General features: G+C 44.4%; 58 protein-coding genes (2 of these 58 only partly in view). 24 read left to right on the plus strand and 34 right to left on the minus strand.

What is annotated here, in order from left to right:
- Positions 1 to 2,027 carry the 3' portion of a gliding motility-associated C-terminal domain-containing protein gene (locus O3Q51_08560; GenBank protein ID MCZ4408856.1) on the plus strand. Its footprint begins 442 nt before the window's first position, so the window shows 2,027 of its 2,469 coding nt (coding positions 443-2,469); its start codon lies off the left edge, out of view; the stop codon is at positions 2,025 to 2,027.
- 15 nt (positions 2,028 to 2,042) lie between these two features.
- Complete coding sequence (locus O3Q51_08565; GenBank protein ID MCZ4408857.1) at positions 2,043 to 2,351, plus strand: hypothetical protein; 309 nt, start codon at positions 2,043 to 2,045, stop codon at positions 2,349 to 2,351.
- Here the strand turns inward: O3Q51_08565 and O3Q51_08570 are convergent.
- From O3Q51_08570 to O3Q51_08585, 4 genes are all read right to left on the minus strand, one after another.
- Positions 2,348 to 4,165: an ABC transporter ATP-binding protein gene (locus O3Q51_08570; GenBank protein ID MCZ4408858.1), complete on the minus strand. Its 1,818-nt coding sequence runs from the start codon at positions 4,163 to 4,165 to the stop codon at positions 2,348 to 2,350. The genes O3Q51_08565 and O3Q51_08570 overlap by 4 nt on opposite strands.
- Positions 4,166 to 4,255: 90 nt before the next feature.
- Complete coding sequence (locus tag O3Q51_08575; GenBank protein ID MCZ4408859.1) at positions 4,256 to 5,386, minus strand: MBL fold metallo-hydrolase; 1,131 nt, start codon at positions 5,384 to 5,386, stop codon at positions 4,256 to 4,258.
- Positions 5,387 to 5,502: 116 nt separating this feature from the next.
- Positions 5,503 to 6,552: a hypothetical protein gene (locus tag O3Q51_08580; GenBank protein ID MCZ4408860.1), complete on the minus strand. Its 1,050-nt coding sequence runs from the start codon at positions 6,550 to 6,552 to the stop codon at positions 5,503 to 5,505.
- Positions 6,553 to 6,583: 31 nt separating this feature from the next.
- Positions 6,584 to 6,958, minus strand: a complete 375-nt coding sequence (locus O3Q51_08585; protein MCZ4408861.1) for a DUF3703 domain-containing protein — start codon at positions 6,956 to 6,958, stop codon at positions 6,584 to 6,586.
- Positions 6,959 to 7,185: 227 nt separating this feature from the next.
- On the opposite strand from O3Q51_08585, the gene O3Q51_08590 reads away from it, so the two are divergent.
- The gene (locus tag O3Q51_08590) at positions 7,186 to 7,932 is read left to right on the plus strand and encodes a DUF5995 family protein (protein MCZ4408862.1); all 747 of its coding nucleotides are present in this window, start codon (positions 7,186 to 7,188) and stop codon (positions 7,930 to 7,932) included.
- Positions 7,933 to 8,104: 172 nt separating this feature from the next.
- On the opposite strand, the gene ppk2 (O3Q51_08595) is transcribed toward O3Q51_08590, so the two are convergent.
- From ppk2 (O3Q51_08595) to O3Q51_08615, 5 genes are all read right to left on the minus strand, one after another.
- Positions 8,105 to 8,881 carry a polyphosphate kinase 2 gene (gene ppk2, locus O3Q51_08595; protein MCZ4408863.1) on the minus strand — a complete coding sequence of 259 codons (777 nt, stop codon included), beginning with the start codon at positions 8,879 to 8,881 and terminating at the stop codon, positions 8,105 to 8,107.
- Positions 8,882 to 8,948: 67 nt separating this feature from the next.
- Positions 8,949 to 9,797, minus strand: a complete 849-nt coding sequence (gene ppk2, locus O3Q51_08600) for a polyphosphate kinase 2 (GenBank protein ID MCZ4408864.1) — start codon at positions 9,795 to 9,797, stop codon at positions 8,949 to 8,951.
- 168 nt (positions 9,798 to 9,965) lie between these two features.
- Positions 9,966 to 11,396, minus strand: a complete 1,431-nt coding sequence (locus tag O3Q51_08605) for a glycosyltransferase family 39 protein (protein MCZ4408865.1) — start codon at positions 11,394 to 11,396, stop codon at positions 9,966 to 9,968.
- A 53-nt stretch (positions 11,397 to 11,449) separates the two neighbouring features.
- Positions 11,450 to 11,914, minus strand: coding sequence for a GNAT family N-acetyltransferase (locus tag O3Q51_08610; GenBank protein MCZ4408866.1), 465 nt, complete (start codon positions 11,912 to 11,914; stop codon positions 11,450 to 11,452).
- A complete protein-coding gene (locus O3Q51_08615; GenBank protein ID MCZ4408867.1) occupies positions 11,911 to 12,807 on the minus strand; it encodes a hypothetical protein in 897 nt (298 codons plus the stop codon). The genes O3Q51_08610 and O3Q51_08615 overlap by 4 nt, the downstream gene beginning before the upstream one ends.
- Positions 12,808 to 13,177: 370 nt before the next feature.
- Here O3Q51_08615 and O3Q51_08620 point away from each other — a divergent pair, with 370 nt between their 5' ends.
- The 3 genes from O3Q51_08620 to O3Q51_08630 all read left to right on the plus strand — a co-directional run bounded on the left by O3Q51_08620 (position 13,178) and on the right by O3Q51_08630 (position 16,961).
- Positions 13,178 to 14,836, plus strand: coding sequence for a serine hydrolase (locus O3Q51_08620; GenBank protein ID MCZ4408868.1), 1,659 nt, complete (start codon positions 13,178 to 13,180; stop codon positions 14,834 to 14,836).
- Between the two features lie 138 nt (positions 14,837 to 14,974).
- Positions 14,975 to 15,193: an RNA-binding S4 domain-containing protein gene (locus O3Q51_08625; GenBank protein ID MCZ4408869.1), complete on the plus strand. Its 219-nt coding sequence runs from the start codon at positions 14,975 to 14,977 to the stop codon at positions 15,191 to 15,193.
- A gap of 91 nt (positions 15,194 to 15,284) precedes the next feature.
- Positions 15,285 to 16,961, plus strand: coding sequence for a M1 family aminopeptidase (locus tag O3Q51_08630; protein ID MCZ4408870.1), 1,677 nt, complete (start codon positions 15,285 to 15,287; stop codon positions 16,959 to 16,961).
- Between the two features lie 131 nt (positions 16,962 to 17,092).
- Here the strand turns inward: O3Q51_08630 and O3Q51_08635 are convergent, their stop codons facing one another.
- The 17 genes from O3Q51_08635 to O3Q51_08715 form a co-directional block, all read right to left on the minus strand.
- Positions 17,093 to 18,244 (minus strand): alpha/beta hydrolase-fold protein, encoded by a 1,152-nt coding sequence (locus tag O3Q51_08635; GenBank protein MCZ4408871.1) that lies wholly within the window; start codon positions 18,242 to 18,244, stop codon positions 17,093 to 17,095.
- 98 nt (positions 18,245 to 18,342) lie between these two features.
- A complete protein-coding gene (locus O3Q51_08640; protein MCZ4408872.1) occupies positions 18,343 to 18,642 on the minus strand; it encodes a hypothetical protein in 300 nt (99 codons plus the stop codon).
- Positions 18,639 to 19,556 (minus strand): J domain-containing protein, encoded by a 918-nt coding sequence (locus tag O3Q51_08645; protein MCZ4408873.1) that lies wholly within the window; start codon positions 19,554 to 19,556, stop codon positions 18,639 to 18,641. Before O3Q51_08645 ends, O3Q51_08640 begins: the two co-directional genes overlap by 4 nt.
- A gap of 98 nt (positions 19,557 to 19,654) precedes the next feature.
- A complete protein-coding gene (locus O3Q51_08650) occupies positions 19,655 to 19,864 on the minus strand; it encodes a DUF2892 domain-containing protein (protein ID MCZ4408874.1) in 210 nt (69 codons plus the stop codon).
- A gap of 365 nt (positions 19,865 to 20,229) precedes the next feature.
- On the minus strand, positions 20,230 to 20,490 hold the full coding sequence (locus O3Q51_08655) for a hypothetical protein (protein MCZ4408875.1): 261 nt from the start codon (positions 20,488 to 20,490) through the stop codon (positions 20,230 to 20,232).
- Between the two features lie 38 nt (positions 20,491 to 20,528).
- Positions 20,529 to 21,104 carry a YdeI/OmpD-associated family protein gene (locus O3Q51_08660; GenBank protein MCZ4408876.1) on the minus strand — a complete coding sequence of 192 codons (576 nt, stop codon included), beginning with the start codon at positions 21,102 to 21,104 and terminating at the stop codon, positions 20,529 to 20,531.
- Positions 21,105 to 21,246: 142 nt separating this feature from the next.
- Complete coding sequence (locus O3Q51_08665; protein ID MCZ4408877.1) at positions 21,247 to 21,714, minus strand: hypothetical protein; 468 nt, start codon at positions 21,712 to 21,714, stop codon at positions 21,247 to 21,249.
- Positions 21,715 to 21,846: 132 nt separating this feature from the next.
- Entirely contained in the window at positions 21,847 to 23,802 is a 1,956-nt protein-coding gene (locus O3Q51_08670; GenBank protein MCZ4408878.1) for a hypothetical protein, read from the minus strand.
- Between the two features lie 137 nt (positions 23,803 to 23,939).
- Positions 23,940 to 24,410, minus strand: a complete 471-nt coding sequence (locus O3Q51_08675; protein MCZ4408879.1) for a hypothetical protein — start codon at positions 24,408 to 24,410, stop codon at positions 23,940 to 23,942.
- A 15-nt stretch (positions 24,411 to 24,425) separates the two neighbouring features.
- On the minus strand, positions 24,426 to 24,659 hold the full coding sequence (locus O3Q51_08680) for a DUF2007 domain-containing protein (protein MCZ4408880.1): 234 nt from the start codon (positions 24,657 to 24,659) through the stop codon (positions 24,426 to 24,428).
- A 110-nt stretch (positions 24,660 to 24,769) separates the two neighbouring features.
- On the minus strand, positions 24,770 to 25,027 hold the full coding sequence (locus O3Q51_08685) for a DUF202 domain-containing protein (GenBank protein MCZ4408881.1): 258 nt from the start codon (positions 25,025 to 25,027) through the stop codon (positions 24,770 to 24,772).
- Between the two features lie 77 nt (positions 25,028 to 25,104).
- On the minus strand, positions 25,105 to 25,722 hold the full coding sequence (locus tag O3Q51_08690; GenBank protein MCZ4408882.1) for a methyltransferase domain-containing protein: 618 nt from the start codon (positions 25,720 to 25,722) through the stop codon (positions 25,105 to 25,107).
- A 9-nt stretch (positions 25,723 to 25,731) separates the two neighbouring features.
- The gene (locus O3Q51_08695; protein MCZ4408883.1) at positions 25,732 to 26,172 is read right to left on the minus strand and encodes a hypothetical protein; all 441 of its coding nucleotides are present in this window, start codon (positions 26,170 to 26,172) and stop codon (positions 25,732 to 25,734) included.
- Between the two features lie 18 nt (positions 26,173 to 26,190).
- The gene (locus O3Q51_08700; protein MCZ4408884.1) at positions 26,191 to 26,577 is read right to left on the minus strand and encodes a DoxX family protein; all 387 of its coding nucleotides are present in this window, start codon (positions 26,575 to 26,577) and stop codon (positions 26,191 to 26,193) included.
- Between the two features lie 87 nt (positions 26,578 to 26,664).
- Positions 26,665 to 27,138: a Crp/Fnr family transcriptional regulator gene (locus tag O3Q51_08705; protein ID MCZ4408885.1), complete on the minus strand. Its 474-nt coding sequence runs from the start codon at positions 27,136 to 27,138 to the stop codon at positions 26,665 to 26,667.
- Positions 27,139 to 27,150: 12 nt separating this feature from the next.
- Positions 27,151 to 28,290 (minus strand): aspartyl protease family protein, encoded by a 1,140-nt coding sequence (locus O3Q51_08710; GenBank protein MCZ4408886.1) that lies wholly within the window; start codon positions 28,288 to 28,290, stop codon positions 27,151 to 27,153.
- A gap of 185 nt (positions 28,291 to 28,475) precedes the next feature.
- A complete protein-coding gene (locus O3Q51_08715) occupies positions 28,476 to 28,994 on the minus strand; it encodes a DUF4440 domain-containing protein (protein ID MCZ4408887.1) in 519 nt (172 codons plus the stop codon).
- A gap of 495 nt (positions 28,995 to 29,489) precedes the next feature.
- Between O3Q51_08715 and O3Q51_08720 the strand changes: the two genes are divergently transcribed.
- The 6 genes from O3Q51_08720 to aqpZ all read left to right on the plus strand — a co-directional run bounded on the left by O3Q51_08720 (position 29,490) and on the right by aqpZ (position 36,866).
- Positions 29,490 to 30,800, plus strand: a complete 1,311-nt coding sequence (locus O3Q51_08720) for a TolC family protein (GenBank protein MCZ4408888.1) — start codon at positions 29,490 to 29,492, stop codon at positions 30,798 to 30,800.
- Between the two features lie 14 nt (positions 30,801 to 30,814).
- Positions 30,815 to 31,894 carry an efflux RND transporter periplasmic adaptor subunit gene (locus O3Q51_08725; protein ID MCZ4408889.1) on the plus strand — a complete coding sequence of 360 codons (1,080 nt, stop codon included), beginning with the start codon at positions 30,815 to 30,817 and terminating at the stop codon, positions 31,892 to 31,894.
- A gap of 132 nt (positions 31,895 to 32,026) precedes the next feature.
- Positions 32,027 to 35,242 carry an efflux RND transporter permease subunit gene (locus tag O3Q51_08730; GenBank protein MCZ4408890.1) on the plus strand — a complete coding sequence of 1,072 codons (3,216 nt, stop codon included), beginning with the start codon at positions 32,027 to 32,029 and terminating at the stop codon, positions 35,240 to 35,242.
- 19 nt (positions 35,243 to 35,261) lie between these two features.
- Positions 35,262 to 35,576: a hypothetical protein gene (locus O3Q51_08735; GenBank protein ID MCZ4408891.1), complete on the plus strand. Its 315-nt coding sequence runs from the start codon at positions 35,262 to 35,264 to the stop codon at positions 35,574 to 35,576.
- Between the two features lie 3 nt (positions 35,577 to 35,579).
- The gene (locus O3Q51_08740) at positions 35,580 to 35,783 is read left to right on the plus strand and encodes a DUF2892 domain-containing protein (GenBank protein MCZ4408892.1); all 204 of its coding nucleotides are present in this window, start codon (positions 35,580 to 35,582) and stop codon (positions 35,781 to 35,783) included.
- Between the two features lie 369 nt (positions 35,784 to 36,152).
- Positions 36,153 to 36,866: an aquaporin Z gene (gene aqpZ / locus O3Q51_08745; GenBank protein MCZ4408893.1), complete on the plus strand. Its 714-nt coding sequence runs from the start codon at positions 36,153 to 36,155 to the stop codon at positions 36,864 to 36,866.
- A gap of 57 nt (positions 36,867 to 36,923) precedes the next feature.
- On the opposite strand, the gene O3Q51_08750 is transcribed toward aqpZ, so the two are convergent.
- Both O3Q51_08750 and O3Q51_08755 read right to left on the minus strand, forming a co-directional pair.
- Complete coding sequence (locus tag O3Q51_08750; protein MCZ4408894.1) at positions 36,924 to 37,334, minus strand: hypothetical protein; 411 nt, start codon at positions 37,332 to 37,334, stop codon at positions 36,924 to 36,926.
- 14 nt (positions 37,335 to 37,348) lie between these two features.
- Positions 37,349 to 38,971, minus strand: coding sequence for a family 16 glycosylhydrolase (locus O3Q51_08755; GenBank protein ID MCZ4408895.1), 1,623 nt, complete (start codon positions 38,969 to 38,971; stop codon positions 37,349 to 37,351).
- A gap of 141 nt (positions 38,972 to 39,112) precedes the next feature.
- Here O3Q51_08755 and O3Q51_08760 point away from each other — a divergent pair, with 141 nt between their 5' ends.
- Positions 39,113 to 39,454, plus strand: a complete 342-nt coding sequence (locus O3Q51_08760) for a hypothetical protein (GenBank protein ID MCZ4408896.1) — start codon at positions 39,113 to 39,115, stop codon at positions 39,452 to 39,454.
- Positions 39,455 to 39,478: 24 nt separating this feature from the next.
- Here O3Q51_08760 and O3Q51_08765 read toward each other — a convergent pair whose 3' ends face one another.
- Positions 39,479 to 40,624 (minus strand): PAS domain-containing protein, encoded by a 1,146-nt coding sequence (locus O3Q51_08765; protein MCZ4408897.1) that lies wholly within the window; start codon positions 40,622 to 40,624, stop codon positions 39,479 to 39,481.
- Between the two features lie 251 nt (positions 40,625 to 40,875).
- On the opposite strand from O3Q51_08765, the gene O3Q51_08770 reads away from it, so the two are divergent.
- Positions 40,876 to 41,988, plus strand: a complete 1,113-nt coding sequence (locus O3Q51_08770) for a hypothetical protein (protein MCZ4408898.1) — start codon at positions 40,876 to 40,878, stop codon at positions 41,986 to 41,988.
- A gap of 13 nt (positions 41,989 to 42,001) precedes the next feature.
- On the opposite strand, the gene O3Q51_08775 is transcribed toward O3Q51_08770, so the two are convergent.
- Positions 42,002 to 43,684 carry a T9SS type A sorting domain-containing protein gene (locus tag O3Q51_08775; GenBank protein ID MCZ4408899.1) on the minus strand — a complete coding sequence of 561 codons (1,683 nt, stop codon included), beginning with the start codon at positions 43,682 to 43,684 and terminating at the stop codon, positions 42,002 to 42,004.
- Positions 43,685 to 43,820: 136 nt separating this feature from the next.
- On the opposite strand from O3Q51_08775, the gene O3Q51_08780 reads away from it, so the two are divergent.
- The 5 genes from O3Q51_08780 to O3Q51_08800 all read left to right on the plus strand — a co-directional run bounded on the left by O3Q51_08780 (position 43,821) and on the right by O3Q51_08800 (position 47,367).
- Positions 43,821 to 44,231, plus strand: coding sequence for an OsmC family protein (locus tag O3Q51_08780; protein MCZ4408900.1), 411 nt, complete (start codon positions 43,821 to 43,823; stop codon positions 44,229 to 44,231).
- A gap of 6 nt (positions 44,232 to 44,237) precedes the next feature.
- Positions 44,238 to 45,062, plus strand: a complete 825-nt coding sequence (locus tag O3Q51_08785; protein MCZ4408901.1) for a serine acetyltransferase — start codon at positions 44,238 to 44,240, stop codon at positions 45,060 to 45,062.
- Positions 45,059 to 45,940, plus strand: a complete 882-nt coding sequence (gene cysM, locus O3Q51_08790) for a cysteine synthase CysM (GenBank protein ID MCZ4408902.1) — start codon at positions 45,059 to 45,061, stop codon at positions 45,938 to 45,940. Before O3Q51_08785 ends, cysM begins: the two co-directional genes overlap by 4 nt.
- A gap of 75 nt (positions 45,941 to 46,015) precedes the next feature.
- Entirely contained in the window at positions 46,016 to 46,399 is a 384-nt protein-coding gene (locus tag O3Q51_08795) for a DUF6122 family protein (protein ID MCZ4408903.1), read from the plus strand.
- Positions 46,400 to 46,416: 17 nt separating this feature from the next.
- On the plus strand, positions 46,417 to 47,367 hold the full coding sequence (locus O3Q51_08800; GenBank protein MCZ4408904.1) for a hypothetical protein: 951 nt from the start codon (positions 46,417 to 46,419) through the stop codon (positions 47,365 to 47,367).
- 32 nt (positions 47,368 to 47,399) lie between these two features.
- Here O3Q51_08800 and O3Q51_08805 read toward each other — a convergent pair whose 3' ends face one another.
- Together O3Q51_08805 and O3Q51_08810 are read right to left on the minus strand one after the other, a co-directional pair.
- Positions 47,400 to 48,995, minus strand: a complete 1,596-nt coding sequence (locus O3Q51_08805; GenBank protein MCZ4408905.1) for a mechanosensitive ion channel family protein — start codon at positions 48,993 to 48,995, stop codon at positions 47,400 to 47,402.
- 61 nt (positions 48,996 to 49,056) lie between these two features.
- A complete protein-coding gene (locus O3Q51_08810; protein ID MCZ4408906.1) occupies positions 49,057 to 49,875 on the minus strand; it encodes a universal stress protein in 819 nt (272 codons plus the stop codon).
- Positions 49,876 to 50,045: 170 nt separating this feature from the next.
- Between O3Q51_08810 and O3Q51_08815 the strand changes: the two genes are divergently transcribed.
- The 4 genes from O3Q51_08815 to O3Q51_08830 all read left to right on the plus strand — a co-directional run bounded on the left by O3Q51_08815 (position 50,046) and on the right by O3Q51_08830 (position 56,499).
- Positions 50,046 to 50,897, plus strand: a complete 852-nt coding sequence (locus O3Q51_08815; protein ID MCZ4408907.1) for a winged helix-turn-helix domain-containing protein — start codon at positions 50,046 to 50,048, stop codon at positions 50,895 to 50,897.
- A gap of 33 nt (positions 50,898 to 50,930) precedes the next feature.
- The gene (locus tag O3Q51_08820) at positions 50,931 to 52,286 is read left to right on the plus strand and encodes a hypothetical protein (protein ID MCZ4408908.1); all 1,356 of its coding nucleotides are present in this window, start codon (positions 50,931 to 50,933) and stop codon (positions 52,284 to 52,286) included.
- Between the two features lie 65 nt (positions 52,287 to 52,351).
- On the plus strand, positions 52,352 to 53,911 hold the full coding sequence (locus O3Q51_08825; protein MCZ4408909.1) for an arylsulfatase: 1,560 nt from the start codon (positions 52,352 to 52,354) through the stop codon (positions 53,909 to 53,911).
- Between the two features lie 140 nt (positions 53,912 to 54,051).
- Entirely contained in the window at positions 54,052 to 56,499 is a 2,448-nt protein-coding gene (locus O3Q51_08830) for an arylsulfatase (protein ID MCZ4408910.1), read from the plus strand.
- A 54-nt stretch (positions 56,500 to 56,553) separates the two neighbouring features.
- On the opposite strand, the gene O3Q51_08835 is transcribed toward O3Q51_08830, so the two are convergent.
- The gene (locus O3Q51_08835; protein ID MCZ4408911.1) at positions 56,554 to 56,898 is read right to left on the minus strand and encodes a hypothetical protein; all 345 of its coding nucleotides are present in this window, start codon (positions 56,896 to 56,898) and stop codon (positions 56,554 to 56,556) included.
- 168 nt (positions 56,899 to 57,066) lie between these two features.
- Between O3Q51_08835 and O3Q51_08840 the strand changes: the two genes are divergently transcribed.
- Complete coding sequence (locus tag O3Q51_08840; protein ID MCZ4408912.1) at positions 57,067 to 57,327, plus strand: hypothetical protein; 261 nt, start codon at positions 57,067 to 57,069, stop codon at positions 57,325 to 57,327.
- Between the two features lie 73 nt (positions 57,328 to 57,400).
- Here the strand turns inward: O3Q51_08840 and O3Q51_08845 are convergent, their stop codons facing one another.
- Positions 57,401 to 57,671, minus strand: partial view of a M1 family aminopeptidase gene (locus O3Q51_08845; GenBank protein MCZ4408913.1) — the end only. Its footprint extends 3,314 nt past the window's final position; 271 of the gene's 3,585 nt are visible here — the last part of the coding sequence; its start codon lies beyond the right edge, outside the window — the gene reads right to left on this strand; its stop codon occupies positions 57,401 to 57,403.

Consider the following 57,671-nt stretch of genomic DNA (forward strand, 5'->3'; position numbering starts at 1 on the left):
AAAGTGGTGGCGCATATCCATCCATTTTTAATGTTACTGGAACGGTAGATAATACTTCTGTCGACATCACCCCCACATCAGGCACTTTACTCGGCGGAGCAGGAGATACCTTTACAGTCAATCTGGATGCCGGTGAGGTGATTTCCATCTCTTCATCAGGTGATTTAACCGGAAGCAGAGTCACTTCTCAAGGTGCACTTATTGCCGTCTCCGGCGGCCATCAGCAATCTTTGGTCGGCCCTCCGGGTTGTGGCGCAGATAGCCACTTATGGGAACAATACATTCCCATTTCTGATTGGACAACCAGCTATCCCATTTTTCCGTTGAATGGAAATGATGGTGATCTGTTCAGAATTCTTGCACTTAATGATAATACTCAGCTATACTCAGGATGCGACCTGATAGCTACCATTGACGCAGGAGAATTTTACGAAGAATTTTACGATTCTCCCTTTATCCTTACATCTTCAGAACCTGTTTCTGTAGCAGCTTATATGAGAGGAAACGATTGTGCAGGGACTGACACAGGCGACCCCAATATGCGAATGCTCCTACCTCTTAAGCAAGGCAATACAAATATCAAATTAAGGGTCGAAAATCCCCTGCAAGATGGCGGTCCATTCGGGGGTGATGCACTTCATGCAGTTCATTTAGTCATGTTGACGGCTGAGACGTCAGGCCTGAGTCTAAACGGCAACAATGTGACCACATGGCAGGCCTTTAATAGTCAGCCTGGTTTATCTTATGCTGAAATTGAGATTGATGATCTCGATAATCTTCTTTCTATTGAATCTACTTCACCTTTTTGGTCTGAACTTATATCGCTCAAAGCATTTGATGCCTTCACCATGTCCTTGGGAAGTGATGCCGAAATAACCTTGCCCCCATTGGACTTGACTATAGTCAGTCTCGGTCCCGATCAGACCATTTGCCCCGGGCAGTCCATTATACTAGACCCTGGTCTTGGTATTTCAGGTACGTGGCAAGATGATAGTTTTCAAGAGACGTATACAGTAGTGGAGCCGGGAACTTATAGTGTTACAGTCGAGGATGCTTGTGGCGATGGTAGCGATGAGGTGATTATTTCCGAAGGATTTGTTCCTACAGTTGTGCTTCCATCAGAATTGATTATTTGCGGAGGGGATATTGAGTTTATTGAAGTGGAAGAAGAGCCGGGAGTAACCTACACGTGGAGTACCGAAGAGGAGGGTGGTACGATTGAGGTTGATGGATTCGGAACATACACAGTGACTGCTATATCTCAGGATGGCTGTGAAAGCGAGGCTTCCACAGAGGTGCTCGATGGAGCTACGGCCGAAGTAATACTTACCGCACCCGAAGCCATCTGCGAGAATTCCGTAGATTCAATTCTGGCTTCCGCCAATGAAGCAGGGGCATTTACTTGGAGCGACGGAACCATTGGGTCCAAACTGACGATAAGCGAGTCGGGAGACTACTCAGTGATTTTCGTTCCTGAAAGTGGCTGCGAAGTGGAAGAAGAGGTTTCAGTCGATCAGCTTTTTGCTCCTTTTGTTTTCGCCAATGACACAGTTATTTGCGATGGAGATGTCATACAGATCAGAGCACAATCACCAAATGGAGATGCCTTTTGGCCAGGAATTTCAGATAGCTCAGTAGCATCAATAAGTGAAGAGGGTGCCTATGAGGCTGCTGCCGAAAATGAATGTGGAATAGCCTTCTTTACGGTGAGTATTGGGTTTAAAGACTGTTCTTGCCCTGCTTTTCTTCCCAATGCGTTTACACCCAATGGCGACGGCCTCAACGATCTCTTCGTACCCAATATTCTTTGCGAGCCTGATTTCTATGAGCTGGTCATTTTCAACCGATGGGGAAAAGAAGTCTTTTCGAGTACCGACATTACCAAAAATTGGAATGGGGATAGCAAGAATAATCCTGACTTCTTCTCTTCAGAAGGAGTCTACAATTATATTCTTAAATTCGATAATCCCTTGAGACCGTTGCAATCACCTCAAGAAATTACGGGAACAGTAACCTTAATCCGTTAACAAATACTCGTCACCATGAAGCGTCTTCTTTTCTTCTTTTCACTTTTTCTCTCCATAAATTTATTGGCAGTGCCGTTTACCTTGCGTAATAATTCGCTCAAATCGATTCCACTTAAGATTCCCGGAGTGATGAATCCCAATCTATCACCCATGTCAAATAGCGGGGTAGACCTCTGCGTGGGACAAGAGATCTTCTGCAAGATTGATGGCAAGAAAGTATTGCTCCTCACGGTAACTGAAGACTTGAAAGATCAAACATTAAAAGTCGACGAACTCATTCGCGAAAAGCGAAAAGAGCTGAAGGCGACTAAAAAGAAAAATTAGTTATACCCTTTTGCTTGAAGCTTAAACAAGGCCGCATACTTCCCGTCCTTTTGCATCAACTCTTCATGGCTTCCAAGCTCGAGGAGCTTTCCGTTTTCCAAAAATAGAATCCGATCAGCCATACGCACCGTGCTAAAGCGATGGCTAATAAGCACAGCACTTTTGCCTTCCATTAGCTCCGCAAAGCGGATGAATACCTCATTCTCTGCTCGGGCGTCGAGAGCACTGGTGGGCTCGTCGAGAATCATCAGTTGCGCATTGCCCATGTAAGCTCTGGCTAAGGCTATTTTCTGCCATTCGCCGCCGCTCAGCTCAACTCCGCCGCGAAATCGCTTGCCGAGCATCTGCTTGTATTTTTCGGGTAGCTTATTGATGACGGTATCTGCCAAACTCTTCAAAGCGCTCGACTCTATCGAAGCTTGATCTTCAACTCCCTCAATATTTCCGACAGCAATATTCTCTCCTGCAGGAAGCTGAAAGCGCATGTAGTCTTGAAAGATGATGCTGACGTTTTTTCGGAGTTCGTTCAGATCATATTCACGCAAGTCATATCCTTCGAGCAAAATTCGTCCCTCGGTTGGTTCGTAAAGACGAGCCAAGAGTTTGACCAAAGTGGTTTTTCCGGCTCCGTTTTCTCCCACAAGTGCCAGCTTTTCACCGGGCTGAAGCTTGAAGCTTAGATTGCGAAGTGAGTATGTTTTGGATCCGGGATATTGAAAGCTCACATTTTCGAAGGCGAATCCTTTTTTAATGCTTTCGGGGAAAGGACGAAGGATTCGGGTATTGTGGATATTCGGTTTGATTTCAAAAAAGTCAAAGAGATCCTGCAAGTAGAGCGCACTCTCGGCAATTTGAGTGAATCGATTCATAATGCTCTGAAGCATGTTTCGCATTTGCAAAAATGATCCTGCCAAGAAAGTGAGTTGACCTACGGAAATTTCTCCTTCCACTGTATCGATGGCGATATAAACATAAGCACCATAATAGGCTCCAGTTCCGATTACGGAAAGGGCTGAGCCCCAAAAGGCCCGCGACAGGGATAGCTTTCGATTGGCCTTATAGTATTCGTCGGCCAGTGTCTTGAAACGATCTGAGATAAAGTCGGCCAAACCAAATACCTTCACCTCTTTGGCGGTTTGGTCGCTGGCGCCGATGTAGCGGAGGTAGTCGAGTTCGCGTCGCTGGGGAGTCCAATTTCGGGTGAGGCTATAGCTATCGGCGCTGAACTTGCTTTCGCCCAGAAATGAAGGTAAAATAGCCACGACCAATATTAAAATCAGTATCGGTTTGAATGCAATCAATCCTGCAGCGAAAAATCCAATGGTAATGATGTTTTGAATCTGAGTGAGCACTTGGCTCATCAGAACGGTGCGACTGGTGGTTTGTCGCCTGGCTCTCTCCAGCTTGTCGTAAAACTCGCTGTCCTCAAATTGGTAGAGATCAAGAGTCGCTGCGTGATGGATCAATTTGACGGAAGTCTGATTGCTGAACAAATCACCTAGAAGCCCATCCAATAAGGTGATGGCACGATTGGTGACATCACTCAAAATGGCCAATCCGAATTCAAGGCCAATGTAGAGCCAGATATTTCCATAAAAGGCTTCGGGTTGATCCATCTGAAAAATGATCTCATCGATGATGAGTTTTCCTACCCAGAGCATCACCACGGGAATAGCAGCCTTGATAATCCGCATCACCACATTTCCAAAAGTCATGGAGGGACTCGTTTCCCAAATCATTTTGAAAAAGCGAGGAAGATTTTTAAAAGCGTCGAGACGCTCGCGGAATGAAGGCTTATCGGATTTCTTTGCCATCTGGCAAAGGTAGGAAGCCTTCAATCGGAATGGTGTATCCTTTCAATTATGGGGTATAGAGGAATGTTATATTCAGGCGTAAGCTGTATGCTACTGAAGTTCTTCCCACCAACCCTGATATGCCGTACTTGGTTCATTCACAGAAACGAATTCTCCGATTTGAGGAATCACTACAGGGATGCTTAATTCCGCGCCAGCGGGAACAACTCGCTTGATAGGATCATCCCACTGATGTAAGGCTAAGGTGAAGGCTCCCCAGTGTATGGGCATCATTACTTTTGCGTCAACTTCTTCTGTAGCCAGAGCCGTTTCTTCTGGCATCATGTGAATGGCAGCCCATTTTTCATTGTACTGTCCGCATTCCATCAGGGCAAAATCAAATGGACCGAATTTCTCACCGATTTGTTTAAAGTGTGGTCCATAGCCACTGTCGCCGCTGAAGAAGAGCTTCGACTTCGAACTTTTAATCACCCAGGAACCCCAAAGGGTAGAATTGCGATCGGTCACCCCACGGCCTGAAAAATGACGAGAAGGAGTAAAGGCTATTGATATGTCACCGATGCTTCCTGCATCCCACCAATTAAACTCAGTGATTTGCTCCTCGGGTACTCCCCATTCACGGAAGTGGGCGCCGACACCTAGAGGGAGATAGAAGTGTTTGGTCTTTCCGATCAAGGCTTTGATTGATCCATAATCCAGGTGATCGTAATGATCGTGGGAGATGATAATGGCATCGATGGATGGAAGGTTTTCAATGGAAATCGGCATTTCGCTATTGAAGCGATTTGCGCCAAGCCAAGGATGCGGAGCGGCTACTTGGCCAAACATCGGATCAAGCAAGATATTCTTGCCTTCCATCTGAAGCAGAAAAGCGGAGTGGCCGTACCACATGAGTCGGGCAGGACCATCGTATCCAATGATTTCCTCTGAATCGCGAAAAATCATGGGTAAAGGTGAAGCCGGCTTGCGTCGTTCTCCACCTGCTAAGAACTCCCACATGGTTTTGGCCATGCCTTTGGCATCCATATCCATCGAAGTCTCGATAAGGTTTTGAAACTCGTTATTCTCATAATGACCTGATGTGGCGTACCGCTCTTTGTCCTCATTGCTATGGCTTCCGCCAAATTCAGGACTGAACTTAATAAACAACACAGCCACCACGGCAATGAATCCGATGGTAGAAGGAATGGCGATTAGCAACATTTTGATGAATTTTTTCAAGCCTTACTCTTTTGAAGAGTCGCGAAGGTAAGGCCTTTGAAAAAGTAAATGTGAAATCAACTCAACAAAATAGAGGTAGCTTTAGACCAAGCGAGAAGACTATGCTCGAGCTGGTATTAGTCGACTTTTTTCATACCATCAGTGAACAATAGATACTGTTCCACCGCTTCCTCAGCTGTCAAGTCTTTGGATAAGTTGGCTACTGACCTTTTAACCGAAGTGAAAAGAAACGGCCAATCGGAGCTATCTAAAAATCTCGCCTTGGTCTGAATATCTTCAATAGAGTCAGCGTAGCGTTCTTGGCGTATTTCATTAATTTCTTCCAGTTCTGAGTCCGAAAGTTTCGGCACCCATATCGCATAGTTCATGCTGTCAGGTAGAAGAGGATGACTGTACCGCCATGTTGAGTAGGTTTCGAGTCGTCCATATTCAGGGTCGTCTTGAAATTTTAAATATTCGATACCTAACTCGGGGTCGAGCCTTCCTTTCTTTACGGCTTTTCGAATAGTGGGTTCAAGATCCGCGATACTCTTGTCATAACTCCTTCTTTGAGCCGTATGATGAAGTACAATGTGATGTGGTTGGGTGCGAAGATTCTCAGAATAGCCTATTTCGATCTGCGAAGGAAAACGCTGTGCTTCGGTTATTTCAAGAATTCGGTTAAGGTTGATGATGCGCAAAGTGTTGATCGTATCATCGTAATTTTCGTAATCCGGACGGAAGAGTTGGTCTCGGTCTCTGATCTCATTCATCTCAGCTCTAAGGGCCTGATCAAACTCACGCTCGCGCTTGCTCTCCAAGATGTCCCACTCTTGCACTGACATGAAGTTGGAAAGGAAAGTTGATTTGATGAATCCCAGATCGTCAGAACCATTGACAAGTTGCTGAAGATATTCATCTCTTTCTGCTCTATAGTCGGCAGCGTGGGCCGCTAAGGCCGCATTGTAAACGTCTTTGCCAAAAGGCCGTTCTATTTGCCGAAAGGCCAAGCCATAATTGTCAAGAGCAGTGCGATAGTCTTCATCGCAAATGGCCATTTCAGCGGCATCTACAAGCTCTTGGTACTTCTGTACATCTATTTGCTGCTTGTGCTCGCAGCTTATAAAAACCGTCGCAATGAGGATAACGATAAAGAAAGACGAGAAAGGTATCTTTAACTTAAACATATCAATAGGTTGGAGGAATGAGTTTAAGAGATTATTGCTCAACACCTGCTTCAGCAAATATGGCTCGAATTTGTGGATCAACGGGAAATGGTTTTAGTGGCGGTACATTTGCTCCCCCGGGATTACCTATCGGCACCTTTCCTAAAAATGACTTAATACCACCGAAAATGAGTCGTGGTATCTGTCCGAAAATTTCTTTCGTGCATTTAATGCGAAAGCCAAATTGAAGCATTTTCCAATGCACGTATGAATGGGCATATGGATAGCGCTGACCTATGATGTGCGCCCGTTCCAAATGCTCCCAAGCAATGTGGAAGTGTTGCTGTGAATAGGCTTGACGAAATTGAGCCAGTTCCGTTTCGAAGTATGGCTTAAGCCGATCGGGAATTGATGTGTGTAATTTCATAGTGCTTCAATCAATTGCTGCTCTTCCATTCACCGTTGAATAAAAACGTAGCTTATGATACTATTATTCTACGCAATCAAAGCGACTTTGTTATACCGGTCTTCTGCCTTTTTTTCATTGGAAATAGGTAGCAGGATCCCATCTTAACCATTGCCGAAAGGCTAACTCAGTTTAATATTTGCTTTATGGTTGAGGGTTTTATCTTTAGCACAACCAACGCGCGCTGAATGAAGGCTACAACCATCAATGAGGTCATCGAATACCTGGATCAAATAATCGAGGACTCAAAAAGAGAAAGCTCATACAGGGGCTACTTTCCCGCCCTTTACCGGAAGGTGACAATTCGTGTAAAAGAAGGGATTGAGAAGGGCGAGTTTGAAGACGGACCGCGTATGGAGCGTCTCGATGTGCTTTTTGCCAATCGCTACCTCGATGCCTATTACCGCTACAAGAGCGACCTACCGGTAACCAAAAGTTGGGCCTTTGCTTTTGAGAAAACCAAGAATTGGTGGCCACTTACGTTGCAACATTTGTTGTGGGGAATCAATGCTCATATCAATCTTGATCTTGGTATAGCAGCCGTTGATACAACGGGCGTGACGCCCATCTCAGAATTGAAAAATGATTTTGATAAGATCAACGAAGTGCTGGCCGAGTTGGTTGAGGAGGTGCAGGATGAACTATGCGAAATATGGCCTTTTCTGAAAGTTCTATTGAAACTATCAGGAAAGCTGGATAATAAGCTAATCAACTTTAGCATGAAGCTTGCCCGCGACGGAGCTTGGGAATTTGCGGAAGAGCTCGCTGCTACTTCTCCTCAAGAGCGCTCTCAGGCTATAACCAAGCGAGATATCCGAATTGAGGAAATAGCCGAATACGTTTATCCCGCCAATATTTTAGCTCGAATCCTTTTTGGAATCATCAGAGTTGGACTCAGAAAATCGGTACCTAAGCGAATTGAGATATTGGAATAGTTTTTCGTATTGCGATACTCGCAGCATGCAGTACATAGCGGGTATTGCTCGGTTCGACACTTGCACCATTCATAAGCAGTTCGACCTTATTTTAAGCTCTCCAAAAACGAATGTCTACTTAGATAATGCGAACAACTTACTAAGCGTCGCGAATTACGAGCTTCGAAATGCGCTACGAACTAAACGGTATTGTACTCAATACATGATTTATAGCTTCAAGCCTTGCAACTGATTTTTGATTGGCGTCGATAACTTTCCAAGGAGCGTGATCAGTATTTGTTTTCTCAAACATTACCTCCTTATACGTGGTGTATTCATCCCATAGCTCCTGAGCTTTCTCATCCACGGGAGTCATTTTCCATCGTTTCAACGGATTTTCTTTGATGTCGTCAAAACGCCGTGCCTGCTCATCTTTGGTTATAGAAAAGTAAAATTTGATGAGGTAAGTATCCGAGTCAATCAGCATTTTTTCGAACTCATTGACTTGCGACATAAACACCTCGTACTCGTGATCGGTGCAGAAGTTATTTACCGGCTCTACAACAGCTCGGTTGTACCACGATCTGTCGAAGAGAACGATCTCACCAGGCTTGGGTAGTTGATTGATGTATCGTTGAAAAAACCATTGATGTCGTTCATCATCTGTGGGTTTATCAAGAGCCACAATTCGAAAATGCCGAGGATTGATGTACTCCGTTATTCTTCTGATGGCACCACCTTTCCCTGCTGCATCGCGCCCTTCAAAAACCAGAACAACCTTCTTCCCGCTCTCGATCACCCAATTCTGTAGCTTGATGAGTTCCTCTTGCTTCTTACGAAATTCAACGGCGTATTTTGTTTCTTTCAATGCTTTAGGGACACTCACCTTTTTGCTTCGCAGTAGTGAATGCAGCCCTAGCTTTGAGTTCAACAGCTCGAGATCTTCCGGACTTATATGTGAATTACTCATATTGTATTTTTATTAATTCGATTCTAGAATAAGCAATAATGCCTTCATTTAGATTTCATGAGAGAAATCAATTGTCTATTTGGATCGCGCTGCGATGATACCTCATGATAACGTTAGGGTCGGGTAGGAGGCTCACTTTTTGCTCACCTTTACCTTTGTAATCAAATAGAGAAAGGATGTAGCGCATACTTTCCAAGCGGGCTTGCTTTTTGTCGTTAGTCTTCACAATGATCCAAGGACTAAATGCCGTGTGCGATTTGCTGAACATCTGCTCCTTGTAATGGGTGTACTTGTCCCAAAGTTCTTGTCCTTTCATATCGACAGGGCTAAATTTCCAGCGTTTCAAAGGGTTGTTCAATCTGTCATTAAAGCGCTTCTTTTGTTCTTCTTTCGAAATGGAAAACCAGAACTTGATGATGATCATATTGTCTTCATAGAGCAAGTGCTCAAATTCGGGCACTTGTACGATGAATTTGTCGTATTGCTCTTTGGTGCAAAAATCCATTACGGGCTCTACCACAGCGCGGTTGTACCAACTCCGATCAAAGAATACCACTTCACCTGGGTTTGGCAATACCTTAATGTACCGCCTGAAGTACCACTGGCCGCGCTCCACCTCCGTGGGCTTAGTGAGTGCTACCACTCTGGAAGTACGAGGGTTCAGGTGTTCTTTGAATCGCTTGATCGATCCTCCTTTACCGGCAGCATCTCTACCTTCAAAGATGATAGCCACCCGAAGTTTATTATCCGCGATATGTTTTTGAAGCTGTACGAATTCTGCTTGAAGCTTTTCCAGCTCTGCCAGGTAGCCAATTTTTTTCAGCGTTTTGCGAATACGAATGTTCTTTGCCGTGGCAATGGAGATGAGGTCCTTCCGCGTTTTTGATTGAAGAAGGTCTTCAGCGTTATAGGTCATATGTTTAATTTGAAATAGTCAATGTAGTAGACTTTAAACCTACGAAATAGCCCACTCAAATGCACCTTTTTCAGCTTGACTTTTTAGCTCTCGAACACATTTAAAATGATTCTATTTAAGGAACTGTTGAATCAGAAAAATGAAAAGCGATGAAAGTATTTTCAGTACCTATTTACCTTGCTCTTCATACTCCTTAAGTTTGTAAATGCGGTAGTCTTCATTGTCGAATACGACTTCGTGGTCGTTCAATTCCATTTCTTTGCCAAAGGCTCTTTTCAATATGACGATATACTTGAGGCCTTTGCTTTGGAGATCCTCCAAGTACTCCTTGACTTGAATCTGTTCGTTGGTATTTACCCATCCCTTGCGGTGTGCAAAATACATAGGTGTGGGGTAGTAACCACTGTTGATCAATATCAAATCACTACGTTCTGAGAATTGGTCCAAGTCACTTTCCAGGTTCAAAATCTTCGCACTTCTTTCCTTTATCCTAAAATCCTGATGCTGATTTGCAATACCCTCCGCACAGATGGCGACCAAAAGGAAAACCGCAATTTTTTGGCTTTCGATTTGGCTTAAGCCATATCCGGCTACCAATGCCATAATTGGCACAAATGGGATGATGTAGTAATTGTGGTGTGAAAAAGTAAAACCTGCTTTGAATACCACCAAAAGGAAGCCTGAAAAACCCAAAGCGAAAAGGGTGTAGATTCTCCACTCCTTCTTGGCTATAGAGATAATGAGCCCTAAAAGAAAAGCAGCAAACCCGACGTACTTCATTGCCGTATCGTAAAACCTGCTTACCGTCTGTCCGCCATTCTCAAGGATTTCGCTAAAACCTTGACTGATGCTGCTCCCCATAAAGAAGTGCCAAAAACCGTACGCTTCTACCAGGTGAGGTACCCAGTAATAATACCACGCTACGACAGGAATCAAGCCGACAAATGATGCCAGTGCAAAAACCAGCTTTTTCTTGAGGTCAATGTCCTTGTCGAGAAATGGAATGGCAAAAACGATAAGGATGTACCCTGCCGGTAACTTAGAAAGCATCCCTAAAACAAGGAGTGAGAAGTACACGACTAGCTGTATTGCTTGATTCTTCTTGTTTTCCAAATAGTTGGTGCCATAGTAGATGCAAGCCAAAATCATTGACATCGAAAAGGTATCGGGCATGATTTTTCGCGAGAATTGGAACCAGACGGATACCGCCAGAATAATGGTGGAGTAGAAGGACACATTCTCGGGAAAGTACTTTCGTAAGAGTCGGTAGAAGAACCACAAGCCAAGGCTGGAGATGATGAGATTGATCAGCCGCCCATACCAGTGTTGGTAGACGAACACTTCAGAGACGCAATAGATCAGGTAGTTGAGGACGGGGAATTCCATTCCTGTAATTCCCGTTTTCTCGCCGGCGATGTCAATTCGGGGATAGAATATGGAGTTGTCCACTTCCAGGAAATTCCGCGCCACCATGGTGACCGTGGTTTGCCGCCAGTTGTGACCTACTTCGAGTGGCGGATTGGTGATGCCGAATAGCCTGATCAGGAAGAAGAAGACGATCCAAAACCGTATGTCGCGCAGGAGTTTCTTACCGTCCATTTCTCATTGCATTCAAAATCATGCGCCAAAGTAAAGAATCCACAACAATGAGATTACAAACGCCAACGAACCTTTACTGCTGATATCCGTGGAAGTTCGAGCCTAACGTTCTCCAATACTTCAAACCCATTCTTTTGGTAGAACTCTAATGGCGAACGATACGGCTGCCCTTCTTTTCTCAGCTTGGCTTCGGAGTCAATCACCCAACCGCTTAGTTCTTTCTCAATGGATTTCGCTCGATCGAGTAGCGCCTTCCCAAAGCCCTGACCATGCAAAGAAGAGTTTATGATAAGCCCAAACCATTTCTCACCATCGCGACGGAAGTCGAAGTACCAACCCTTGATGAGGCCCTCTTTATCTGTAAGGAGGAAATGAGCTACATCTTCCAACTTATCGAGGTACCCGTCGAAGTGATCTAAAGTAAGGTAATTGAGGCCTGCCGGGTATTCGGTATTCCACAACTGCATGAGCTTTTTCTTTTGCGCACTGTTTAGTTCTGTATGTGTTTGAAGAGTCATTTGACTGTTTCCTCTATTTCCACAAAGGTATCGCCGTCAAAGACAAATTCACAGTGGCATTCCTGTCCATAAATTGGCTCTTCATCTTGGGAATAGTTATAGTTGCCGTTTTCAAAATCACGACGTGTTTCGCAACTGCAGTCTGTGGTAAGATCATCAGTCAGGTAATCCGCTCTAATCGTTTTGCTTCCGGGGTAATAGTCCAATTCAGCGTCCCATGAGCGCGACTCTATGGAATAGTAGAATTCACTGTAGAATTCTCCATTCTCATACCTAACCATTTCGACATAAGTCAAAAAGCAGGCATTGCACCCTTGAACCGAACCGATGAGGATATAGCAAACTTGATCGCCTGCATGGATGGTGTCAATGCGGTCGTAACCGTTTGTCTCAAAGCCATAAAATATCGATTCACTATCGGGCTCTTCTTGTTGATCTGCCACATCTAATATTCCCTCTTCTTGCTCTGTGAAGTGCATCCAAGAGACTCGGCTGCGGTAGGATCCACCCGTTTTTTCGTCGAGCGAAAAGTTATAGATTTTGCCATCGGTAGAGCGCACCACACCGAGTTCGTAGTTTTGGAATATCTCAACCAAATTGTAAGATTTAAGATCGGCCACTTGAGTGATTTTTTCGACGGTCGATTGCACACGGTCTTGAATGTAGAAGATGAGATCCGTTGCATAAATTGAATCGCCATGGAAATAATCGGTATCGTCATTGTCTGCTTTCAAATAGGCGATTTCCCGAGAAGATAGATCGAGATCGGCGTAGGCCAGTAAGTCGTCAAAAGGGGAGAGGTGTGAGTAGAAATCCAGAAGTACTTTTGTGTCGGAAATCAGGCTGTCGACCTGCGAGCTTTGCTGTGCAGGGCATATTGCGCTGAGGGGCATCACAAATATTAGGAGCCCAAAACACCGAAGTTTCCACGGAACTTTTTTCATTGGGATGAAGAACGGTAATGTTGTTGAAATGCTAAGATGAATTAGCAAAACTTGGCATAAGGAAGGCACTATTTTCACAAAATGAAATCGATATTGTGCTATCTGCCGGCACCAACCGGAGACTGAGGTGAAACCGGATTTGGATTAGTCATTCTATCCGTTTAGCGCGAGCTTCGCATCAGAATTATTACATGTGAAAAAAATGAAAAAGGACATAACCTTGTCAAAGGGGTTAGAATTGATACTAGATTTACTCGAATCCAAAGTTCATAGCCACTTTAAAGTTTATTTCAGCCAATTACACATTCATCAATCATAAATGAAGTTTTTTATTAGAATCAAAAGGCCGTCGTTTTCGTTTTTATTCGCTTTCCTCTTCTGTCTCAAAGTCTTTGCACAAGACCAGAAAGTAGATCGACTTTACTCTGTGGGTGAGGGTGAGCCCGGATATTCCGTGGCGGTATACCAAGGGGACAAGATCATTCTCGAAAGACAATACGGCAGTGCAGCTCTTGAATACGACATCCATATTTCCAGCGAAACTGTTTTCGATATAGGCTCTATTGGCAAGCAGTTTACGGCTGCAGCCATACTTCTGCTTGAACTGGAGGGAAAGCTGTCCCTGAGTGACCCTGTCTATAAATACATAGAAAATCTACCTCGATACAAATTGGGCGATCCGACTATTGAGCATTTGCTCAATCAAACCAGTGGAATCAGAGAGGTGGATCCTTTTTTAGAGGTTGCGGATATCTATTTTCGTGATTACAGATCGCAATCACAGATGGTGAATATTATCACCAAGATCGAAGATCTTGCTTTTGCGCCCGGAGATTACTTTTACTATACCAATGCCAACTACGTCTTGCTGGCATCTGTAATTGAACAGGCTTCAGGACAATCCTACACGAGCTACTTGGAAGAAAATATTTTTGACCCGCTTGGAATGGATCGCACCTTTGTAGATCGTAATGTCTACACGAAAATAAAAAATCGCGCACTCGGCTACACCGAAGATGAAGGCAGGTATTATAAGACAAATCTTTATTTTTTAAAATATGTAGGTGATGGACAGATACTGACTACGGCTCGCGATATGTTTAAATGGCATCAAAACCTGAAGCACTCGACCATTGGCTCACCGGAGCTCTGGAAGAAAATGTACACCAAAGCAATCCTCAACGATGGAACGACCATAAATTTTGGCTTGGGAGCAGAGTTTGAAACCCACAATGGATACGATGCTATGGGCTTCGATGGAATGATTCGTGCGGGGTTCGTTTCCAAATACTTGTACTTCCCGGTTCTGGATATGGCATTTTTTACTGCTCAGAACACTTTCGACTGGGAGTTTAGAGACCGATTCTTTCAATTTGTTGATTTGTACGTTCCAATGGCTGAGTCGAAAAGTCAACCTATACATCAATTTGAAGAGATCAATTTGACTAAACAGGAATTAGAGAAGTACGAGGGCAACTACTTGTTTTACCGCCACGACGAAGACCGCAAGGCCAACATTGTTCAGCTAAAGAACGACCAACTTTTTGTGTTTACCCTTGATGGTGATAGGGTTGCTAAATTGGTACCCATTGGCAATGATCAATTCTACTTCGGTGAAGATCGAGATGCTATTGTGACCTTTGGCATTAACGGTGACAAAAAGCATTATACTTATGATGAGCTTGATCATACAATTCCTTGGGTTTTCAATGAATATGAGCCATTCGAGCACTCCGACAGGGAGCTTAGAGAGTTTGAGGGAACCTATTACAATGAGGATTTTCAATTGAGTAAAAAACTTGAATTAGAAAATGGCGTACTCTTCTACTATTGGAAGAATGGTGCTTGGCGCGAAGAGATGACCTCGCTCTCAAAAGACTTGATGGAGATACCGAGTAGTCCAATCGAATTTATCAGAAACGGCAATAATCAGCTTAGCGGTTTTTCGATAATGGGCTTAGTTTTTCAAAAAATGTAAGCTGATTTTGATCCACTCCGTCATTGTATTTAACAACGTGAGGATAGAAACTGCGCATTGTTATAGTGGGATATCAAATAAATCCTAACTGGCAAAGGGTACATCAGTTCAACTTATCTTCGACCATTAAAAAAACCGATGACAGAACACCACTACGAACTCAGTGAAGAGGAAAGATTCATCACCTTGGATAAGCTTTTAAAACGAATGAACCTGGTTGGTTCGGGTAGTGAGGCTCGAGCTGCCATTGTCGACGGTATGGTGTCTGTAAATGGGAATGTCGAATCTCAAGGGCGCAAGGAGGTTAAAGCTGGAGATGATGTGATTTTTAATGGAAATTCGATTCAAGTAAGCTGAGGTTTGCTCAGCTCCTTGACTTCTTTCGCCTGCATGCGTGATTTGTGTATTTTGGCTTGAGCATTATTCTGCCAATATTCGATATTTCTATATGAATCCAAATAGCTACATCCGAATAGCCTTGTTCACCCTCGCCATATTGGTATTTCAATCTTGTTATTACAAACCTTTTATAGGTTATCAACTCAATAAGAAGGGCTTTAAGAATTTTAGCAAAGCCGAGAGAGTGGCGGGTGACAATGCCAATCCACAGCGCGATTATCATGTCAATCGCTACGACTGGGCGATAGAGATTTTTCCTGAGAAGAAGAAGATCTCGGGACGGATGGACATCACATTCACGGCAAGGGCAGCGCAGGACACCTTTCTCTTTGATCTTCAGAAAAGCTTGAAGATTGATTCAATCGCATCTTCCCACGGCAGCCCGTCGGTAAAACGAAAGGGAGATCTGCTCTACTTCATTTTCGATGAAGTCGTTCATACTGATACCCGTATTGAGCTGAGCATTGCTTACGCCGGCAAACCTGTAAATGTGGCAGGTGAAGGCCCCATTCAATGGAAGGAAGACGAGAAAGGACGAACTTGGATCTCTTCCGTAACGGAGGGAATTGGTCCGCATTTCATGATGCCTTGCAATGCCTTGCTTCGTGCCGAGCCCGATTCAGTGACCATTGCCGTTACCGTTCCCGATGATCTGGTCGTGGCCGCTAATGGTATGCTGACAAGTGTCGAAGACCACAGTGAGAACCAAACCAAGACATACACCCATGAGGTGGTAAACCGCATAAACATCTACAACATCTCCTTCAATGTGGGGCACTTTGTAGAGCTCGTTAAACCTTACACGGACATCAACGGCGTAGAGCGAGAACTGAGCTTTCAGGTATTGGACTACCACCGAGCGACTGCCGATACTTTCTACGATCAAACACCCATGGTACTCAAAGAGTTGGAAATGCTTTACGGTGCGTTTCCATTTTGGGAAGACGGCTGTAAGTTTATCGAATCCACTTTTTCGGCTATGGAGCACCAATCGGGAATAGCGATGGGCAATGACTATCGATACGACTGGAAGAATTACAATCTGACATTGATACACGAGCTGTCGCATGAGTGGTGGGGCAATAGCATCACGGGCTACGACTATTGCGACATCTGGATTCACGAAGGGATGGCTACCTATTCTGAAGCATTGGTGTTGGAAAAACTCTACGGTGCCGAAGGCTATGAGTTATTGATGAGATACAATGCTTACGGCACGGAGAATACCATTCCCATTCTCAAAGAATGCGACGTCCTTTACAACAGTTGGACGAATAGTGCAGATCAGGACATCTACGATAAAGGCGCCTTGATGATGCATTCACTGCGCAAAGTGGTGGATAATGATGACTTGTTTTTTGCAACTCTGAGAACGCTATCGGAAGATTTTCCGCATCAAAACCTTTCGACTATCGAACTCAGAGCACAGTTTAACGAGCTATTGGGTCAGGACTACAGCGATTTATTTGATTGGTATCTCCTAAAAGCCAAGCCACCTGTTTTGGAAGTTTTTCCCAACAAGGACTCGGGGCTGATTTACTACAGGTGGAGGGAAGATGTTCCTTTCTATCCCAATGGAGTGATTTACCTGAAGCGCGAAAAAGAAACCTTGTCTCTGGTGCCTACTACCGACTACCAATCGGTAAAAGTTAAGATCGGCGACAAGATTGAGTTTTTGCCAGAGAAGTCAATCTATCACATCATTGATTTTCGAAAGAAGAAGTAAAAAGAAACGAGAACCGTTGGAAGCAGAATTGTCCTACAATTTGTTCTTGATCCTTCTATGGCGGACTTCCTCCAATTTTTACCCTGCATCGAAAATCACTCGAACTGACAAGATTCACTTGTTGCTCATTATTATTCCCACCCCTTGTCTTGTATCTCCGCTTTGATCTCAGCTAAAAGCTCTTCGTAGTAAGGCTCGGATTGCTCAAAGGCTTGCGCCAATTCGTAAGACTTCATCAAATGCATTTTGGCTTTTTCGGGATTTCTTTCCGCGTAAAGCACATAAAGCTGCAGGTGGAAGTCATAATAGTTCGGATGGTGCTTCACCCCCTCTTCGTAAAGTGCTATGGTGTGCTCTTCATAATCACTGTTCCAATACCTGCTGGTAAGGCCGTTGAGTTCGTCAATCTCAGCGGGGTAATACGCACTGCCGACTTTTGAGGCTTCTTCGATCGTCTTCATCTCTTCCTCAACACTACCTGGTGTCTCCTTTAGTTTGTATTCCAAATCTACCATGGCTATCTCGCTAAATCTTCGGCTAAAAGGGTAGAAGAACTTTGATAGAAAATAGGGATTGGCCACGATGGGAACGGCATTGTGAGTAGACTCATTTGCTTCGTAGGTTAGGATGGAATCAAAAAGCTCGGGATGCTTTTCTTTCGTCTTATCGTATACCGCTCGATGGTAACTATCCTTGTCGTGGTCTGCGCTGCCTATGGAAATAGCAATTGAACTTGGATTGACATTCGGATTTCCGTCCAAGGCTTCCACCAATTCTCCAAAACTATCAAGGGGCGAGTGTGCCAGCACCGCACTGTAAAAACCCTCGCTTCTCAGCTGAGAATACAGCGAAAAGGAAGCCGTGAACGAGTGACCGATGATCATTCGATAGGAGCCCGGATGGTAAGGAGCTAGCGCGGCTTCTACCTCTTCGGTAATGAAGGTATGCAGGGGCAATGCGGGACCATCAAGACTATCGATAGCGCACTCAGTATACCTGTCCTTATGCGGAATGACCACTACGAGGGCAAAAGGGATTTCGTGGGTAGTGCTGAGGTATTTGAGATTGCTCAACACCGGTTCGGCGAACCACTCGTGCTGTCCGTCCAAGACATAGATCACGGGCACTTTCACATCCGGAGAGAGGTATTTGGTAAGATTGTGTTTGTGCACGTAGACGCTTCGTTCTTGACCAAAAGCCTCCGAATGAATGGTGAGCGTATCGATGGTTTGCGCGAGCATTACGCAAGGCAAAAGGAAGAGAGATAAGAGGATTGATTTCATGACTCAGGATTGGTTTGCGAAAAGTAAGAATTTCACTAAAATCAATAAGACAGATAATTTTCACGAAGTGAAAAAAAACGAGTTGTTGTTATCCTGGCTTACTCACCCTCATACAGCCTCAATCGATTTCTGAGCGTGGTCAGTTCATCGCGGAGCGCTCGCTCTTTTTCCAAAAGGTTAAACACCACGTCGATGCCTTCGAGGTTTACGTTCAGGTCGTAGTGCAGACGGATGATCTTCTCCAAATCGCTGATGCGGTCGCGGTGTATGCACTGGTCTTCCTCGACGATCTCGATTTGGATCAGCCCCATTTGGTTCAACGAATCCACAAAGGATAGTTCAATTTCGTATTGAGAACAAAGGGTGGTGATGGATATGAAATGCGCTTCGGTCGTCATTTTTGAATGCTTTGTAATTCCTTATAGAGTTCTTTTTCTCGGTCGCTGAGACCAGTGGGAGTTTGAAGGTTGTAGGTGACGATCAGGTCTCCGAACTGACCTTCCTTTTTATAAACGGGAAAGCCTTTTCCTTTCAGTCGTACTTTGGTGCCGTTCTTGGTCTCGGGTTTGATCTTCAGCTTCACTTTTCCGCCCATGGTGTCGGCTTCCACTTCTCCACCAAGAATGGCGGTGTAGAGGTCTATGTCCAGATCCTTGTATAAATTGTTGCCCTCGCGTTTGAAGGCCGTATCGTTATTGAGGATAAACTTGATGTACAAATCACCGTACGGGCCGCCGTTGATGCCCGGGCTTCCCTTGCCGGTGATTTTGATCACCTGACCGTTCTCCACTCCTGCGGGGATGGTTAATCGTATTTTTTTACCGTTGACGGTGAGCACCTGTTTTTGCGACGTGTAGACATCCGATAGGTTCAAGTGGAGCTCGGCATTGAAGTCCTGCCCTCTGAATTTGGTGCTCCTGCGGCCTGACGAAGCCCTACCGCCACCGCCAAACATCGATTCGAAAAAGTCGGAATAGTCACCGCCGCCGAAGTCGCCAGCGAAGCTTTGTCCGCCCGATTGGTATTGCGACTGCCGCTGCTGTTGCTGCTGCTCGTATTGTTTTTGGGCTTTCTCGTATTCCTCGCCGTGCTTCCAGTCCTTGCCGTACTTGTCGTATTTCTTGCGGTTTTCGGGATTGCTCAGCACCTCGTTGGCCTCGTTTATTTCCTTGAATTTCCGTTCCGCTTCCTTATCGTCGGGGTTGATATCGGGATGGTACTTTCGGGCCAGCTTTCGGTACGCCGATTTGATTTCCTTCTCCGTTGCCGTTTTGGAAATCCCTAAGATCTTGTAGTAATCAATAAATGCCATGGTTTGGTTTTATTCGGTTGAGTAAACCAAGTGGTCAGTGCACACGGATGCGCAAAAACCTTTGATGGATGCCGTTTAATCCTATACAGTTCGAGTGCTTACTTCTCTTTCATCGGGCAAGTTCTGAATCCGAATAAGGTGTAAAGCGGGCAAAAGCTTACCAAGCTGGTCAGAACGAATACGCCCGCCAATACCAAAAGGATGATTCCCAAAGTACCGCTGATAACGTTGGTGAAGAATAATGTGGCAACTACTGCAGCGATCAGAACTCTGATGATTCGATCGGCTGCTCCCATATTTCTTTTCATGATGTAATGTATTAGGGTGATGAATAAATTTAAAATGTCAAATACCAACTCTACATTGCTGCGAAACAGATTGATCTTCCTGCCTTGCAGCGGTTTTAAGTCCTATCAAATTTAGTGATTATATCGGTGGGGTGGAATGCCTTTTGGTTTTAACTTAGTTTTGGTGTGGGCGGCTTTGGGAGTTCTTTTTTATGCGTGGCTTTCGCTTTGGATTTCTGAGATTTGTAAATGAGAATTCTTCAATAAAATCATTACCTCCGTGTGTTGGATCACTTCCGATTAAGAAATAAACAAAAGGTTTAGAGCGAAGAGCGTGGTTTATTGAGGTGGCTGGCAGTCAAGCCAGTGGTTTACAGGATGCGCACCTACTTCCGCATCGCGGCTTCTTCTCTGGTTAAGCCTTGGTCATTCTTTTTGCACAGACCACAGTATTCGGCTTCGTTGTATTCGTTGCCACAGTGAGCACATCCCTTTGCGTTTTTCTTGGCTAAAGTCATCACCACAATAAGGCCTACCAATGGGGAGAGCACTAACCCAAGAAAGAAAGCAAGCCAAAATCCCCCTTTGCGGTTTGTGCCGGCAAAACCAACCAAGACGGCTAATATGATCCAAAAGGCTATCTGCATGTTCTACTTTTTCAGGTTTGATGATGACAGGCTTAATACTATCTCAACTGTTTCGGTTTCAAGCGTTGACCCGCATTTTCTGCCAGTTCTGAGATTCTCTTTTGCCTGGTTTCTTTTCGTTTGGCAGATACAACCCAGTACAATAAGATTTTTTTTGCAGAATTGCTCAGGCTGTCGAAGAATGACATTGCACCGTCGTATTTTGCCAAAGCTGATTTCAGATCGTCGGGTACAACGAGTGACTCAACTTGGTCTAAAAAAGTCCAAGAGCCATTCTCTTTCGCAATTTCAATGCTTTGGTATCCTGATTCTCGCATTAGCCCTTGGTCTATCAAGGCCTTTACTTTGTCTTTATTGATCTTCGACCAATTGCTTTTGGGTTTACGCTTGCTGAAGTACTGCTTGTACTTCTCACTGTCTATAGGCCTTGCTGTGCTATCTATCCAGCCAAAACAAAGAGCTTCATCTACGGATTCGCTCCAATTGAGGTTATGGTCAGGCGTGTGCTTCTTATAGAAGATTAGCCAAACGGATTCTTTCTTGTCGTGGTTTAATTCGAGCCATTTCCTCCAGTCATTCTTGTCGGCAGGGCAAAACTCTTCTGCATTTCTCATAGGTGGTATTGGATTCTGCTGAAGTCATAGAGCGAACCAGCGAAGTTAAAACGTGAGGGGGGAGTTAAGTGGATCATTCTCACTGTTTGGTTAGTTAACCATCTAAATCTAAAGAATAATAGTGAGGGCAAATGGTGAGGGTTTACTTCTCTAAAACAATATAAACTTTGCGACCATCCTCGGCTTTGCTATTATTCCAGATTAATTGATTTCCTTCAATCTGAACGACTTCTGTGAATTCTTCAGTTATGGTGAGTCTTTTGCCGTCTATGCCATGCTCGTGCAGGCTATCGTTTTTCCAACGGTTCGTTTGATACCTCAGGTAGAGGGAATCATCGGTGTGGTGCCATGTTCCCGTTATGATATTCGCACAAGTTGTCATGTAGAAAGTAGAATCCGTATTCAACTCCAATTCGGTACCGGTCGTAAAACCTTCATATCCTTCAAAGACGTACTTCCATCCCTTCTTGATCAGATTAGGATCTTCCGTTTTGTAGGTACCCGCAACTTCGGTTTGTTGAAAGGTGCATGCAGAGATGAACACCGGAAGAGCCGCTAATTGAATCAAGGCTTTCACTATTTTTCTAAAGTAGAGTGCAGAACTTGTCATGTCTCATTCAGCTTTGGTTTATCTCAAAGCTAGTGATTCCAAGTCAAATTGGGTTCAAGCAGGCTAACCGACTTGGTTGAGAAAGAGAATCCAAGAAGTTTGTGGGTGCTGATCAAGCGTCTCACGACTCTATCAGTCATTGTACACTCTCACCTGTTTGATATAGAGATCTCTATTGCCTCGATCTAGTTTGAACTCCACGTCCAAACCGAAGTCGAAGTACGATTTAGGTGTATAAGTATTCCTGATAAAGTACTTTTTTATGGCTTCAAGCTGATTCGCTAAAAATTGTATTTCGGCTTCCGTCATCACTAATTGATCGTCGTTCAAACTTGATTGAGTGATGATGTTGATCGTGTTTTTATCCTTGTACATGTTTTCTGTATCGTTCGGATAGCAGATAAACTGATCGTTGGTAATGCCTTGTGATGGTTTCACTACATTTTCATTCCCCAATTGAGCATTGACTACAAACCCCGAACTCTCCGGACGGTAAAGGTTTTTTGTAATCGCTACGCCGTTTACCTCCTCATGGGGAAAAGACCGATGGACGAGTATACCCATATAAACAGATTCGTGAGCGATATTGTAGTATTCGCGCTCTGAGTAGGCTTCGAAAGACCATAGGCTGGCCCACACTTTTTTTATCGCTTTTTCAAAGGTCTTCTTGTCGTCATTTAGAATTCCCGTTTTTGAAGTGTACAATCCTGCTCCTGAAAATCCTTTTGCATCCTCAGCATTGGTAGATGAGCGAAATCTCATTCGTGTAAATTCAGGATTTCGCATCACTTTATCGGTTATGCTCTTTAGCAGAACAGAGTCTACAGGGGCTGATTTAATGGCCTCTCTGATATTGCCCAGCAATAATTTCAAGGAGTCATTGCGAATGATTTGATTCTCTCTGGTTCGCAAATCCTCGATCAATTGATTCGCTTGACAGGTGTTAACGTGTTCGTTGTAGAAATGGAAGGGAATGACAAAGGCAGATTCGGGCACTTTAAATTCATGAATCTGACTCAGTTGATATAAGGTTCCAAAATTGCAGGCTTTATGACCTGTGTATTTGTAGGACTTCTCGTTGAGGTTTTCAATGCTTATGAGTGAATCCACATCGAGGTCGAATTTTAAGGCTGTTTTCCTCTTGTTGGATTTGGGAGCCTTTATCTTCTTGGCCTCTTCAAGCTTGAAAGTGTCGCTCATAACGGTATAGCAAACCTTTTGACCGTTGAGTTGAAGTAGTGTTGAGTCTTTAAAAGCCGATTTGTAAGCGCTTACGGGAATCTTTCTGTTTTGACCTAGAATGGTCAAATGACTTAACGGCGTTTGAAATTCATTTACCAGAATACCCGCCACCTGAGGTAAGACCAATGGAGTTTCATTGAGCACAATAATATCCATTGGATTGATTTCATCCTGTTGTTGTTTCAGGTCATCAATAAAATGCAGGATTCCGCAGCTTTTGTATTTACTGATGGCCTGGTAGCTCAAGTTGCGATAGATGTCAGAAGGATTGAGCAAGGGGACAGTTTGGCTAAGAGAGGAACTCATGCTTTGCAATCTGGTATTGTTGAGGAGTATATGTAAATCGGTCTTTATAAAAGTTGATTTGGAAACTACATTCCACAGAAAAACCAGATCCTCTTCAGTCATTAAATCCACTGGTGAAATCTCTAGAGCATATATCCCTAAAGAGCGGTAGTAGTTAATATTGGCAAGCAGGTACTTCCTTCGCGGGTCATTCGAATAGTTAATTCTGTTGAACTGTTCCAATTGAACATTAGGCTCTAGTCTGAAGCCACAGAACTCATGATGGTATTTGAAGTATTTGGAATTGATGTAATAGACCTGCTTGTCCTTCAAATCATAGAGGAGCTTCAGCGCTGAAACACCTCCATATTTCTTAACTAGTGGAAGTCCGGAAAAATCGTCGAAATCTGCCTTGCTATCTAACGTACCGGCAGATGTTTGACCGCAGATGCTCGTGGATAGTAGAAACAGAAAAAAGAATAAAATCAACCTTTCCAGCATCGGTGTTTTTGTTGAATACTTTTTATCCAAAGGCGACACGACTAATTGAAGGAGTCCCAATCAATCCAGTTACCACGTCGGGAAGATAGACTGAATTCGCTCAACCAATCGGTTCCGTTTTATCTTCGGTACGATGCTGCGAAATGCTTTCAATTCATGTGAAGTAAAAAAAGTTTGTAGCCGAGTTGGATAGGAAATCAGGTTGAACTCATGACGATTTCAAAAGCACATTTACCATCGTTTTTATAAATGCCGAGCAAGCTTGGAAGTACAGCCCCCGCGCCAATACGAAGTGATCCCGGGATAACCCACAGAAAGTATGTAGCACTTAAGAATACACCTGATACAATTCCTACTGCTATCATTATCCCTCCTGCCATAATTAAAGCACCACCAAGCAGCACGGGAATCCACACATTCACGCGCTTGAGCTCAGCAATATCTGCCAAGCTGATCAATTCACCTTTTATAGAAATAGTGCTGTCGCCTTTTACTCTAAACGGACCTTTCAACTTTCGTCCATCTTCGGTCTCTACTTTTATTCGTTGGTTCTCTTCAATGACCACCTCTCTTTGCGATTTCCCATGGGTGATCTTGATTGCAGGCTCTTGGGCAAAGATTAAGTTAAACAACAACAGACCAAATAATAGAAGAATCTGTTTTTTCATCGTGCGTCTCGCTTACTAGTTCCGGCTAGCCTTCTTGGCCTCCTCTAGGATTTTTTTAGCGCGATCAAAGTCATCGGCTGCCACGTGCAGTTCCACGCTATTTTGAGGTACTCCAAAACCCGCTACTCTGGCTGATTCTACATTATCTTTCGTAAAGATGGCGATACTATTGTCTTCCAAAAGGGCGGCAATCCGACTCACTTCTATTGAGCTTCCTGTCAATAATTTGACTAGTTTGTTGTTTTCCATATTGTTTCAATTATTGTCAATAGCAGAAGGTACCATTTATTGACATATCTACCATCAAACACTTTCTTTATTTCTCCCTTTCAAAAAGGATCAACTCCACCCGTTTTCATTCACGCCACCATTTTCTCAATCTGCTTTTTGGTGTAAAAGAAGCGAGCAATTCCTACCGCTAGAATAAGGACAGCCATAGCGATAAAGAAATATCCTAAGATGGCTAGCTTGTCGAAGAGTTCGATTTTGAGAATGGCCATTCCCGATCCCAGAAAAACAACAAAAGTTCTGAAGTAAGCAAGGAAGGTGCGTTCATTCGCAAGCTTGGTACGCTCCAGCGCCAGCAGGTCGGTTCGGTTCATTTCGTTTTGAGCCATGACAAGGATTGTTGTAGCGAAGGTAGAAGGTTTTTGAAACTCTCTCGAACGGGCCTATCCAAAACCAGCCCGATGTTTTACATCGTCTTTCTCCCGACGAAACGAATGACCTTGGCGATCCCATTGTGGTATTCACCTTCACTTAAATCGGTTTCTACTTCTGCCAATTCTAAAACCTCAAAATTTGGAAAATCACGGATTATGCTTTCTTCTGAAAAAAGCATTTCTTTTTTAGCCGGACCGCCAATACCGGGATTCTTTTCTCTGAGTGGAAGGTTGCTTTTACTAAAACCTTCGAGGATGACCAGACCATTGGGTTCCATCAATCGTGCAATTGTCTTGTGGTATTCCGACAAGAGATGCCGCGGGAAGTGTGCGTAGATCAAAGCTGCGGCATCAAAATGGTTGTCGGGAAAATCCATTTCCATAAAATCGCCCACCAGGTAATCGATACTCACCTTTTCTGCTTGTGCCAATTGCAGAGCTTTGTTTCTCCCTTCTACACTTATGTCAAAAGCAGTGACTTCCAAACCTAACTTGGCGGCGTAAACACCATTTCTGCCCTCGCCCTCGGCAGGCATCAGAATACGGCCTTTAGGCCTGTATTTCTCTAAAGAAGTCTTGAAGAAATCATTGGGCGCTTTTCCATAGGCGTATGTTGCAGCGCTGTATCGGTTGTCCCACATTTCTTTCATAAAGCTGTATTAAGGTGATTTCGTGTAATTGCCGTAGAGGCTTAAAACTATGGCCGATGCAGAAATCAATGTCATGATCGTACCGGGTACGAAGTTAACGAAGCCACCCAGATCCAAAAAGAGGAAATAGCCCAAATCAGCCAAGCCCCCGACAAGCGCTGCGAGGAAGATGGCATTCTTTTTTCCTTTCCAAACATGTAAGGCCGAAACGAAAGTGATGATGCCAATCCATAAGAGATTGAACCCGTGCTGACCGATTACGGCACCTGCGGCATCGTGGTAATCCATTTTGAGGAGATCAGGATCTACCGCATCGGCTATGCCGGTAAGCGAAGCACTGATATTCCCTGTCAGTACACCTTTCATGGTCATTACGCCTGCAAGAATGTGTACCAGTCCCCAGATGATCCATAAGACGGCAGAAACTTTAAATAGAGCGGAAGCTTTCATAAGAATTGTTGTTTTGAATTAAATGTCAAGTCCCGACAGGGAAGGTTTTCTAAGCATAGTGCCTACATAAAGGAGCGTTGTAATAATTATAGCAGGAACAGGTATGCCGCCATTTATAATCACCTCCGCAAGTAGTGCACCACCCATAAAGCCGAGTAATAGAAAGAATCCCATGTTCATTGTCTTTGGAATCCAATACAGAAAGATTAAGGTCAATTCCAAGCCACCGATCAGTTGCATAGAGTTTTCCCAATTGGGCAATTTGGCAAAATTTTGAGCCATTTCTTCTGTACCTGTTAGTTTGGTAATTCCCGCCATAATTATCATCAACGAGGGCATAGCCGATATCACGTATCCTGCAATCCTTCTGATTTTACCGATTTCTTCTTCGTGTAGTTTTTTCATTTCCTGAATGGTAAAGGTTTATTAGGATCAAAGGTGCGGCTGCATAAACTGCCCTGCATTGATCTAGATCAAGAAAAGACGCGAGGCTTATTTCTGCCCTACCAATTGGTGGCGTACTCGACTGAGGGCTTCAGGGGTGATACCCAGATAAGAGGCGATCATGCGCTGAGGAACGCGCTGAACGATGTCGGGATAGGTTTCTATAAAGTCAAGGTACCGATCCATGGCTGTGGCACTCATGAGCATGATCACCCTGCGCTGCAGTACAGAAAGACGGTTGATCAGACTCTGTGAATCCTTAGTATGTTTCATATCCTTTTCCCTCTCTATAAGCGTAGCATCTTCGAGCACATCTATAAAAAGTTGAGCCGGTATATCAGCAGGGTTGGTGTCGGCAATAATCCAACCTTCAGGTGCAAAGAGATAGATGTGCTCTTTTCCCTTTTCATCGATAGTATAGCTGCGTAGTAACCCCGTTTGCACCACGTATACTTTCGTATTCAGGTCGCCTATTCGTTGCAGGATTTCTCCTTTTTTTACGGTGATGGTTTTTGGGGGCATCGGGAGAGGTCTTTATGGATCTAAAGGTAGCATCCTCATCCGCTCCAATTGAAAAGTCAGTACTTCTTCACCGCGCTCTATTGTCATCTCAATCACATCTCTTTCTTTAAATCTGATTTCTCTAGAATTGACCAATTCGCAAATCAAATCGCTGGCATCAGCCGAAAAGTCGTACTCGTCAATCTTGAGAATTCGGTCACCGATTTCAAGTTTTCCGTCGGCCGCAGAGCCATTGTAAATAGAACCGATTTCCATTCCTCCATTCACCAAGTTTACTCCATATCCGTGACTATTCAATGTGCTGTTTTCATAGGGAGATACAGATTTCATATAGATCTTTCTGTTCTTCCAATCGAGGACTACATCGTAATGTTTGAAGAATGCATTTCCAAAATTATCGGAGTGTGCATCGAAGGCGACTATACTATTGGGTACAGTCAAGTTGCTAAGCTCCATGGTGTCAATCACCGCATAGAAAATCGTGTCGGCGAGAGCTTTTCCTCCTACGCCATAGCTCGTTGCTCCGAGCTCCCATGTAGTGGAAATGGGTTTCCTTTTTTGTGCCTCTCTCAGGTAGTTTAGTGGGAATGAGAACTCCTTGTTCGAACCCGTATCGAAAATCATATTTTTTGCCGTTACCCCGCCAAACGAAATATCGATTATGGGAGTGCCTGTCATCTTTACATCAAAGGGGAGAACAGCATAACTACTGTCTATCCCAAAATCGTTAAGGTCGGAGCTCAAGCTCATGGTCTCATTCTCATAATCTATTTTCCAAAAGGCTTGTCGCATCAGGTTAGCACCTATAATGCCATCTATTTCCAAGCATTTAAAAATGTCTGATGCGCTCAAGTTCTGAATTACTGCACCGGTATTTTTAAAGTGGACCCCACCCACATTGATATCCTCCAAGCGCACAAATGCGTTGCCTTTCGTGGAGTTTCCTCCAGAGTCTTTCACACCGCCTTTAGTTTCGGTAACGAGATTTAGCCTTTCGGCCAATTTCTCTGAAACCAGATTGGGCGCCCCCGTGTCGAATAGAAACCAAGCCTTTTCACCATTCACTTCCACATTAATAAAGCAGAGCCCACCACGATATTCAAAAGGCACGGTCACATTGAATTTCTCTTGTTCAACCGAGCCCTCTTGCATGAGTTTAAAAACCTTTGACGATTGACAGCTACTGAGAAATATGAGAAGCAACGCCAAATAAGCTTGGTTAAAAACAGTCCTTGCGCTGAGTGATGTACGGGGGCTTTTTCGAAATAGGATGTTCACTGTACTCGCGATTTGAATTTTCCCCAAAGAAAAGCATAGTTCGATTTACAGGACCTATATTACTCAGTGGGAGTATTCGAATTGAAAATGTCTCTGAACAGTTTCCATCGTCCGTCTTCTTTTTTCCAAAGCACGATGTACTTTTCTTCGGCCACGGCATCATCGCCAACGTAAAGCGTGAGCTCGCCTACTTCTGCGAGTAAAGCTTCTGTTCCGTAGACTTCTTCCAGTCTGATGTCAACAGCGGTAATACCTGATTGAACAATGCCTGACATGGCGGATTGAATGGCCGCTCTTCCCTTAACTGCAGGTGCTCCTGAGTTCATGAATTGCGCATCGACGGTATAAGAGTTGGCTAATCCGACAGAATCGCCTGCGGCAACTAGGGCGGCAAAGTTTTTATTGGCTTCTTCAATCTCTGCTTTAGCGGCTTCGAGATCAAATTCAGGAACGATTTCCTCTACAACTTCTATCTCCACTTCTTCAGTTGGCTGCTCGCAGCTTTGAAGTCCAATGCTTAACGTGAAAAGGGCAAGAAATGCAATGAATGAATGAGGAAAGAAAGCTGATTTTTTCATGGGTTTGGTTTGTTCAAGGGTTTAGAGTAGGACTTCAAAAAGTTCGGTTGAAGTTAAGGCAATTTGTCGTTAAAGTATTAAACCAATTGCTAGAGCCAGTTCCTGTCAGGACTCGCTGTTTTAAGTCGTACCTATCCTAGTTTGTAACGAAGGCTTTCCCGGTTTTTGAATCAGATCGATTCAACCCTACTTTATGAGTGGTGCAAATGCATCATGAAATCTTCATTTTTCTGCCCCGCATCAGAAATGGGGATTATTGAGAACTCAATTCTCTCAAACCAAACATAGTTGGCAACTGTATTTTTCCATTGAGTCTTGTGTAACATTAGTCACACGGAATGCCCTTTGTAACGTGGGTTACCTGAAGCCGAGTTAAGTAACATTGGTTACTAAGCTCGGCGTTCTATGCCTCTACTTTTGCGCTTTAATTCATAACCGAGGGCTTTTCAAAAGCATTCATTTGATCAGCCCGAAATCAAAATTCATTGTGAAAATATGAGGCATCGGATAGCATTGGTTTGGATCTTTCTCTACACGGGTTCAGGTCTTTTTTCTCAGGATACGGTTTCAATTTCAAACGCAAATGTCCTGGCGGAAATACAAGAGTCAAATCTCCAAGTAAGACTCGCTCAGAGTGATTTCGAATCGGCTCAGGCTGATTATCGTCAGTCGAATGCCCTGTTCTTGCCCAATATCAGCGCTTCTTATTCGGCTATACTCACCACAAATCCATTGATGGCTTTTGGCTCAAAGCTGAATCAGGAAATATTGACGCAAAGCGATTTTAATCCTGATTTGCTCAACGACCCCGATCAAATTGACAACTACGCCACGATGATTGAGGTACAGCAACCTCTCATTAACATGGATGGGCTTTTTGAACGACAAGCGGCAAAAAGTAAAATGGATGCCTATGAGCTGAAGGCTCAACGCACAGGCGAATACCTCAATCTGGAATCGCAAAAAGCCTACATGCAATTGCAGATAGCCTATAAGGCCGTGGAAGTGCTGCGCAAAGCTGATGCTACTGCCGACGCCAACCTGAAGTTAGTACAAGACTATTACGATCAGGGCCTTTTGCAAAAGATGGATTTGCTCGATGTAGAAGTGCGCGTAAATCAAGTGAAAAACCAACTTCAGATGGCTCTGAGTAATTTGCAAAATGCCTCCGACTACCTCGCTTTTCTTTTGAATCAAGATATGTCGGGTAAGGTATATCAACCAACGGAAGACTTGAACGCTGAGATGGAATCGTTGGAATCGATTGCGATGGTACCCGAATTCCGAAAGGATATTCTGGCAGTGGAAAAGTCAGCTGAAGCCTATGGCAAAATGCTCCAATCAGAAAAGATGGGCTTTCTACCGCGTCTCAATGCATTCGGAAACTACCAAATATACGATGGCGATCCATTTGGATTTGGTGCCAATGGATACCTCGTCGGAGCCAGTTTGTCCTGGTCGCTTTTCGATGGGTACAAATCCATCGGGAAATACCAAAAGTCGAAAGTGGAATATGCCAAAGCTCAGACAGAAGCACAACAGTATCGCAACCAGAGTCAAATGGAGTTAAACCAGGCCAATCGTCAGCTTGAAGACGCTTCAAACAAACTCAACAATAGCCGGTTGGCCTTCGAGCAGGCCGAGGAAGCTTACCGCATCAGAAGCGATCGCTTCAAGGAAGGATTAATGAAAACTACGGATTTATTGATGTCTGAAACGCAGATGTTCAAAAAGGAACTCGAATACCTACAAGCAATTTTCGAATTTAATTACAGCAAAAAGTACCTCGAATTTTTAACCCGCTAGAAATGGTCAACACTATGAAAAATATACACAAAAGCATTTTTGGTCTCAGTTTACTCTTGTTCGCTGCAGGATGCTCGCACGAGGCAGAAAAAAGCACGATTGAATCTCCATCCATAGCCGTAAAAGTTCAGAAGGCCTCAGGAGGTGAAAACACGCGATACATCTCGGCAACGGGACAAGTAGAAGCTACAAAAAGCGCCAATCTCAGCACCCGAATGATGGGCTACGTTCAAGACCTTCCGGTAAAGACGGGTCAAAATGTCAATAAAGGCGATTTGTTGATCAGCGTTTCCAACACGGATTTGCTGGCCAAAAAAGGACAGGTTGAAGCAGGCGTGATGCAAGCTGAGGCTGCCTTTAAAAATGCCGAAAGGGATTACGAACGCTTTCAGGCCTTGTTTGCCAAGAAGAGTGCTTCCCAAAAGGAGCTCGACGATATGACTACCCGCTACGAGATGGCCAAGGCCGGACTTGAAGTGGCCCGTCAAATGGAAAATGAAGTCAATGCACAGTTTTCGTACGCCAATATCAGAGCTCCCTTCAGCGGTGTGGTGATCAACACTTTCGTGAAAGAAGGAGATATGGCCAATCCGGGAATGCCCTTGGTGAGTATGGAAGCTCCTGGCAAAATGCAAATCGTGGCTATGGTTTCAGAGTCGGAAATAAAATACGTTCGCGAAGGATTGGCAGCAGATATTTCGCTCAAATCCTTAGGCAAAACGATAGAAGGTACGGTGAGTGAAGTGAGCCTTTCGGCAAAAAACACGGGAGGCCAATATGTGGTGAAGATCGATATGGAATCAGATAGCTCCGTATTTGCCGGTATGTATGCCAATGTGCGAATCCATGCCAATAGAAAGAACAATCAAATAGAAAACGAAAGTGTGTGGATACCTGAAGCTGCCCTCGTTCACCAAGGACAACTCACGGGAGTCTACACCATTGGAAATGAAAATGCAGCCATTTTACGCTGGCTCAGAACGGGTAGAAATAACGGTGAAGAGGTCGAGGTACTTTCGGGCTTAAAGTCTGATGAAACAATTATCGTCTCAGCCGAAGGTCGTTTATACAATGGCGTCACAGTTACATTTTAATTTTTGCTGAAACTCAACTAGACGAACACGCGCGTGAGGGATAGAAGCATTTATCCTTTTTGGCCTTTTCAGCCAAAAAGATAGTAGCGGATAGCCCGGCCCGAAGGGACACGCCCAAAGAAATATAAAGACATGCAAGAAGGAATATCGGGTAAAATTGCCAACTTCTTTATCAATTCCAAGCTGACCATTTTGCTGATGATCGGACTGATGGTGATCGGGGTGTACAGCTCTACGCTCATCCCTCGTGAGGAGGAACCGCAGATCGTAGTGCCCATGGCCGACGTGATGATAGGTTATCCGGGGGCCAATCCTCAGGAGGTGGAAAGTCGCGTAATCGTGCCCCTGGAGAAGGTGCTCGCCAATATTAAGGGTGTGGAACACCTGCATAGCTCGGCGATGAATGGAATGGGGATGATCATCGTTCAGTTTTACGTGGGAGAGGATGTGGAGCGTTCATACGTCAATCTGTACGATGCATTGATGAAGAACCGCCACCTGTTTCCCGAGGGCGTTTTTGAACCTATTGTAAAAACCCGCTCCATTGACGATGTGCCGATGTTGGGGCTGACATTGTGGAGTGAGAACTACGACGATTTTGAGATTCGGGAAATGGCTGAGGAGCTGGTGACTGAGATCAAAAAAGTAGAGGATGTGGCCATTACCAATATCATCGGTGGGCGAAATCGCGAACTGCGCGTGGTGCTCGACAAGGATAAAATGGCCGAAAGCGGGATAGATGCATTGGGAATAATCGAGATGATCAAGGCCAATAATTATAGCTCACAATCGGGTCGTTTTAATAGCGGCGACGAAGAGTTTTTGGTTACCACGGGGCAGTTTTTGGGCTCTGCCGAAGATGTGGGAAACATCGTGGTTGGCGTGCATCAAAATATGCCCGTTTACCTCAATCAAATTGCAAGCGTTGAAGACGGGCCAGAAGTGCCTGCCACTTACGTTTCTTTTGGCTACGGCTCTGCCCAAGAGGCACATGCAAATGCTCCGTCTGAATATCCTGCCGTGACCATTTCGGTGGCCAAGGTGAAGGGTGCAGATGCCATGAAAATCTCGGAAAAAATTCTGGATAGAGTAGAGGGCTTGAAGCTTTCGCTCATACCCGATGATCTCAATATTGAAGTAAGCCGTAACTATGGGGAAACGGCATCGCACAAGGTAAGCGAGCTTTTGCTACACCTTGGGGTGGCCATTTTGGCCGTTACCATTTTGGTGATGTTTGCCATGGGATGGCGCGGTGGTTTGGTGGTGTTTTTCTCTGTTCCACTCACCTTTGCGCTTACGCTGTTTAGCTACTACATGCTGGGATATACCCTAAACAGGATTACCCTTTTTGCCTTGGTTTTTGTGGTGGGAATTGTGGTGGACGACAGCATCATTATCGCTGAGAACATGCACCGCCACTTCAAGATGAAGCGCCTGCCGTTTAAACAAGCCGCCATCTACGCCATCAACGAAGTAGGGAACCCTACGATACTGGCCACCTTTACCGTAATCGCAGCGATTTTGCCGATGGCTTTTGTGTCGGGAATGATGGGGCCTTATATGAGCCCAATGCCGATCGGTGCATCCATCGCCATGATATTATCGCTCTTTGTAGCATTGACCATTACGCCTTATCTGGGCTATTACCTCCTTCGCGAGAAAGATTCTCAAGAGCACAAAGAAGCGGAAGGAATGGAAACGGGCTGGATTTACCGTGTGTACAAAAAGATAGAGCAGCCAATGCTCGACAGTTCTTCCAAACGCTATATTATGCTTGGGATTACAGTGGTGTTATTGTTGGGTTCGGTAGGGATGTTTTTCACCAAATCGGTGGCTGTAAAAATGCTTCCATTCGATAACAAAAACGAATTTCAGGTGGTGATAGATATGCCCGAGGGAACCACGCTGGAACGCACGGCGGCTGTGACCAAGGAGATCGCTCAGTACCTGTCTACGGTTCCCGAGATTGTGAATTACCAGAACTATGTGGGTACTTCTGCACCGATCACTTTCAACGGATTGGTAAGGCATTACGATATGCGTTCTACCAGCAATGTGGCCGACATACAAGTGAATCTCTTGCACAAAGGCGAGCGCTCCGATCAGAGTCACGACATTGCCAAGCGGGTGCGTCCGGAAGTGCAAAAAATCGCTGCCCGATACGGAGCGAACGTGAAGATTGTAGAGGTACCACCAGGGCCTCCCGTTCTTTCCACTTTGGTGGCTGAGATTTATGGCCCCGATTACGATGGGCAAATAAAAGTCGCTCAAAGTGTGATCGATATTCTGGACAGTACAGATGCCGTGGTAGATATCGACTGGCGAGTGGAAGCTCCACAAACCGAATACAGATTGGTGGTAGACAATGAGAAGGCCATGCTTAATGGAGTGGCTCCTGCACAAGTGGTGGGAAACATTACCTACGTACTCGGCGAGCATACGGTATCGAATTTATATGATGAGAACTCCAGCGACCCTGTCGGAATCGTTCTGGCCCTGGATGATCGGGATAAAACCGATCTGCAGGCTATTCAGAACTTGCAAGTGAAAGGACAAGCGGGCAATATGGTGCCGATGAGTTCATTGGTGCGGATAGAGGAAAACACCTTGAAGCATTCCATTTACCGCAAGGATCAGAAAAGGGTGGTATACGTAATGGCCGATATGGCGGGAGGACTGGAAAGTCCGGTGTATGCCATTTTGGGGATGGAAGAGAAGTTGAAGGAAATTAAACTTCCGGAGGGCTACACCATGAATGAAATGTACATGGGCCAACCCGAAGACGAGCAAAACTACACCGTAAAGTGGGATGGCGAATGGCAGATTACGCTGGAAGTATTCCGAGACTTGGGAGCGGCCTTTTTGGTGGTGATTATTGTGATTTACATGTTGATCGTCGGATGGTTCCAGAATTTTAAAACCCCTCTGGTGATGATGGTAGCTATTCCGCTGTCTTTGGTGGGAATTGTGTTGGGGCACTGGATTTTGGGTGCCTTCTTTACCGCGACTTCTTTTATCGGAATGATTGCCTTGGCGGGAGTAATGGTTCGGAACTCCGTGCTGCTCATCGACTTTATTGAAATCAGATTGAAAGAAGGCGTTCCGATGAAACGCGCGATAATCGATGCGGGTGCGGTGCGAACTACGCCTATTCTGCTCACCACGGGAGCTGTAGTGATCGGAGCTTCTATTATTCTGTTCGACCCGATTTTCCAAGGATTGGCCATTTCATTGGTGGCAGGAGCCATAGTGTCCACCTTGTTAACCCTGATTGTGGTTCCACTTATTTACTACATGACGGAGTATAAAAAATGGGAAAAGATTCACGCCGAAATGAAAGGTGAGTAAGCAATTAAAACCAAAGGATATGAAGTTTTTAGTCATCACAGCCATTAGCGCATACGAGACGGATGTAAAGCACATCCTCAAGAAGTGCAAGGTTCAAACCTTTTCCTTTCACGAAATAGCGGGTTATAAAACCCACGAAGAGGCCGAGGAAGTTCCGCATTGGTTTGCGGGGGATGAGTCACATACCACACAGTCTGTTATGTTTTATGTTTTTGCTTCCGCAGAAATGGCTGATTGTGTTTTCAAGGAAGTAAATCACGCGAATTCCAAACAAGAATTTGAGTCAAAAATTCACCTTGTTTCACTCAATGTGGAGCAGTCAAATATCCAATAGATCATGATCAATCGAATCGTTCACGCCGTAGCTGGCAGTTTTATTCTGATAAGTTTAATTCTGGCCATTTCCGTTAATATCAATTGGCTTTGGTTTACCGCTTTTGTAGGAGCCAATTTGCTTCAATCTTCATTTACCCAATGGTGCTTGATGGAAAAGATTTTGAAGGGAATCGGAGTAAAAGATACACCAAGAGGAAGCCTGTAATCGTAAAAGAGTGCACTGACTAAACCCATTAAGATGAAGGGTGGAGCTTAAACTACTTTGAGATTTCCAGCATCATATTTCGAAGAGTACCTGTCTTTCCCATCGGAAGGGCAGGTTTTTTTTTGGAGTGATGAGGTCGGTGCCTTCGAGTGCTATCAAATCAAATTAATCTGCCACACTCCACCTGATTCTTCCACTTTAGAAGGGGAATGATCTCTGAGAACCGATGATCATAAAGTTGATCGGAATCTTCCAGTCTTCCAATAATCTGTTGATGAAAATTAATTTTATCAATCGACCTTTTTCTAAAATTCATATTTTACAGGCCTAATTGACTATAAACCATTATTAAACCTAATCATTACAACTATGAAAAAGTTAGTAGCAGAGTTTATTGGAACTGGATGGCTCGTCTTGGGCGGTTGTGGAAGTGCTGTTTTGGCTGCGGGATATCCTGAGCTGGGAATTGGTTTTGCAGGAGTGGCTCTTGCCTTTGGTCTTACCGTGCTTACTATGGCATATGCCATCGGCCACATCTCAGGCTGTCATTTGAATCCTGCCGTTACCATCGGGCTTTGGTCGGGTGGACGTTTTCCCGCTAAAGACATTCCGGGATATATCATTGCTCAGGTTCTTGGAGGAATTGCGGGAGCAGGAATTCTTTACGTCATTGCTTCAGGTGCTCCCGGCTTCGAATTGGGTGGCTTTGCTGCCAATGGATATGGAGATCACTCTCCCGGTGGATACGGTATGGTGGCCGCACTTACCATTGAGATCGTCATGACATTCTTCTTTTTGATGATTATTCTTGGTGCCACACATTCAAAGGCGCCTGTCGGCTTTGCCGGACTAGCGATTGGTTTGGGGCTTACGCTTATTCACTTGATTAGTATTCCCGTTACCAATACCTCTGTAAATCCTGCCAGAAGTACGAGCCAAGCACTTTTCGTCGGAGATTGGGCTACCGGCCAATTATGGCTCTTTTGGGTAGCACCAATAGTCGGAGCTGTGCTTGCCGGGCTAGTGTATAAGTTTATTTCTCCTGAGGCGGATGTCGCCCCGGATATTGAGGGACACGCATAAGCTCAAGAGTGTTTTCTGTACAAAGCTTGCTACGAAGGTGGCGAGCTTTTTTTGTTTTCAGTAAAAAATCGTATTCCGAAAAATCAAAGCAGCCATTCCTGCCAGGAGGATGAGAACCACGGCGAAGGTTGCCATCACTCGCTGCTCAAATTTCCAATTTTTTATTAGTGGAATCTTTGCAGTGAACTTTTCCAAGTGCAGCATTAGTACGGAGTGGTTCGGTACTTCTTCTATTACATATCCATGTCGAATCAAAAGGGTTCGGGCTTTTAATGCATCGTATTGACCTACCTGCAATTCAGTACCTTCTAAAAAATCGGTCATGGCATAGTAGTAGCTTCTGACCATTTCTTCTTTGATAAAACAGTGAATTCCTCTTGATTCCAAAAATGCTCTGGCGATATATGCCTCTCCAATGGCACCGAAGACTCCTATTGTGGTCGGTTTTCCATTAAGAGGTGTTCTCATGGGTAGATGGAGTTCTAATCAATTTTTACAAAAGGAACTGATTCGGCTGAATCATCACTTCGGTACATAGCCACATAAGAACCTGCAGGCAAATTATCCAATGAGATGATGGTTCTGGCACCTACTGTATTTTGCGAAAGCACCTTTACACCCGTAACCGAGAATATTTCGATCACGGCTTGATCTGTGATGGAGGACTCCACCATTAGTACATCTTGAGCAGGATTAGGGTAGATCTTCAATTGAATGCCTTCTGCATTGCGCGTGGAAGTAGGATTTCCCTCTTGGTACACTCGAATGTAGTCCAGTATCATTTCACTCTCTTGAAAAGACGAACTCACGTTTTCTTCCATGGCAATATTTAGCAAAATGTATTGATCTTCCGTATAAGGCCAAGTTTCAGGGTTTTGATCTTCAGGGGCATATACGTAGTAGACGGATCCATCCAGGCTGAATTTAATAGCTTCCGGGGACCACTCCATTTCATAGAGGTGATAGTCTTGGGAAACATTCTCGTCAAAAATCGTTGCGTGATTTTCGGTAGCTCCATATGATGAAGGCGTGTGCAACGCTGCAGAAACAATGTTTTGATTGTAGCCCCAATGTTCCATAATATCGATTTCACCGCATTCGGGCCATCCTGTTGTTCCAAATTCATCAGCCCAGTAGCCGCCTTCTTCAGCAATATTTTTTCCCAACATCCAGATGGCAGGCCATGTTCCTCCTCCTTCCGGTAAAATGGCTCTCGCAACTACCCGGCCGTAGGTGAAGGCGAATTTCGAATTTAATCTAGCTGAAGTGAATTCCCTAGTTAACCCTTGATCAGTAAACGTTTCTCGTTTGGCTGCGATATGAAGATTTCCATCGGTTACATAAGAATTTTCAATGCGATCCGTGTAGTGTTGCGATTCGCCGTTAAACCAACCCCAACTATTGGGAAGAAGTGTTTGATGATGCCAATTTGCAGGGTTCACCACACCGTCCATTTCAAATTCATCTGACCAAACCAAGTTGTTGTAGATGGATGTGGTTGGATTCGCATCGGGGTCCAAAACCCCATCATATGAAAAATCATCAATGTAAGCGGTGACGAGATCGTTGTTTGCCTCTCCATTGATTTGGATCAATACTCGATTTAAGTCGAATCGCTCAATTGGTGGGGGGGAAGCACTATTCTGGTTGTTGAACTCGTTAGTCGAAAAGTCAAAACTCAATTCTTGCCATTGGTCCAACTCAATGCTTTTGACAATTTCTGTTTGTGTAACCCATGCTTGAGCCAAATTGGCATTTTGAAGCTTAAAAGCAATTTGATTGGGCTGTTCTCCTGTTATGCTGGAGGAGGAAACATATATTTTTAGTGTAAAGGTGCTGTTCTCAGTCAAGTCGAAATTTAGTGGAGCATCAACTCTAAAGTATGAGTAATCGTCCCCATAGTCAATGTATTCCAGCACTCCCGATGAGGTATTGATTCCCGATGGAAAAGGGTTGGAAACATTCTCATTTACAACAGCTATGTCGCCAAACCATTCCAAGCCCTCAGAAGGAGATTCGAAGTCATCCGTCAGCTCAATTGTTTGAGCGATTGATGAAAATTTAAGAAGAATAAAAATCGCACTTACTATTATAGAAAATTTCATCTGCACTGATTTAAATAGGAAAATACCCATCGGTGTAAGGAATACAAATATATACCTGCAATACCTAACATCCTTGTGACACTTTATGTTTGCGATATGGAAAAACGTTAGATTCGCCCTCTAAAACCGAATCAGACAAGCATGGCTTACGGAGATACTCTTAATCGCGGCGCAATAAGTGTTGTGCCAAAACAAGCATACCACGATTGGGCAAATGCCGTACTACCCGATGAGGAGCCCACACAGCCCTCTGAGAAGGATGAAGCCACCATATATTTGGTGGAGGGAAATTGGAAAAACATAGACGAGCCGCTTATTAAGCATTGGGAGGACATCTTCGCCAACGAACTATTTTTAACCACTACTGACGAAGATCATTGGCCCGATGAAATAGATCTCGAGATGTTTAAAGAATGGTTTTCTTATTCCATCGGGTCTATCCTCATCGATTTAGAAGAGGGGGAATTAGGCAGCGAGGACTAACCTGAAAAGTTTGAATTGCACGATCTAAACAATCGTTTTTGATTGTGAAAGCATTTTTTGGAAATCAACTTTTTTCTTTGAGTAAGTCTTATTGAGCTGTTTGGTGAACTTCTCGAGTTCTTCCGATACTGTTTTCACATAAGACTTAAAATTATCGTTTTCCTCTTGAGACATTTTGTCTTTTTCGAATATATCGATCAGGCCCAGGAGGTTGCTCACCGGTTTTCTCAAACCGTGTGAGATATCAAAAGCGATACCCTCCAATGTGAGCTGGTATTCTTTCAGGTAATTGATATTCTCAAAAACACCGTACCATTCGGTCACGTTTTTATGCCTTTTAGGAACAGCTGTTCCGCGAAACCAATGGCTTCCTTCATTAGAGACCAATCTGAATTCTTTGACCCAAGGCTGAAAGTCGCGAATGGCTGCACCGATGCTATTTTGAAAAGACTTCCTGTCATCGGGATGAACCAAGTCTGATACAATGAATGGATCTTCCCGCAGTTGCTTTGGCTTTAGAGCCGGGTGAAGAGTCGAAATTCCTGCGCTGATAAATGAGAACTCGTACCGATTCTGACCATGGTGGTAGTCCAATTGAAAAATAGCTCCTGGCACATGGTCGGTCAGGTATCTAAGTCGCTCTTGGTCAAACTCAATTTGTTTGCTTTGGGCAATGAGTTGTTTTCGCTTCTCTAAAGATCGGATTACGCGTTTGGCAATTAGCTTGATGGCTCTGTTTTTTTCTTCACTGAGCTCGCGCTCTTGATGGTCCAGCAAGCAAATAGTACCTATCGCAGAGCCAGTTGGTGTTATCAAAGGTGTACCCGTATAAAACCTAATATGGGGCTCTCCTTTTACGTATTTATTCGACTTAAATTGATCGTCTTCAGCGGCATTTTTAACTGTAAACAAATCTCCTTTTGATTTCAACGTTTCGATACAAAAAGAGTCGGCCAGGGCTATTGATTCCATATCAGTTCCTGTTCGGGCGACAAAATACTGTTGATCTCCGTCTGAGAGCGTGATCAAAGCAATTGGAGTTTCGCAGACTACTGCTAGAATCTCGACCAGTTCGTTTAGCTCCTCATCTTGTTCATTATTGGTGAGGCCATATTTTCGGATTTCTACAGAAGGATCGTCTGTTGGATTCAAGGGAAGGGCAGATGGCATAATATATTTTACCGATAAGGTTTATTTTCAGAAGGTATTACGAAAACTCTTAAAACAAGGTTTGGTTCATGACGGGACTTGTAGAATGTTGTACTCCTTTTTATTTGTAAGGACATGTTTAGATGATTAGACTTGTAATACCTTTCCACACGGTATATGAGGTACTTTTAATTCTATAACAAAGAATTAGTGCGGATATCGTGGAACTAAATTTCCCTAAAACAGGTAAAGGTTTTGTAAGTAGCTCACACATGAAAAGCACCAAACAGATAGCCTTATCAATAGCTTTCAGCCTCTTTGCCATTTTAAACGTCAGAGCCCAGGAAGCACCAAACATTTCCGAGCAATTCTTTTCAGACGGTTCCCGCTTGGACTCTCTCGTTAAAAACCACTTTGATGCAATGGATGAATCCTCTCGTGTTGCTCAAATGATTGTAACGTCTGCGGGTGATTTAGGAAAGTCCGATCAAAAAGTTTATCAATTGGCTCGGGACAATGAGATCGGAGGAGTCGTTTTTCTCAAGGGAACCAAACAACACCATAAAGCAATGATCGATAGCCTCAATGCTATTTCCAGTTCAAAAGGATATGCGCCTTTGGTCTTTTCGATTGATGCCGAACCGAGCCTTTTCAATGGTCGCTTATCGGGATTTGATCCCGTGATGAATACTATCGATATCAAAACGGAGGAAGCTTCTGATTCTATTGCCGCGTTAATCAGCGGACATTTGCAAGAAGTCGGCTTTCACCACAATTTTGCTCCGGTGTGCGATTTGAGTCCGCAGAATGAGGCCATCAAAAACCGCAGCTATGGAAACGATCGCAACCAAGTTGTTGCCTTGAGCAAAGCCTTTATCGAATCAAGTCAAGAAATGGGAATTGTGGCCACCGCTAAGCACTTTCCCGGACACGGACTGGTAACCGGTGACACACACAAGAAATCTGTCTACATCGATGGCGAATTAAGAGAACTGGACGTTTATCCTCCGCTTATCGAAGCAGGGGTTATTTCAGTTATGGTCGCTCATATTACGGTAAGAAACAACAACAAGTATGGTACAGATGGCTTACCGTCAAGTTGCTCTCGTACAATTGTAAATGACTTGCTGAAAGAGGAACTCGGTTATGAAGGTTTGATCGTAACTGACGCACTCAATATCATGAAAGCCGTTACCATTATTGACAATGCTCCGCTTTTGGCTTCCAAAGCAGGCTGCGATGTACTGCTGATGCCGATAGACGAAAAGGAAACCATTGACTCGATTTTAGCTGAAATGGAAAAGGATGCCGATTACAAAAAGCAAGTGCATGAATCAGTGAAGAAGATTCTGAGGTTGAAGATCTGTTTGGGTTTATTGGAATAATGAGAATAAGGCCTTAGTGCGAAACGACTACTTTTTTGGTCGCGATGCCTTTATCAGTGGTAATCTTCACTACAAAAATCCCATTCGGAAAGTTTTCAATTTCTACAAGATTGCCTTGATTTACTACTCCTTCCTGAATTCGCCTGCCAAATGCATCAAAAATCTGGTATGAATGAATGAGTAAGTCTGATTCAATTCGGAATTCTGCAGTCGCAGGGTTGGGGAAAAGGTTGATTCGCCTTTCAATAGCTATATCAGAAACGGAGAGAAATGGGGAGAGGTCAATACATTCAGAATCATTGTCTCGGTTAATGTCTATGTCTAAATCGGGTTGGGTCACAAATACGCAGGCTTCAACAGGTGGATTCTCTTCTCCTCCCGTGAATAGGAATCCTTCGACATCACTGAACAAAACGGTCATTTCATCACCATTGCCCAATCCATCATTTACTTGTAAATGACCTATTTCAGGTGTGCAGATGCCAAAGGCATCTACAAAGTTTAGATAAAATGATGAGACCGGAAATGTTCCGCTATTTCTTACCGTTACCCATAAATCAGAGCTAAAGCTAAGGGAAAACTCATCTGATGATGTCACAGCAGCATTCTCAACCGTCACTTCGGTTATTTCCAAGTCCGAGTTCCACAATTGAAAAGCACCTCCATGCGTAGTGGCTCGATAGGCAGAGTACTCGTGCCTTATGTTAAAGAAAGAAAACTGATCAGAAACCTTCGAGCCCGTTAGGAAAATGCCATCAGAATTTGCGGACATGTGAGAAGGTTCAAATCCTTGGATATTTACAAATTCGTTTTGGCCGACCATCTCGCCCTCATTGGAAATGATGATAATATCTTCTCCAGTGTAGAGTGCAAAGCCGCCTTCAAAATCGCTCATTAAGCCCAAACCTGCTTCTACACTAACGCTGCCAAGTAAGTCGAGTTGCGAAGAGTAGACGAATACCTGATTGTTTATTAAAACCGCAAGACTCTGATTGTTGCTTGATATTGTAGTAGGCAGGCCGATTACTTCAACTGAATCTACCTTGATCCCGCTCTCGTCATATCGCCGCAGGACATTAGCTGAGGAAACGATAAAATCTCCTTCCAAATCTCCCACTGCCTCAAATCCTTGCTCCAGTTCGAATGTGTTGAGCGCTTCTCCCTGTTGAGAGAAATAATAGGCCGTAGTTGGTTCCACCCCAAATTGAACAATTGAAAAGCCCCATGTATTGGCAGATACTTTTAATTCTTGATTGAAGAATGACGTTTGCATGGCTTCTTGGTTCAACGCGCTGTCCGAATAATCCAGTAACGTTCCATCAGAAATGCGTCGCAATTCATAAAAGGGAAAAGGCTCAGAGCAATCGCAGCACTCAATGCGGTATCCAAGGGCTCCGAAGGTAGAATCGCTTATTGCCACCAGGTTTTGGTAAGTCACTACCTCACCATCATAGTCTGCCTCAACCTCCCAGAGAGTATTTCCTTCTTCGTTCACCGAAAAGAGATTGGAAGTCGTGGTAAAGTTTGGCCCGAGAACTACTTCAGATCCTATAAATGCTCCCTCTACTGAAGATAGCGAAGAACTAAAGTGGTTTAAGGTACCTTTCTGCTTAGAATACTGGAAGGATTGAGCTTTTAAGGAGGTGCAAAAGTAGACAGCGATAAACGCAAGGATAACTGTAGTTTGTGTCTTCATAGTCTTCTAAAGATAATGATTTGCAAAATTTGAACGGGAGAATTTTTTAATACTATGGTAGTCCCAAAACAAGTAGTCCCCTCTGTTCGACATTCTTTTAATTTTGTAGCATTATTTTATTTGAATTACCCGAATCATGGAAATGAACATCACCCTCTCCCGAAAGGACGAGCACTTGCACTTTGAAGCCATGAACGATAGAGGAAATCGAGTCTCTATTGATGGTGGTGCGGACTCAAAAGGAATGCGGCCGATGGAGCTATTGCTTTCGGCTATGGCCTCCTGTAGCGCGTTTGATGCAGTGCTGATTTTGGAAAAGCAGCGGCAGAAGATTCGAGACTTTCGGGTAGAAGCGAGTGGAATACGTCCCGATGAGGGAGCTCCCAAGCCTTTCAATTCCATTCACTTGATCTATACCCTCGAAGGCGAGATAGATCGACAAAAGGCTGAAAGAGCGCTTAAACTTTCCGTTGAGAAATACTGTTCGGTTAGTGCTACATTTCGCCCCGAAACCAAGATCACTTACGAGCTTAAACTGATAAACTAGATTTCGATGAAAGAGTCTTTCCTGAAAATGCTTTTCGAAAAGAATACGAAATGCGCTGACTGTCCGTCACCATCTGAGATTATCTCATTTGCCGATGGAGTCATTTCGTTGCTTTTCCCTGCTTTCGACAAAAAAACGTTTGAGTCTTTTGCTGAATTTGAGTCACACGTAGAAAAGCTAAAGGTGGAATTAAACATCCTGCTGTCTCGCAATCCCGATCGAAGTCCAAAACCGGATGAAGTGACAAGTCGCTTTTTTGAAGCATTGCCACACATCCATGATTTGCTTCAAGAAGATGTAGATGCCATGTTTGCGGGAGATCCTGCCGCAAAATCTACCACCGAAATCATCCGATCCTATCCCGGCTTTTACGCGGTGGCTGCATACCGCATTGCGCATTGCTTGGCCGATTTGAAAGTAGAATTGATCCCGAGAATCATCTCGGAACTGGCACACGCCAAAACAGGTATCGACATTCACCCGAAAGCTGAGATCGGCAGACACTTCTGTATTGACCACGGAACGGGAATCGTAATAGGAGAGACCACGCATATCGGTGATCACGTGAAAATATACCAAGGGGTGACTTTGGGAGGACTAAGTGTGGCTAAAGATGATGCCGAGAAAAAGCGCCACCCGACTATCGAAGACCATGTGGTGCTCTACGCTGGTGCGACTATTTTGGGCGGGCATACTACCATTGGTCACCACAGCATTGTAGGAGGAAATGTATGGCTTACGCGAAGCGTTCCTCCACACACCAAGGTATATTACAAAGCCGCATTGACAAACAACGACGGCGAAACGGACATTATAGAATTCAAATCATGACACTCGAAAGACTCATTGGCAATACCCCTCTGGTAGAAATCAGAACCATCAGCCAAAATAAAGGTGTGCGCCTTTTCGGTAAACTAGAAGGGCATAACCCCGGCGGAAGTGTAAAAGACCGCGCTGCCTATGGAATGCTCAAAGGAGCCCTAGATCGTGGTGACATCAAGAAGGGAGATAAGTTGGTGGAAGCTACCAGCGGAAATACGGGAATAGCCTTGGCCATGATAGCCCGACTGCTCGGAGTAGAGATGACGCTGATTATGCCCGAAAGTGCTACCATAGAGCGACGGAAAACCATGAAAGCTTTCGGTGCTGAGCTGATCCTGACACCTGCCGAAAAGACCATCGAATACTCCCGAACCCTGGCCGAAGAGATGGCAGCCAACGAGGGCTACTACATGCTCAACCAATTTGGCAATGCCGACAATTGGAAAATGCACTACAGAACCACAGGCCCTGAGATTTGGAATGACACCGAAGGAAAGGTCACCCATTTCGTATCGGCCATGGGAACTACAGGAACGATTATGGGCGTGTCGCGCTACCTGAAAGAAATGAATCCCGAGGTGCAAATCGTTGGCACTCAACCCACGGAAGGTTCCAAGATTCCCGGCATTCGCCGATGGAGTCCTGAGTTCTTGCCCAAGATTTTTGAAGCGAGTCGGGTAGATCGAACCATTGACGTAAGTCAAGACCAAGCCGCCGATATGACGCGACGACTAGCCAAAGAAGAGGCCATCTTCTCGGGCATGAGCAGTGGGGGAGCGCTCACCGCAGCCCTCAAAATAGCCGAAGAGATCGACCAAGGAGTAATCGTCTTTATTCTTTGTGATCGAGGGGATCGGTATTTGAGCTCAGAGCTTTTTAATGAGTAGATAGCCATCCCTATTAGATTTCAACAGCACAGTCAATTAGGTTTTAACAAAACGGGACGAATTGTCTAAATTAATATGAAATCCTTCACTCACTATTTCCTCCACTTCGGTTTTCCCCTGCTTATTGCGCTGGTGTTTTTTCGCAAGGAGTGGAAGAAAGCATACTTGATATTGCTTGCTACCATGTTGGTTGATTTAGATCATCTCTTGGCTAACCCCATTTTTGATGCCAATAGATGCAGCATCAATTATCACCCCTTGCATTCGTATTATGCCATGATGGTTTATGTGGTCATGCTCTTTTTTCGAAAACCTTTTTATATCATCGGCATTGGTTTGCTGTTTCACATGTTTACTGATTTGGTGGATTGTATGATGACCTTTTCAAGCTGCTGTGATTGTTTGGCAGGTTCTCCTGCCATAGGTCTTTTAGAAGCCATCTTGGGAATGGTACATTAGCCGCAGCATTAAATACGATGAAGAGCACGAAGCACCTCTACATTTTTGATTACCACCATACCGAGCGCGACTTGTGCAAGCTCGAGTCGAAGCATGTTTTTGGTGAGGAGGTAGGGGAGAAGCTGCTGTGGTCGAATACCCTGATTCACCCGTCGAGTAGTACTTTTATCAAAAAGCGGCTCGATATAATGGCCACGTCTCAAGACTATGGGCGGTTGCTTACAGAGATTGAAGCAGCGGGCATTTCTGCCGAAGGATTTAAAGTAGAATACCTGGTTTTTGATGGCGATAACACGCGCTACCCGCAAAGGCTGAATAAGCTCAGGGATATCGGCTTTCGCATCGAGGGCATTCCCGATTACCATAACCCCAAGAGTTTTTACGCCCTTTGCCAATGCGACGGGACATGGACTTTCGGAAAGTTGATCAAAGACCGCTTTGATTGGTACAAGCACAAAGAGAAACCTCGATCGTATAGCAACTCCATCACGATAGGCATTGCCAAAGCCTTGGTCAACATTGCCGCTAAGGGCAAGAAGGAGGCCACACTGCTGGATGCCTGCTGCGGTGTGGGCACCATACTGATGGAAGCTTGCTACGCCGGATACGCGATAGAAGGATGTGATTTCAATTGGAAAATCTGCGCCGATGCGCGGGAGAATCTGGCGTATTTTGACTATTCAGCCACTGTACATTGCTCTGATATCGGTGGCATTGACAAGAGGTACGACGCGGCCATCGTAGATTTGCCTTACAATCTATTGAGCGATGCCAGTGAAGCCGATATCGCACACATCATAGCCTCAGCAGGAAGGCTTACCGACCGAATGGTTATTGTTTCTACATCCGACATTTCAGATCTAATAAGCAAGGCCGGGTTTCGAACGGCAGATCATTGCAGCGTTAGCAAAAAGGGAAAGCGAAATTTCGCCAGACGGGTATGGGTGTGTGTTAAGAAAGTGGTCTAAGTTTCTCAAAAAAAAGTAGTCAAAACCCGCTCTCAATCACCACTAGGTGTTTCATCAATCTTGGAAGGAAGTGTCAAACCATTTCCATCTCTTTCCGCTCGATAGTGCGGCGAAAGAATTTCTACTTTGTTTTCAGCAAAAACATCTTGAATGTGGCCGTATAGCTCGCTGTATATTCTCGAAGCCTTATCGGCTTCCAGGGTGTAGCAGTTGATCTGATAGTTGACGTAAAAGTCATCTAGGCTCGTTTGCAGAACAAAAGGCTTCGGGTCTTTTTGCAGTTTCTCCGTTCGCTCTGCCGCCTCGATCAGCATAGCGTGCACCTTTCGCCACGGTACGTCGTAACCGATGGTCACCGAAGTGTTGAGGATCAAACCTTCCTCTGTGGTATTGGCGGTGTAGTTGTAGGTATTTCCATTTAGAATGGAGGCATTGGGAATGGTCACATCCTCATTTTTGATGGTGCGGAGGCGGGTTACAAGGAGTGTTTTTTCGATTACATCGCCTTGGGCATCCCCTATTCTCACTCGGTCGCCTATTTGATATGGCCGCATGTAGGTGATGACTAGTCCCGCGATGATATTTCCGATGGCTGAGCTTGAACCCAAGGAAATAAGCAACCCGATAAATACACTTACGCCTTTGAACACATCAGAACCACTTCCCGGTATTAAGGGAAAAACGGCCACAAATGAAAAGACGATGACCAGAAACTTGAATAGGTTGTACGTGGGTTTGGCCCATTCGGGATAAAAGCCATTAATCTCCAGGCTTCCTCTTTCTATTTCTACCGAAAGGTAGTGTAAGAACCTAATGATACCGCGTGCAATTAAAATGATTACCACGATGGCAATAAACTGGGGTATGTAATCAATCAGTGCACTTCCGAAACTCTTTAAGGGATCCAATACGTACCCCATTAATGTGCGAGCTATCCCCTCGGTGCTGGGGAAGATACTGAAGCCTAATGGCAGTAGTGCATACACTAGAATAATCAGGAATATCCATTTGATAAATCGAAGTACCAAGCGAATCAGCTCGGCCAACCGCGACATGGTAAAGAAGCGATTGCGCGGATTGGTGAGTGTTTTTATTCTCTTTTGAATCTGTTTGTAGATCCATAAGTTTCCTTTAGAGATAGCCTTATTGAGCAATTTCACAATCAAGAAGAAGGAGAGGATCAGTGCCACCAGGAGCCCGATTCGCTTGACTATATCAGCTATCGAATCTACTCCCAATCTATTGATGGCGTGGCTCTTGATTTGGTCTACAGCCTCTTTGACTAAAGCTTCTTGGCTTAAGCCGGTACCTAAGGTGTCATCGGGAAAAATAGAAAAGATAGCTTCGCCATTGTAGGTAATGATCATTTCTTCTCCCATTCGAAAAGAGTCAAAAGAATCAAACTTGGCATCTTCCGTCAGAATGACTTTTTCTAAACCGATCGAGATAGCACTTGCTCTGGCAGCCGTCGATTCAAAATTTCCTTTAGCGGATACTTCAAAGAGTACTTCGCCTTCGTGAACTACAGGAAAGGAAGCAGGGGCTTCACCGACTGAAAGTGTGTCCTGTGCGTTCAATGACCAACCAAAGGCCAGAGTCACTGCCAGACAAACGATTAATTTTTTCAAGATTGAAGATTCTTTAACTAGTCTGCTCAATGTAGTATTTTTCAGAAAGATCGAGGAAAACCTACATCCCGATAAAGGTGTACTGGCCTTTCACGCGGCCTACATCCGTAGCATTGAATATAAGTACCGGAACTTGAAGCCCATTGGTGATTAGCTCCTGTGAAAAGCGATCAAACTGGGGTAGAATACTCTCCGTAAAGTGGGCTACTGCAAATAGATCCGCATTGTTGTGAGCACCGTAGTCGATCACTTCCTCAGCAAATGATTTCTTTCCGGGAAGGCTTACCACAGTGTGCTTTACTTTTTCCTTGTTGAGAAAATTGTTAACATGAGCCACATTTATTTTGATCTTTTTCACCAACCATTCATCCGTTTCAGGTTCATGTACGATGTGAATATCTGCATCAAATCGTTTCGCTGCATTGGCTGCAAACTCTACAATCTGAAGACTTTCCTTGGTAAGGTTTACAGGCATCACTATTCGCTTGATCGTATCTTTTGGACCTTTGGACTGAGTTACCAAAAACGGCAAGTTGCCACTGGTGATGACTTTAATGGCGTTGGATCCCAATATCTTTTGAAGCCCTTTTTCGCCATGAGTTCCCATGACCAATAGTTGAAAATCGCCTTCAGCTCCCTCTTTGGCAATGTCTTTAAAAATGTCACCGATCTTCACCTTTGTGCTGATCAGAGATCTATCTTCTTCCGAAAAAAGCTTTTTCAACTCGCTGAAGTTGTGCTCTGCATCAGCCTGCTTACTTTCTTTGTCAACAATATGGAGTAGCTCTATTTTGGCATCGGCCAACTTGGCTAAAAACAAGGCATGATCTAAAGCAGTGCGCGTGATGGGGGTGAAATCGTAAGGGACAAGTATTTTCATGGAGCCTATTCTAATACGATGGTAAAGAAAAGTTTTTTGCTCAAATTATGCGAATTATGGAGCAATTGAAATGAATCTTCCACCGGTTGACGGGATCTGAAACGGGTAAAAAAATGTAAATGATTTGTAAAAGTGCAGCTTTCGATTATCATAGATCGTAAATTGCAGTCATGTTAAAAATGGTTTCATTTCGGACATTCTTGATTTTTGCTTTTCTGTGTTCAGCGATAGTCTCGGACGCTTCAAGCGCAGATGAGTTTAGCAATAAAGTAAATCTGGCACTCAGACAAACGGCTGACGCGTTGCTATGGCATTACGATGATTCGACTACGGTTATTCCTCCCGTTTCGCAAAATGGCACCAACGAGTATGTGCTCGAAATGAAAAATGGGTTTAGCTACCGAGAGTTGCCGCATTTTCTTGAAAAGGCTTTCAAAGACTATGGCATCGACCAGCCATATGAAATCATGGTTCGCTCTTGCGAAACGGGCTTTCTGGTTTTGGGGTACAATCGAGCCGCTGCTGAGAGAGATTCCGTGGCATGTGGCGACCGCCTTCCCGACATTCCTTGTGCTACCATCCACGTTCAATTTGCTCCACAAGAGTCGAAAGAAAAGAAGAGCCTGGCGGGATTGGCTTGGCTTCTGGTTCCTGCAGCGGGTTTAGGTGGTATTTTCCTTTTTAGGAAAAAGGAAAACCACTCCGAAGAGACGACAGTTGATGAAGGAATGAAATTGGGTAATTTCCGCTTCAATACAAAGAATCAAAAGCTAACTCTTGGCGATCAAACCTTTGAGCTGACCTTCCGGGAAAGCAAGTTGCTGCGCTACTTCGCCACCCACCCGAATAAAGTGCTCAATCGGGATGAAATATTGGCAGCAGTTTGGGAAGATGAAGGAATCGTGGTAGGCCGAAGCTTGGATGTCTTTATTTCTCGCCTTCGCAAGATTCTCAAAGCCGATGAATCCGTCACTATCAAAACAGTGCATGGCGTCGGCTACCGCATGGAGATTCAGAATTGATCCTACCTTTGCCGCCTTTGGCAAAATCACACAATGAGAGAATTCAAAAGTGCTGTCGGGTTTGACAGTTCGTTCTTTACCCCTCTACTTATTTTATTGCTTCTAACGGCTGTCATTGGTTGCGAATCGACGGAAGTAATCGATAAAACTGAACTTACCGAAGAGAATAAGAACTACCAACTGGCCATAACCAACCTCAGCGATCAGGAGTATCCCGACAATCCCGATATCGGTTTCAGGTCAGCAAACTATCAGAACCATTACTTCTCCAGTGGTCTCTTGTTTCACGCAAATGTTGAAGACAAGTTTTTAATTGATTTGGAATTCAATGGAAGCGAAGGGGACATCATTCATTTTCACGATCTTGATATTTCAGAATTCATACCGACCATTCCCGTGGGAGTGAAGAAAGACGAATACGTGAGTTATCTCTCGTGCATCAACCAGGAGTGGAATAGAAATCAAGTGAGGTTCTCGCCAGAGCAGTTTGAGTCAAACAATCCTGAGATCGTTCGGGTCGATATCGCTCGCAATTGCCTCAATGCATATCTCTGGGAAATTGCCGTTTACATCAAAGAGAATGAAAAAGTGGTGCCCTATGCCCACGCGTGGTTTGACTTCCCGCACAGTCTGTATGCCGAACTTTTTGAAAAGAAGAATGAGCTGCCTTTTGCTCGATTTAAGGAACCACTTGAAAATTGGGTAGATCCCGAAAGCAACTTCATCAATTTGAATCTGCTTCGAAACGTCGTCGATTCAATCCAAGTAGCTGTAGAAGATCTCAGTGAAGAAATGTACCCCATAGCAGGAGCGAGAGAAAAGAAATTCAAGGAGATCATCTATCCAACGACCTTCAACTCAATGCGCGATCTCCAAACCGATTCTGCCCTTTTCGCCACTTTTACACCTCCAGGCTATTACAATAGAGCCGACCCTCGGAAAACAGAACTGGGACGTTTTTACCATCTCGAATCCTCCATTTGGTCAAATGTTGAAAGCAAAATCAATGGCGACACTTTGAGCGAACTAATGCTCAATTATAGACACCGAAATGATTCTACGTTCACCACCCTGGTAATTGGCGGATTGGATTTTAACGATTTCCCCGTACTCACCGAAGAGAATGCCAATAGCGGATGGAAGAGTTCAATGGGCATTGGAAATCATCCCTTTTACGAATCGTACGATGAGCACATGTCAACGCCTTCTGCTCAGAACCCTTATTACGCTTTACTTTTGGATGCGGACGGAAGATGGCTAGATAGTCATCAGCTTGGTATCGACGGACCTATTTTTCATTTTTCGGATGAAGAAAGAACACAACTTCACTTGTGGCTATTGTCATTTGAGCGCCATGCTCTGGTAGGACACTACGAGTTCGACATATAGATTGGCCAAACTTTCCTAGGAAACTCCTATTTTGTCGCCCTTAATCACTTAAATCTATATTTTTTATGAAACGAATTAGTCTAGCACTATTCGCGTTTTTCGGCTTGGCAATGCTGGCAGAGGCGCAAGAGAAACCCAATATCCTGGTGATATGGGGAGATGACATTGGGACTTGGAACATCAGCCACAACAATAGAGGTATGATGGGATACCAAACCCCGAATATTGACCGCATTGCCAAAGAAGGTGTCGGATTTACCGATTACTACGGTCAGCAAAGTTGTACCGCAGGTCGTGCTGCCTTTTTAGGTGGTAACGTTCCTGTAAGAACCGGAATGACAAAAGTAGGTATGCCTGGCGCCAAAGAAGGCTGGCAAATGTCTGATGTCACCATTGCGACTGTTCTAAAAAGTTTAGGCTACAGCACAGGTCAATTTGGTAAGAATCATCAAGGAGACAGAGACGAGCATCTTCCTACCATGCACGGCTTTGACGAATTTTTCGGAAACCTTTATCACTTAAATGCTGAAGAGGAACCCGAGAATGAAGACTATCCTGCAGACTTGGTTTTGGCCAATGGAAAAACTTTCGTTGAAGTATACGGGCCACGTGGAGTTATCCATAGCTGGGCCGATGGAAAAGGCGGACAGAAAATAGAAGATACCGGAGCTTTGACCAAGAAAAGAATGGAGACCATTGATGATGAGACCATCGCTGCGGCTAAAGAATTTATTAGGGACAAAGCCGAAAACGATGAACCATTCTTTACGTGGTGGAATGCCACCAGAATGCACTTTAGAACGCACGTGCGAGATGATCATCGCAATCCGGGAAACGATGAGTATACCGACGGAATGATCGAACACGACAATCATGTAGGTGAGTTATTGGCTCTTCTCGATGAACTTGGGATAGCTGATAACACGATCGTGCTTTATTCTACCGACAACGGCCCACATTACAATACATGGCCCGATGCGGGAACGACTCCTTTTCACGGAGAGAAAAACAGCTCATGGGAAGGCGCCTTTCGTGTGCCTGCTTTCGTAAGATGGCCTGACAATTTCCCCGCTGATGTGATGCTGAACGGAATTTTTGCCCACGAAGATTGGCTTCCGACTTTCGCCGCAGTCGCCGGAGATGATGAGATCTCTGAGAAGCTTAAAAAAGGTGTTACCCTTAACGGCAGAAGCTACAAGAACTACATTGACGGAGTAAATCAACTTGACTACCTGAAAGGAGAAGTAGAAGAATCTCCCAGAAAAGGCTTCATCTATGTGGACGACGGTGGATCTGTAGCAGCTCTTCGTTACACAGATTGGAAGGCGATGTTTTTAGAGAATAGAGCGGACAAGCTCCAAATATGGCTGGAGCCGTTTATCGAGCTTCGCGCGCCGTATCTGTTCAACTTGAGAAGAGACCCCTTCGAAAAAGCTCTGGTTGGATCGAATACCTATTACGACTGGTACATTGATCGAGCGTACATTCTCATTGCGATGCAAGGTTATGCTTTTAATTTCTTATCGACTTTCGAAGAATATCCTCCAAGCCAAACGGCGGGGGATTGGAGTCTGAGCAAAGTTGAAGAACAAATCAACAAAATGGTCAAACCGACCAACCAATAGAATTGTCAATCTAGTTAATTTTAAGCCGCTCATTTTGAGCGGCTTTTTTGTCAATAATACTCGATTGGCGCAATTTCCTTCGGCGTGTTTTCTCTATATTGCGGCCTTAAAATTTCTACCAAACCAAATCATCAAATTTTATGTTCAAACCCTTAAAGAAAATTGGTGCGCTGCGCATCAATGCCTTGGCTTTTACAGCTATTGTTATGTTCTTCGTCGGTTGTCAACCCACGAGTGAAAAGAAAGAATCAACCCAAGAAGACGATAACTTCAATGGAAAGATCGCCCTTGATATCCGCGATTCAGAAGCAGACTGGTCTGCTTTTACACCGAAGTCGGCACCTGAGGGTGCGCCGAATATTCTCTTTGTATTGTATGATGATACAGGTTTAGGAGCTTGGTCTCCTTACGGTGGTGCCATCAATATGCCTACGATGGATCGTCTGGCTGAGAATGGCTTGACTTACACGCAATGGCATACCACGGCCCTCTGTTCACCTACGCGCTCTACCATCCTTACGGGAAGAAACCATCACCTGAACGGAATGGCTTCTATCACCGAAACTGCAGATGGATATCCCGGGGCAAATGGACGTGTACCCGATGATTGTGCACCTTTTGCACAGATTCTTCGCGACAATGGCTGGAGTACTTTCTGGCTTGGGAAAAACCACAACGTACCTGAGCAAGATGTAGCTCCAGGTGGAAACCGAAGCGAATGGCCTACTCAAATTGGCTTTGACCGTTTTTACGGATTCTTGGGTGGGGAAACCAACAATTGGTACCCTGATCTTGTAGAGGACAATCACTTCATCGAACCCCCTGCTACTCCTGAAGAAGGTTACCACCTCTCGAAAGATCTGGCTGATAAAGCCATATCCATGCTTCGTAATAAGAATGCAACGAACCCTTCGAAGCCATTTTACATGTGGTTTAACCCTGGGGCAAACCACGCTCCTCACCATTCTCCTGCTGAGTATACCGCTAAGTATGCAGGTAAGTTCGATGAGGGATACGATGCCTACCGCGACTGGGTAGTGGGAAGAATGAAAGAGAAAGGAATTCTCCCGGAGAATACGGACATGGTTGATTTCAATCCTATGCCGGAAGATATGGCTAACCCCGCAGACTACGTAAGACCATGGGATGAACTCAATGCCGATGAAAAGAAGCTTTTCGCACGAATGGCTGAAGTATATGCGGGGTTCTCAGAATACACCGATGCTCAGGTAGGACGAATCATCGACTACCTCGAAGAGACCGGACAGCTAGAAAACACGATTGTGCTTTACGCTGCTGATAACGGTGCTTCAGGTGAAGGAAGCCCGAACGGATCGGTTAACGAAAACAAGTTTTTCAACGGCTATCCCGACGAACTTGAAGAGAATATGAAGTACCTCGATGTTCTTGGCGGACCTGACACCTATAATCACTTCCCAACGGGTTGGGCAGCAGCTTTTTCAGCACCCTTTAAAATGTTCAAACGCTACTCGCAATATGCCGGAGGTACGAATGACCCATTGGTGATTTCTTGGCCAAAAGGAATCAAGGCCAAAGGGGAGATCCGTCACCAATATCACCACTCGACTGATATTGTTCCTACACTTTTGGAAGCTTGCGGATTGGAGATGCCCGAAGTTTACAACGGCGTTGAGCAAACACCACTTTCGGGAGTGTCAATGGTTTATTCTTTCGATGCTGAGCCCGACGCAGCAACTCAAAAAGAGGTTCAATACTACTGTATGCTCGGTACCAGAGGTATCTGGAAAGATGGCTGGAAAGCCGCTGCGGTTCACTCTCCGCTTAGCGGAAAAAGCAATTTTGATGAGGACGTTTGGGAGCTCTACAACATAGCCGAAGACCGCTCGGAATCTCACAATCTCGCTGAGGAGAACCCCGAGAAGCTTCAAGAGCTTATCGATGAGTGGTTCAGACAGGCAGAGATCAACAAGGTGCTTCCACTGGATGACAGAAGTGCGGCAGAAATCCTTGGGACAGAGAGACCAACACAAGAGAAGAAGCGCGACCGATACGTGTATTACCCAAATACATCTCCTGTTCCAGAAGGGGTAGCGGTAAATGTGAGAGGTAGGAACTACAAGATTCTGGCAAATGTCGAGATCGAAGAATCAGATGCGAGTGGAGTGATTTTCGCTCACGGGTCAAGATTTGGAGGACATTCACTCTTTATCAAAGACAGCAAACTTCACTATGTCTACAATTTCTTGGGCATCAAGCCAGAGCAAGTCTTTGTTTCGAGCAAGAAGCTCACGCCTGGCACTTACACGCTCGGTATGGAATTTATTCGCGAAAGCGCAGGTGAATATGGTGAATCAATCGGAACCATGAAACTTTACATCGACGAAGAAGTGGTGGCAGAAGGGCCGATGAAAACGCAACCAGCCAAGTTCACCCTTTCAGGCGATGGCCTTTGCGTGGGTTACGATAGTGGTGATGCGGTGAGCGAGCTGTATGAAAGTCCAGGCGAATTTGAAGGTGGAATCATTCAAGGAGTAGGGGTTACCGTTGAGGGCACACCTTATGTAGACTTGGAAGCAGAGGCAAAGCGTCTGATGATGACACAATAGAGTACTTTTAGACTAGAAATTTAAAGGGGAGCTTCAGCTCCCTTTTTTTTTGTGCTATGGGAACCAAATGACTTCAGTGATTCCCAGGGGTCCGTACATTCTGATTTGATAGTGACCTTCTTTGAATAGTGCGGCAGGAATAGAAATAGTCAAATCAATGTCTTCTGAATTCCAGATGATTTCGTTGGATGGACTGATTACTTCCAACCGTTCGATTTCTACCTTCGGATTAAAATAATAGAATGTTGAGTCATGGGAGATTTCCAATTCATTTTGCCAATAGAATTCGTGGAATTCATCTTCAGGTTTTTCGAACAAAAACGAACTGTCTGCAACGGTTTGACTTAACAATGAGAAAGGAGAAATGACAAGAATGAGGTTGGTTAAAATCTGTTTCATAGCAGTCTTGGTTGTCTCCAAGATACTAATTATCTCAAAAACCCAAATTGATCTTCTAAGATTCTTCGTCTGAATTAGTAAATACTATCAATTCAGTGATAGAACTTTATTATTCAATCGTGTCTAAAGTTTCTCGTTCAATGTCGTCCTTTGTAGAAAATTAGAATCATGCGACTCCCGATAATAAAGCACCTCAACGAATTTGTAAAAGAGAACGACGAAGACTTCATTCATGAAGCCATTCAAGTTTTGGAGGATTTGGCGGAAGCCAAAGGAATCAAAGATGAAGAACTGGAAGTTATGGGGGAATTACTCTCAAACATGTATGGAGCCCTCGAAGTACGTAAGCTTATCGAAGAGCAGAGCTTGTCGGATAAAGACGCCCTGAACACTTTTATGAAAAGGGTTCAAGGCGCTATAGAGAAGTAAAGTGTGGTTTGTCTCTAGTTGCACATTGCAATTAGACACAAGCAACGCGCTGCGATAATGGCACTACTACAGGCTAATCAAGACTCACCTTCTTCACATTGTCCTTGGTTACTCTTTCGATAAGGATTCGCCTCGGGTCAATTGCCGCTTTTGCCGGAAGGCTATCGACAATGATTGAAACGGTAGATTCCTCCTCATTAAATTTCACGCGCTTCCAAGCCATCAGCTCTTCTTCGTCGTCGTCAGCATATACGCCAATGTCAACCCATTCACGAAGGTCAGTCTTGGTCTCGTTTCCAAGCGTATCGGCGTAAAGTTTTTTGGCGATTACATCCATTTCCACT

It is taken from the genome of Cryomorphaceae bacterium 1068 (assembly GCA_027214385.1).
Lineage (GTDB): Bacteria > Bacteroidota > Bacteroidia > Flavobacteriales_D > Cryomorphaceae > JAKVAV01.

Coding starts and splice junctions, on each gene's coding strand:
- O3Q51_08565 (MCZ4408857.1), top strand. CDS start 2,043: ATGAAGCGTCTTCTTTTCTTCTTTTCACTTTTTCTCTCCATAAATTTA.
- O3Q51_08570 (MCZ4408858.1), bottom strand. CDS start 4,165: ATGGCAAAGAAATCCGATAAGCCTTCATTCCGCGAGCGTCTCGACGCT.
- O3Q51_08580 (MCZ4408860.1), bottom strand. CDS start 6,552: ATGTTTAAGTTAAAGATACCTTTCTCGTCTTTCTTTATCGTTATCCTC.
- O3Q51_08585 (MCZ4408861.1), bottom strand. CDS start 6,958: ATGAAATTACACACATCAATTCCCGATCGGCTTAAGCCATACTTCGAA.
- O3Q51_08590 (MCZ4408862.1), top strand. CDS start 7,186: ATGAAGGCTACAACCATCAATGAGGTCATCGAATACCTGGATCAAATA.
- ppk2 (MCZ4408863.1), bottom strand. CDS start 8,881: ATGAGTAATTCACATATAAGTCCGGAAGATCTCGAGCTGTTGAACTCA.
- ppk2 (MCZ4408864.1), bottom strand. CDS start 9,797: ATGACCTATAACGCTGAAGACCTTCTTCAATCAAAAACGCGGAAGGAC.
- O3Q51_08605 (MCZ4408865.1), bottom strand. CDS start 11,396: ATGGACGGTAAGAAACTCCTGCGCGACATACGGTTTTGGATCGTCTTC.
- O3Q51_08610 (MCZ4408866.1), bottom strand. CDS start 11,914: ATGACTCTTCAAACACATACAGAACTAAACAGTGCGCAAAAGAAAAAG.
- O3Q51_08615 (MCZ4408867.1), bottom strand. CDS start 12,807: ATGCCCCTCAGCGCAATATGCCCTGCACAGCAAAGCTCGCAGGTCGAC.
- O3Q51_08620 (MCZ4408868.1), top strand. CDS start 13,178: ATGAAGTTTTTTATTAGAATCAAAAGGCCGTCGTTTTCGTTTTTATTC.
- O3Q51_08625 (MCZ4408869.1), top strand. CDS start 14,975: ATGACAGAACACCACTACGAACTCAGTGAAGAGGAAAGATTCATCACC.
- O3Q51_08630 (MCZ4408870.1), top strand. CDS start 15,285: ATGAATCCAAATAGCTACATCCGAATAGCCTTGTTCACCCTCGCCATA.
- O3Q51_08635 (MCZ4408871.1), bottom strand. CDS start 18,244: ATGAAATCAATCCTCTTATCTCTCTTCCTTTTGCCTTGCGTAATGCTC.
- O3Q51_08640 (MCZ4408872.1), bottom strand. CDS start 18,642: ATGACGACCGAAGCGCATTTCATATCCATCACCACCCTTTGTTCTCAA.
- O3Q51_08645 (MCZ4408873.1), bottom strand. CDS start 19,556: ATGGCATTTATTGATTACTACAAGATCTTAGGGATTTCCAAAACGGCA.
- O3Q51_08650 (MCZ4408874.1), bottom strand. CDS start 19,864: ATGAAAAGAAATATGGGAGCAGCCGATCGAATCATCAGAGTTCTGATC.
- O3Q51_08655 (MCZ4408875.1), bottom strand. CDS start 20,490: ATGCAGATAGCCTTTTGGATCATATTAGCCGTCTTGGTTGGTTTTGCC.
- O3Q51_08660 (MCZ4408876.1), bottom strand. CDS start 21,104: ATGAGAAATGCAGAAGAGTTTTGCCCTGCCGACAAGAATGACTGGAGG.
- O3Q51_08665 (MCZ4408877.1), bottom strand. CDS start 21,714: ATGACAAGTTCTGCACTCTACTTTAGAAAAATAGTGAAAGCCTTGATT.
- O3Q51_08675 (MCZ4408879.1), bottom strand. CDS start 24,410: ATGAAAAAACAGATTCTTCTATTATTTGGTCTGTTGTTGTTTAACTTA.
- O3Q51_08680 (MCZ4408880.1), bottom strand. CDS start 24,659: ATGGAAAACAACAAACTAGTCAAATTATTGACAGGAAGCTCAATAGAA.
- O3Q51_08685 (MCZ4408881.1), bottom strand. CDS start 25,027: ATGGCTCAAAACGAAATGAACCGAACCGACCTGCTGGCGCTGGAGCGT.
- O3Q51_08690 (MCZ4408882.1), bottom strand. CDS start 25,722: ATGAAAGAAATGTGGGACAACCGATACAGCGCTGCAACATACGCCTAT.
- O3Q51_08695 (MCZ4408883.1), bottom strand. CDS start 26,172: ATGAAAGCTTCCGCTCTATTTAAAGTTTCTGCCGTCTTATGGATCATC.
- O3Q51_08700 (MCZ4408884.1), bottom strand. CDS start 26,577: ATGAAAAAACTACACGAAGAAGAAATCGGTAAAATCAGAAGGATTGCA.
- O3Q51_08705 (MCZ4408885.1), bottom strand. CDS start 27,138: ATGCCCCCAAAAACCATCACCGTAAAAAAAGGAGAAATCCTGCAACGA.
- O3Q51_08710 (MCZ4408886.1), bottom strand. CDS start 28,290: ATGCAAGAGGGCTCGGTTGAACAAGAGAAATTCAATGTGACCGTGCCT.
- O3Q51_08715 (MCZ4408887.1), bottom strand. CDS start 28,994: ATGAAAAAATCAGCTTTCTTTCCTCATTCATTCATTGCATTTCTTGCC.
- O3Q51_08720 (MCZ4408888.1), top strand. CDS start 29,490: ATGAGGCATCGGATAGCATTGGTTTGGATCTTTCTCTACACGGGTTCA.
- O3Q51_08725 (MCZ4408889.1), top strand. CDS start 30,815: ATGAAAAATATACACAAAAGCATTTTTGGTCTCAGTTTACTCTTGTTC.
- O3Q51_08730 (MCZ4408890.1), top strand. CDS start 32,027: ATGCAAGAAGGAATATCGGGTAAAATTGCCAACTTCTTTATCAATTCC.
- O3Q51_08735 (MCZ4408891.1), top strand. CDS start 35,262: ATGAAGTTTTTAGTCATCACAGCCATTAGCGCATACGAGACGGATGTA.
- O3Q51_08740 (MCZ4408892.1), top strand. CDS start 35,580: ATGATCAATCGAATCGTTCACGCCGTAGCTGGCAGTTTTATTCTGATA.
- aqpZ (MCZ4408893.1), top strand. CDS start 36,153: ATGAAAAAGTTAGTAGCAGAGTTTATTGGAACTGGATGGCTCGTCTTG.
- O3Q51_08750 (MCZ4408894.1), bottom strand. CDS start 37,334: ATGAGAACACCTCTTAATGGAAAACCGACCACAATAGGAGTCTTCGGT.
- O3Q51_08755 (MCZ4408895.1), bottom strand. CDS start 38,971: ATGAAATTTTCTATAATAGTAAGTGCGATTTTTATTCTTCTTAAATTT.
- O3Q51_08760 (MCZ4408896.1), top strand. CDS start 39,113: ATGGCTTACGGAGATACTCTTAATCGCGGCGCAATAAGTGTTGTGCCA.
- O3Q51_08765 (MCZ4408897.1), bottom strand. CDS start 40,624: ATGCCATCTGCCCTTCCCTTGAATCCAACAGACGATCCTTCTGTAGAA.
- O3Q51_08770 (MCZ4408898.1), top strand. CDS start 40,876: ATGAAAAGCACCAAACAGATAGCCTTATCAATAGCTTTCAGCCTCTTT.
- O3Q51_08775 (MCZ4408899.1), bottom strand. CDS start 43,684: ATGAAGACACAAACTACAGTTATCCTTGCGTTTATCGCTGTCTACTTT.
- O3Q51_08780 (MCZ4408900.1), top strand. CDS start 43,821: ATGGAAATGAACATCACCCTCTCCCGAAAGGACGAGCACTTGCACTTT.
- O3Q51_08785 (MCZ4408901.1), top strand. CDS start 44,238: ATGAAAGAGTCTTTCCTGAAAATGCTTTTCGAAAAGAATACGAAATGC.
- cysM (MCZ4408902.1), top strand. CDS start 45,059: ATGACACTCGAAAGACTCATTGGCAATACCCCTCTGGTAGAAATCAGA.
- O3Q51_08795 (MCZ4408903.1), top strand. CDS start 46,016: ATGAAATCCTTCACTCACTATTTCCTCCACTTCGGTTTTCCCCTGCTT.
- O3Q51_08800 (MCZ4408904.1), top strand. CDS start 46,417: ATGAAGAGCACGAAGCACCTCTACATTTTTGATTACCACCATACCGAG.
- O3Q51_08810 (MCZ4408906.1), bottom strand. CDS start 49,875: ATGAAAATACTTGTCCCTTACGATTTCACCCCCATCACGCGCACTGCT.
- O3Q51_08815 (MCZ4408907.1), top strand. CDS start 50,046: ATGTTAAAAATGGTTTCATTTCGGACATTCTTGATTTTTGCTTTTCTG.
- O3Q51_08820 (MCZ4408908.1), top strand. CDS start 50,931: ATGAGAGAATTCAAAAGTGCTGTCGGGTTTGACAGTTCGTTCTTTACC.
- O3Q51_08825 (MCZ4408909.1), top strand. CDS start 52,352: ATGAAACGAATTAGTCTAGCACTATTCGCGTTTTTCGGCTTGGCAATG.
- O3Q51_08830 (MCZ4408910.1), top strand. CDS start 54,052: ATGTTCAAACCCTTAAAGAAAATTGGTGCGCTGCGCATCAATGCCTTG.
- O3Q51_08835 (MCZ4408911.1), bottom strand. CDS start 56,898: ATGAAACAGATTTTAACCAACCTCATTCTTGTCATTTCTCCTTTCTCA.
- O3Q51_08840 (MCZ4408912.1), top strand. CDS start 57,067: ATGCGACTCCCGATAATAAAGCACCTCAACGAATTTGTAAAAGAGAAC.